The organism is Mucilaginibacter frigoritolerans (genome assembly GCF_007830615.1).
Taxonomy (GTDB): Bacteria; Bacteroidota; Bacteroidia; order Sphingobacteriales; family Sphingobacteriaceae; genus Mucilaginibacter; species Mucilaginibacter frigoritolerans.
On sequence record NZ_VLLI01000002.1, the window covers coordinates 1 to 57671 of the forward strand.

Annotated in this window: 56 protein-coding genes and 1 pseudogene (1 of these 57 running past the window's edge); 33 read left to right on the forward strand and 24 right to left on the reverse strand. The window is 41.5% G+C overall.

The genetic code is table 11. The annotated features are described in order from the left end of the window. Positions 1 to 94 precede the first annotated feature (94 nt). Positions 95 to 1294, forward strand: coding sequence for an IS4 family transposase (locus JN11_RS03400; RefSeq protein ID WP_144909664.1), 1200 nt, complete (start codon positions 95 to 97; stop codon positions 1292 to 1294). Between the two features lie 252 nt (positions 1295 to 1546). Here JN11_RS03400 and JN11_RS03405 read toward each other — a convergent pair. The 3 genes and pseudogenes from JN11_RS03405 to JN11_RS03410 all read right to left on the reverse strand — a co-directional run. Continuing rightward, positions 1547 to 2161 (reverse strand): annotated as a pseudogene (locus JN11_RS03405) (SDR family NAD(P)-dependent oxidoreductase); the annotation flags it as partial. A gap of 21 nt (positions 2162 to 2182) precedes the next feature. After that, the gene (locus tag JN11_RS24955; protein ID WP_211360635.1) at positions 2183 to 2293 is read right to left on the reverse strand and encodes an SDR family NAD(P)-dependent oxidoreductase; all 111 of its coding nucleotides are present in this window, start codon (positions 2291 to 2293) and stop codon (positions 2183 to 2185) included. Positions 2294 to 2435: 142 nt separating this feature from the next. Then, positions 2436 to 3203 (reverse strand): SDR family NAD(P)-dependent oxidoreductase, encoded by a 768-nt coding sequence (locus JN11_RS03410; protein ID WP_144909666.1) that lies wholly within the window; start codon positions 3201 to 3203, stop codon positions 2436 to 2438. A 320-nt stretch (positions 3204 to 3523) separates the two neighbouring features. Here JN11_RS03410 and JN11_RS03415 point away from each other — a divergent pair, with 320 nt between their 5' ends. Next, complete coding sequence (locus JN11_RS03415) at positions 3524 to 4102, forward strand: Crp/Fnr family transcriptional regulator (protein ID WP_144909668.1); 579 nt, start codon at positions 3524 to 3526, stop codon at positions 4100 to 4102. Positions 4103 to 4398: 296 nt separating this feature from the next. Here the strand turns inward: JN11_RS03415 and JN11_RS03420 are convergent, their stop codons facing one another. Next, positions 4399 to 5475: a hypothetical protein gene (locus tag JN11_RS03420; protein ID WP_144909670.1), complete on the reverse strand. Its 1077-nt coding sequence runs from the start codon at positions 5473 to 5475 to the stop codon at positions 4399 to 4401. A 174-nt stretch (positions 5476 to 5649) separates the two neighbouring features. Between JN11_RS03420 and JN11_RS03425 the strand changes: the two genes are divergently transcribed. The 3 genes from JN11_RS03425 (at position 5650) to JN11_RS03435 (ending at position 9456) form a co-directional block, all read left to right on the forward strand. Beyond that, complete coding sequence (locus JN11_RS03425) at positions 5650 to 6933, forward strand: hypothetical protein (protein WP_144909672.1); 1284 nt, start codon at positions 5650 to 5652, stop codon at positions 6931 to 6933. Positions 6934 to 7401: 468 nt separating this feature from the next. Continuing rightward, positions 7402 to 8259 (forward strand): AraC family transcriptional regulator, encoded by an 858-nt coding sequence (locus JN11_RS03430; RefSeq protein ID WP_144909674.1) that lies wholly within the window; start codon positions 7402 to 7404, stop codon positions 8257 to 8259. 72 nt (positions 8260 to 8331) lie between these two features. Further along, positions 8332 to 9456 carry an FAD-dependent monooxygenase gene (locus JN11_RS03435; RefSeq protein WP_144909676.1) on the forward strand — a complete coding sequence of 375 codons (1125 nt, stop codon included), beginning with the start codon at positions 8332 to 8334 and terminating at the stop codon, positions 9454 to 9456. Here the strand turns inward: JN11_RS03435 and JN11_RS24350 are convergent. From JN11_RS24350 to JN11_RS03450, 4 genes are all read right to left on the reverse strand, one after another. Then, positions 9419 to 9571 (reverse strand): hypothetical protein, encoded by a 153-nt coding sequence (locus JN11_RS24350; protein WP_170227680.1) that lies wholly within the window; start codon positions 9569 to 9571, stop codon positions 9419 to 9421. The genes JN11_RS03435 and JN11_RS24350 overlap by 38 nt on opposite strands. Positions 9572 to 9733: 162 nt before the next feature. Beyond that, positions 9734 to 10171, reverse strand: coding sequence for a DUF1348 family protein (locus JN11_RS03440; protein WP_144909678.1), 438 nt, complete (start codon positions 10169 to 10171; stop codon positions 9734 to 9736). Between the two features lie 130 nt (positions 10172 to 10301). Further along, positions 10302 to 10712 (reverse strand): DUF1348 family protein, encoded by a 411-nt coding sequence (locus JN11_RS03445; protein WP_144909680.1) that lies wholly within the window; start codon positions 10710 to 10712, stop codon positions 10302 to 10304. Positions 10713 to 11073: 361 nt separating this feature from the next. Then, positions 11074 to 11946, reverse strand: coding sequence for a helix-turn-helix domain-containing protein (locus JN11_RS03450; protein WP_144909682.1), 873 nt, complete (start codon positions 11944 to 11946; stop codon positions 11074 to 11076). Between the two features lie 364 nt (positions 11947 to 12310). Here JN11_RS03450 and JN11_RS03455 point away from each other — a divergent pair, with 364 nt between their 5' ends. From JN11_RS03455 to JN11_RS03480, 6 genes are all read left to right on the forward strand, one after another. Beyond that, positions 12311 to 13240, forward strand: coding sequence for an SDR family NAD(P)-dependent oxidoreductase (locus tag JN11_RS03455; RefSeq protein ID WP_144909683.1), 930 nt, complete (start codon positions 12311 to 12313; stop codon positions 13238 to 13240). Positions 13241 to 13278: 38 nt separating this feature from the next. After that, positions 13279 to 14082: a helix-turn-helix domain-containing protein gene (locus tag JN11_RS03460; RefSeq protein ID WP_144909685.1), complete on the forward strand. Its 804-nt coding sequence runs from the start codon at positions 13279 to 13281 to the stop codon at positions 14080 to 14082. Positions 14083 to 14646: 564 nt separating this feature from the next. Further along, on the forward strand, positions 14647 to 15531 hold the full coding sequence (locus JN11_RS03465) for an SDR family oxidoreductase (RefSeq protein ID WP_144909687.1): 885 nt from the start codon (positions 14647 to 14649) through the stop codon (positions 15529 to 15531). A 96-nt stretch (positions 15532 to 15627) separates the two neighbouring features. Next, entirely contained in the window at positions 15628 to 16203 is a 576-nt protein-coding gene (locus JN11_RS03470; RefSeq protein WP_144909689.1) for an SgcJ/EcaC family oxidoreductase, read from the forward strand. 92 nt (positions 16204 to 16295) lie between these two features. Beyond that, on the forward strand, positions 16296 to 16871 hold the full coding sequence (locus JN11_RS03475) for a YceI family protein (protein ID WP_144909691.1): 576 nt from the start codon (positions 16296 to 16298) through the stop codon (positions 16869 to 16871). 221 nt (positions 16872 to 17092) lie between these two features. Then, on the forward strand, positions 17093 to 17929 hold the full coding sequence (locus JN11_RS03480) for a methylated-DNA--[protein]-cysteine S-methyltransferase (RefSeq protein ID WP_144909693.1): 837 nt from the start codon (positions 17093 to 17095) through the stop codon (positions 17927 to 17929). Between the two features lie 74 nt (positions 17930 to 18003). Here the strand turns inward: JN11_RS03480 and JN11_RS03485 are convergent, their stop codons facing one another. Next, complete coding sequence (locus tag JN11_RS03485) at positions 18004 to 18186, reverse strand: hypothetical protein (protein WP_144909694.1); 183 nt, start codon at positions 18184 to 18186, stop codon at positions 18004 to 18006. Between the two features lie 637 nt (positions 18187 to 18823). Between JN11_RS03485 and JN11_RS03490 the strand changes: the two genes are divergently transcribed. Together JN11_RS03490 and JN11_RS03495 are read left to right on the forward strand one after the other, a co-directional pair. After that, a complete protein-coding gene (locus JN11_RS03490; protein ID WP_144909696.1) occupies positions 18824 to 19747 on the forward strand; it encodes a hypothetical protein in 924 nt (307 codons plus the stop codon). 267 nt (positions 19748 to 20014) lie between these two features. Next, a complete protein-coding gene (locus tag JN11_RS03495) occupies positions 20015 to 21118 on the forward strand; it encodes an acyltransferase family protein (protein ID WP_144909698.1) in 1104 nt (367 codons plus the stop codon). Positions 21119 to 21331: 213 nt separating this feature from the next. Here the strand turns inward: JN11_RS03495 and JN11_RS03500 are convergent, their stop codons facing one another. Beyond that, positions 21332 to 21793: an Lrp/AsnC family transcriptional regulator gene (locus tag JN11_RS03500; RefSeq protein WP_144909700.1), complete on the reverse strand. Its 462-nt coding sequence runs from the start codon at positions 21791 to 21793 to the stop codon at positions 21332 to 21334. Between the two features lie 115 nt (positions 21794 to 21908). On the opposite strand from JN11_RS03500, the gene JN11_RS03505 reads away from it, so the two are divergent. Next, positions 21909 to 22292, forward strand: coding sequence for a RidA family protein (locus JN11_RS03505; RefSeq protein WP_144909702.1), 384 nt, complete (start codon positions 21909 to 21911; stop codon positions 22290 to 22292). A gap of 60 nt (positions 22293 to 22352) precedes the next feature. After that, positions 22353 to 23567 carry an aminotransferase class V-fold PLP-dependent enzyme gene (locus JN11_RS03510; protein WP_144909703.1) on the forward strand — a complete coding sequence of 405 codons (1215 nt, stop codon included), beginning with the start codon at positions 22353 to 22355 and terminating at the stop codon, positions 23565 to 23567. A gap of 194 nt (positions 23568 to 23761) precedes the next feature. On the opposite strand, the gene JN11_RS24355 is transcribed toward JN11_RS03510, so the two are convergent. The 5 genes from JN11_RS24355 to JN11_RS03535 all read right to left on the reverse strand — a co-directional run bounded on the left by JN11_RS24355 (position 23762) and on the right by JN11_RS03535 (position 30680). Beyond that, positions 23762 to 24952 carry a hypothetical protein gene (locus JN11_RS24355; protein ID WP_211360636.1) on the reverse strand — a complete coding sequence of 397 codons (1191 nt, stop codon included), beginning with the start codon at positions 24950 to 24952 and terminating at the stop codon, positions 23762 to 23764. 213 nt (positions 24953 to 25165) lie between these two features. Next, complete coding sequence (locus JN11_RS03520; protein WP_144909705.1) at positions 25166 to 26023, reverse strand: helix-turn-helix domain-containing protein; 858 nt, start codon at positions 26021 to 26023, stop codon at positions 25166 to 25168. 280 nt (positions 26024 to 26303) lie between these two features. Continuing rightward, complete coding sequence (locus tag JN11_RS03525; RefSeq protein ID WP_144909706.1) at positions 26304 to 29078, reverse strand: glycoside hydrolase family 2 protein; 2775 nt, start codon at positions 29076 to 29078, stop codon at positions 26304 to 26306. Positions 29079 to 29263: 185 nt separating this feature from the next. Further along, positions 29264 to 30190 (reverse strand): DUF6268 family outer membrane beta-barrel protein, encoded by a 927-nt coding sequence (locus JN11_RS03530; protein ID WP_144909708.1) that lies wholly within the window; start codon positions 30188 to 30190, stop codon positions 29264 to 29266. 40 nt (positions 30191 to 30230) lie between these two features. After that, positions 30231 to 30680, reverse strand: coding sequence for a MarR family winged helix-turn-helix transcriptional regulator (locus JN11_RS03535; RefSeq protein ID WP_144909710.1), 450 nt, complete (start codon positions 30678 to 30680; stop codon positions 30231 to 30233). A 271-nt stretch (positions 30681 to 30951) separates the two neighbouring features. Between JN11_RS03535 and JN11_RS03540 the strand changes: the two genes are divergently transcribed. Further along, positions 30952 to 32004: a helix-turn-helix domain-containing protein gene (locus JN11_RS03540; protein WP_144909711.1), complete on the forward strand. Its 1053-nt coding sequence runs from the start codon at positions 30952 to 30954 to the stop codon at positions 32002 to 32004. 71 nt (positions 32005 to 32075) lie between these two features. Here JN11_RS03540 and JN11_RS03545 read toward each other — a convergent pair whose 3' ends face one another. Both JN11_RS03545 and JN11_RS03550 read right to left on the reverse strand, forming a co-directional pair. After that, positions 32076 to 32363 (reverse strand): type II toxin-antitoxin system RelE/ParE family toxin, encoded by a 288-nt coding sequence (locus tag JN11_RS03545; RefSeq protein WP_262713254.1) that lies wholly within the window; start codon positions 32361 to 32363, stop codon positions 32076 to 32078. After that, entirely contained in the window at positions 32363 to 32584 is a 222-nt protein-coding gene (locus JN11_RS03550; RefSeq protein ID WP_144909714.1) for a hypothetical protein, read from the reverse strand. The genes JN11_RS03545 and JN11_RS03550 overlap by 1 nt, the downstream gene beginning before the upstream one ends. A 279-nt stretch (positions 32585 to 32863) precedes the next feature. Here JN11_RS03550 and JN11_RS03555 point away from each other — a divergent pair, with 279 nt between their 5' ends. The 5 genes from JN11_RS03555 to JN11_RS03575 all read left to right on the forward strand — a co-directional run bounded on the left by JN11_RS03555 (position 32864) and on the right by JN11_RS03575 (position 38691). Continuing rightward, positions 32864 to 35470, forward strand: a complete 2607-nt coding sequence (locus JN11_RS03555) for a beta-mannosidase (RefSeq protein WP_170227681.1) — start codon at positions 32864 to 32866, stop codon at positions 35468 to 35470. A gap of 34 nt (positions 35471 to 35504) precedes the next feature. Next, entirely contained in the window at positions 35505 to 36479 is a 975-nt protein-coding gene (locus tag JN11_RS03560; protein WP_144909718.1) for a TolB family protein, read from the forward strand. 18 nt (positions 36480 to 36497) lie between these two features. Then, positions 36498 to 37457: a sugar phosphate isomerase/epimerase family protein gene (locus tag JN11_RS03565; RefSeq protein ID WP_144909720.1), complete on the forward strand. Its 960-nt coding sequence runs from the start codon at positions 36498 to 36500 to the stop codon at positions 37455 to 37457. A gap of 120 nt (positions 37458 to 37577) precedes the next feature. Continuing rightward, positions 37578 to 37958 carry a hypothetical protein gene (locus JN11_RS03570; RefSeq protein ID WP_144909721.1) on the forward strand — a complete coding sequence of 127 codons (381 nt, stop codon included), beginning with the start codon at positions 37578 to 37580 and terminating at the stop codon, positions 37956 to 37958. A gap of 34 nt (positions 37959 to 37992) precedes the next feature. Further along, positions 37993 to 38691, forward strand: coding sequence for a GDSL-type esterase/lipase family protein (locus JN11_RS03575; protein ID WP_170227682.1), 699 nt, complete (start codon positions 37993 to 37995; stop codon positions 38689 to 38691). A gap of 130 nt (positions 38692 to 38821) precedes the next feature. Here the strand turns inward: JN11_RS03575 and JN11_RS03580 are convergent, their stop codons facing one another. The 3 genes from JN11_RS03580 to JN11_RS03590 form a co-directional block, all read right to left on the reverse strand. Next, positions 38822 to 39937: a PAS domain-containing sensor histidine kinase gene (locus JN11_RS03580; protein WP_246138935.1), complete on the reverse strand. Its 1116-nt coding sequence runs from the start codon at positions 39935 to 39937 to the stop codon at positions 38822 to 38824. Positions 39938 to 40093: 156 nt separating this feature from the next. Further along, on the reverse strand, positions 40094 to 40285 hold the full coding sequence (locus JN11_RS03585) for a cold-shock protein (protein WP_144909724.1): 192 nt from the start codon (positions 40283 to 40285) through the stop codon (positions 40094 to 40096). A 336-nt stretch (positions 40286 to 40621) separates the two neighbouring features. Beyond that, positions 40622 to 41248, reverse strand: a complete 627-nt coding sequence (locus JN11_RS03590) for a class I SAM-dependent methyltransferase (RefSeq protein WP_144909726.1) — start codon at positions 41246 to 41248, stop codon at positions 40622 to 40624. Positions 41249 to 41883: 635 nt separating this feature from the next. On the opposite strand from JN11_RS03590, the gene JN11_RS03595 reads away from it, so the two are divergent. Next, positions 41884 to 42753, forward strand: a complete 870-nt coding sequence (locus JN11_RS03595; RefSeq protein ID WP_144909728.1) for a sugar phosphate isomerase/epimerase family protein — start codon at positions 41884 to 41886, stop codon at positions 42751 to 42753. A gap of 34 nt (positions 42754 to 42787) precedes the next feature. On the opposite strand, the gene JN11_RS03600 is transcribed toward JN11_RS03595, so the two are convergent. From JN11_RS03600 to JN11_RS03615, 4 genes are all read right to left on the reverse strand, one after another. After that, positions 42788 to 43264 carry a DUF7868 domain-containing protein gene (locus JN11_RS03600; RefSeq protein WP_144909730.1) on the reverse strand — a complete coding sequence of 159 codons (477 nt, stop codon included), beginning with the start codon at positions 43262 to 43264 and terminating at the stop codon, positions 42788 to 42790. 245 nt (positions 43265 to 43509) lie between these two features. Then, positions 43510 to 44373 (reverse strand): copper chaperone, encoded by an 864-nt coding sequence (locus tag JN11_RS03605; RefSeq protein ID WP_144909732.1) that lies wholly within the window; start codon positions 44371 to 44373, stop codon positions 43510 to 43512. After that, complete coding sequence (locus JN11_RS03610; RefSeq protein WP_144909734.1) at positions 44370 to 45761, reverse strand: tyrosinase family protein; 1392 nt, start codon at positions 45759 to 45761, stop codon at positions 44370 to 44372. The genes JN11_RS03605 and JN11_RS03610 overlap by 4 nt, the downstream gene beginning before the upstream one ends. 124 nt (positions 45762 to 45885) lie before the next feature. Beyond that, on the reverse strand, positions 45886 to 46077 hold the full coding sequence (locus JN11_RS03615) for a hypothetical protein (protein WP_144909735.1): 192 nt from the start codon (positions 46075 to 46077) through the stop codon (positions 45886 to 45888). A gap of 355 nt (positions 46078 to 46432) precedes the next feature. Between JN11_RS03615 and JN11_RS03620 the strand changes: the two genes are divergently transcribed. The 11 genes from JN11_RS03620 to JN11_RS03670 form a co-directional block, all read left to right on the forward strand. Continuing rightward, positions 46433 to 46921 (forward strand): YbhB/YbcL family Raf kinase inhibitor-like protein, encoded by a 489-nt coding sequence (locus tag JN11_RS03620; RefSeq protein ID WP_144909737.1) that lies wholly within the window; start codon positions 46433 to 46435, stop codon positions 46919 to 46921. Between the two features lie 11 nt (positions 46922 to 46932). Next, on the forward strand, positions 46933 to 47754 hold the full coding sequence (locus JN11_RS03625; RefSeq protein WP_144909739.1) for a helix-turn-helix domain-containing protein: 822 nt from the start codon (positions 46933 to 46935) through the stop codon (positions 47752 to 47754). Positions 47755 to 47757: 3 nt separating this feature from the next. After that, positions 47758 to 48273, forward strand: a complete 516-nt coding sequence (locus JN11_RS03630) for a DinB family protein (protein ID WP_144909741.1) — start codon at positions 47758 to 47760, stop codon at positions 48271 to 48273. Beyond that, the gene (locus JN11_RS03635) at positions 48270 to 48509 is read left to right on the forward strand and encodes a hypothetical protein (protein WP_144909742.1); all 240 of its coding nucleotides are present in this window, start codon (positions 48270 to 48272) and stop codon (positions 48507 to 48509) included. Before JN11_RS03630 ends, JN11_RS03635 begins: the two co-directional genes overlap by 4 nt. Before the next feature lie 257 nt (positions 48510 to 48766). Further along, positions 48767 to 49354, forward strand: coding sequence for a TetR/AcrR family transcriptional regulator (locus JN11_RS03640; protein ID WP_144909744.1), 588 nt, complete (start codon positions 48767 to 48769; stop codon positions 49352 to 49354). A 74-nt stretch (positions 49355 to 49428) separates the two neighbouring features. Next, a complete protein-coding gene (locus JN11_RS03645) occupies positions 49429 to 50613 on the forward strand; it encodes an efflux RND transporter periplasmic adaptor subunit (RefSeq protein WP_211360637.1) in 1185 nt (394 codons plus the stop codon). A 4-nt stretch (positions 50614 to 50617) separates the two neighbouring features. Continuing rightward, positions 50618 to 53767: an efflux RND transporter permease subunit gene (locus tag JN11_RS03650; protein WP_144909747.1), complete on the forward strand. Its 3150-nt coding sequence runs from the start codon at positions 50618 to 50620 to the stop codon at positions 53765 to 53767. A gap of 23 nt (positions 53768 to 53790) precedes the next feature. Next, positions 53791 to 55188, forward strand: a complete 1398-nt coding sequence (locus JN11_RS03655; RefSeq protein ID WP_144909749.1) for an efflux transporter outer membrane subunit — start codon at positions 53791 to 53793, stop codon at positions 55186 to 55188. 235 nt (positions 55189 to 55423) lie between these two features. Continuing rightward, positions 55424 to 55717, forward strand: coding sequence for a hypothetical protein (locus JN11_RS03660; RefSeq protein ID WP_144909751.1), 294 nt, complete (start codon positions 55424 to 55426; stop codon positions 55715 to 55717). A 391-nt stretch (positions 55718 to 56108) separates the two neighbouring features. Further along, on the forward strand, positions 56109 to 56873 hold the full coding sequence (locus tag JN11_RS03665) for an SDR family NAD(P)-dependent oxidoreductase (RefSeq protein ID WP_144909752.1): 765 nt from the start codon (positions 56109 to 56111) through the stop codon (positions 56871 to 56873). Between the two features lie 243 nt (positions 56874 to 57116). After that, positions 57117 to 57671: the 5' portion of a potassium channel family protein gene (locus JN11_RS03670; RefSeq protein WP_144909754.1), read on the forward strand. Its footprint extends 102 nt past the window's final position; 555 of the gene's 657 nt are visible here — the first part of the coding sequence; the start codon lies at positions 57117 to 57119; its stop codon lies beyond the right edge, outside the window.

A 57671-nucleotide genomic window follows, 5' to 3' on the forward strand; every position in this document is an offset into this window, starting at 1 on the left:
TATTAGTGTCCGGTAAAGATTAAAAAAAAGCAAGGGAGGTTTTTAAAGACCTCCCTTTATTGGTAGTTTTAAGTTACCACACAAAAAAACACCAATGAACAAAAGTACTTTTTTTAGCGGACAGCCGATATTCGCTCAGTTATTAAGATTCATACCCCGGGATATTATCCGTCGTATAGCCGCCGATCATCATGCAGATAAATACTGTAAGCGTTTCAATACCTACGAGCATTTAGTGACCATGCTTTATGCTATATTCAATCACTGCAATTCGTTGCGGGAAGTAACAACAGGCATGCTTGCGACAGAGCAAAGGCTTAATCATTTGGGCGTACGTTATCATCCCAGGCGCAGTACTATATCAGATGCCAATAACAGAAGACAAGCGGATGTTTTTGGTGCCATTTACTACAGGCTTTATCAAAAGTATTCGGATTTTTTATCGGACAGCCGAAAGAAAAGCATAGCCTCCCGCCTGTATATATTTGACTCTACCACTATTTCTTTATTTCAGGAGATACTGCGCACTTCTGGTAAAAACCCTGCGGGGAAACGAAAGGGAGGTATCAAGGTTCATACACTGATAAGGAGCGATCAGGATATACCTTGCATGATTCGTTACAGCGCTGCTGCTGCCAACGATTCCCAGTTTTTAAAAGAGGTGCATCTTCCAAAAGGTTCAATTATTGTCTTTGACAGAGGGTACGCTGATTATATAAAACTTAATAGCTTTTCAACATCAGGTGTTACATGGATTACCCGCAAACGAAGCAGATCTGCTTATGATGTTTTACAAGAATTAGATAATCCGCATAAAGACAAAGGAGTAATAGGTGACAAAAGTATCCTTCTGGGCTACAGAGGCGGGAATCGGCTTTTGGGTAGAATTGTGCAATACAAAAGCCCTACGACAGGAGAAGTATATGAATTCTTAACCAACAATATGAGAATGAGCGCGCTGACTATAACAGAGCTATATCGTAAGCGCTGGCAAATAGAAATACTATTCAAAAGAATGAAACAAAACTATCCGCTTAAGTACTTTCTTGGCGATTCAGAGAATGCTATAAAGCTACAAATATGGTGTTCTCTAATAGCAGATCTAATATTAAAGATTATTAAGAAAGGAATAGCCGCTAAATGGTCTTTCGCTAATCTAGCTGCAATGATACGGCTGCACCTTATGACCTACATAGATATACGTGGTTTTCTCAAATCACCAGAAAAAGCATTACAGCAAAAGCTTTCAACTAAACAGATTACACCCTCTCAACAATTGCTCTTTTTTACCTAGGAGCCTGCTGTAAATAAATTAGATGTAAAACGCTTGAATTGCTGCATTAGCTATACTTTTCAATCGCTACAATATTTTTACCGGACAGTAATAGTTTGAAACCTCAAATTCTTACTAACCGTTTCAAATCTGTTAAAAAGCGGTTCGAGATCGTTCCCCTATGGACGCACATCGTAAAAACCCGCTTTTTTATATCATTAAGCGGGTTTTCTTGTTTTCCAAATGCGGGTTAGAAACACCTGCGGCAACGGATTAAACATTACTGATTCCGCCGTCGACAACAACATCAGATCCTGTCATGAAAGAACTTTCATCCGAGGCAAGAAATACTGCTGCTGACGCTGCCTCCTCTACACGCCCAAGTCTAAGCATTGGGACGAAATTTGCGTAATGCGAATGAAGCGCGTCAAGCTCTTCAGAATTATTTGCCTGGGCTTCCATGATTGCGGTTGGAAATGGCCCCGGGCTTAAAAGATTGGCGCGAATACCATTGTCTTTAAACTCTGCTGCCCAGGTACGGACAAATGACCGCAGCGCCGCTTTAGCGCCGGCATAAGCTGAGTGGTTGGCAAGGCCCATATAATGCATCGCCGAAGAAACGAGAATGATTGAGCCTCCGCTATCCATTAGCGGTAGCATCTTTTGTGTAAGGAATAGAGGGCCTTTGGCCATCAAATCAAATGTGCGGTCATAATGATCCTCTGTAATTTCACGAAGCGGAACTTGCTCAGTAAATCCTGCATTAGAAACCAAAATGTCTACTTTACCTTTTGCTTTCCTGACAACATCAGTGACATGATCAAGGTCTTTCAGTTTCGAGGCATCGGCCTGAATCGCTGTAACCTTGCCGCCGATAACTCTGACCGCTTCATCTAAGGCATCTTTTCTTCAGCCGAAAATAAATATTTCCGCGCCTTCTTCTACAAAACGTTTGGCAATGGCAAGTCCGATGCCACTTGTGCCGCCGCTAATAACGGCTATTTTATTTTTTAATCTCATTTTAGGATTAATTTTATAAGGCAAATGCGCCTGTAAGTTGGTCAAAGTTGACAAGGACATTCGGCGCAAAGACACTCAATTGCCCCTGCGCCAAACTTCCTAAAGCAAACGGAATCTGTCCCTTCTTTATAGGGTTATGATCTTACTTAAACGGCTGAAGGTTAACTGAGCCTCCATCGACAAGAATCTCCGTGCCAAGCACAAATGATGATTCGTCTGAACCCAAAAACACAACTGCCTTTGCGACATCGAGGGGTTGTCCTATACGGCCCATAGGGATGCCTTGCACTAACTGCTTTTTAACGGCTTCAACCTGGCCTGGCTCAACAAATTTCTCGAATACCGGTGTGTCAATGGCAGCAGGGGAAACGACATTAAACCTTATTTTGCGTTCCAGCAGGTCAAGTGAAAAGCCCCTGGCCCAGGCAATAAGCGCAGCTTTTGCACCGCCGTATAGCGATAATGCAGGTAAACCAATGTGTGCTGCGTTCGAGCCGATCATAACGACCGAGCCGCCGTCATTCATATAAGGAAGCGCTTTATGAATTGTAAAGTAAACGCTTTTCAAATTCAGGTCCATCGTCTTGTCGTAATCGGCCTCACCAATTTCCGCCACTGATCCCAGTTTTGCACCGGTGGTCGCACCGCCGGCATTGGCAACCACTATATCTATCTTTCCGAATTTTTCATATGTCTGCTTAAATACACGGTCAAGATCTTCCTGATTGGTCACATCCGCCTTGATTGCGATAAAGCTACCGCCAAGCTGTGCTAAAGAACTGTCCAGGGTTTCCTGCGTGCGGCCGACGATTACTCCTTGAGCTCCCTCTAAGAAAAACTCTTTAGCGATACCAAATCCGATGCCGCTGTTTCCGCCGGTAATGACGGCTACTTTATTTTTTAGTCTCATGATCTTAATATTTAAATTGGGACAAAGGTCGACTAATGAGTTCATGTGGGACAAGGAGATATGACGCAAAATACACGTGATAAAAGTCACGGTTATTTCTTTTCGGCGTAGTAATTCCAATTGACCAGAACATCTGTATGAAAGGAATGATTGATAACCTAAACAACCGCGTTCATTAACGGTAATTTCATTTTGACTTTACCGCCACAAAATGAAAACCTGTAATATATTCCACTGCTTGGTCACCTATATATTATTTTTATATTTTGAAATTGCGCTTTAGGGCGATTTTTAAATATTTTTGTTAAATACAACTAGGCATGTTTAAAGCATTCGAAAATTATTTAAGGGAAAAAGCCGATCTGAATGCTGATGAAATTGAAGCTGTTCGGATGGTTTGTATCGAAAGAAATATAAGAAAAAGACAATATCTCCTTCAGGAAGGTGATATATGCCACTATGAGTGCTTTATAGTAAAAGGTTGTATGCGTATGTACGGTGTGGGAGACGATGGCGTGGAGCATATCCTCCGTTTTGCCGTGGAAAATTGGTGGATCAGTGACCGGGAAAGTTATAATAATGCTACGCCTTCGCGGTGCAATATCGATACTCTGGAAAATTCCGAAGTTATTTTGATTGATAAACGGGACTTTAACACTCTATTGACAACTATACCCAAATTTAAAATTTTTGTCGACAGCCTGTTAGCCAAAAGCTATGATGCTATTCAAAACCGGGTCATGAGCGCGATCAGTTACACCGCGGAAGAAAAATATCAGCATTTCATCACCCGCTTTCCGGATATTTTTCATCGTATTCCTTTGCATATGATCGCCTCGTATCTTGGCGTTTCAAGAGAGACCCTAAGCCGGGTCAGAAGTCACTATGTTCAAAAATAAAGTGCACGATACTAATATTTACTTCTTTATTCTCTAAATACCATAACCGCTGCACGTCTTATTGCGAATGGTCATTTCATCGGGTAAACCCAACTATTTAAATGTTTACTTTTGCTGTATGATCAAACAAAGAGGACAAGGTCAGCTATTTTAGACCGATAGAAGCACACCCCGGAACGATTTAACCTTATTTAATCGGGCTTGATCCTGATTAAACTCAATCTGCCATTTAACCTACCTTTATTATTTCGGAAAAGTTTGGATTAAAACGCGGTAAGTATTCTCTTATGGCAAGATCACTTATTCAAAAATAAGCCGGCACCTGTACTTTGCCCTGCTGAATTTTTAGTTGGGTTAAGATTGTCCCTGGTAATCCCGTCATCTTTGACATCAACCAGTTTTATTGTTCCTGTTTTTTTGATATTGATTTCTTTGATATGCTTGTTTGGTTCGGCAAAAAATCTATCCTGTGCTTTTGGATAATTACCCAGGTAGTTTTTATTATTGGTAATATAAGAATCACTGAATGTGTAAGCAGGTTGCCCATTTTCTACAGGATAAACCATCACATAATAGCAATTGGTAACAATGTTGTTTTTGAAGGTAAATTTTGGCTGTGTTCCGTCAAATCCATACCAGATAGCCGTATTATAAGCACCATCAATGATGGAATGTGTCAACGAAAAACCGTTAATATTCCCGCTGAGCACAAAAGCGATTTTGCTATTGTGAAAGATACAATGGTCTACATGGATTCCCCGGCCGGCGACCCAAAATGCACTTTGAATTGCTGAAGAATTCGCTTCGCCGATAAAAAGGCATTGCGTAACATTCAACCCGCTTAAGGTTTTATCGTGCCTGCCTATTGGATAGTAGTAATGTACGCTTGTATTTGGATTACCGACAAATTTCAGACCTCTAATATTTATATTGTTTTGGAAGACAGACATTCCCTCGCAATGGGCAAATTCGTAGTCGGCATTATTGCCTGATATACAAAGGATCACCGGCATACTGGTCGGTTGCCATGCTTTATCGTCAGGCAAAGTAACAGCCTCGATTGTATACGGCTCCTTACCGGCAGCCGATCCGGCTGTTTTTAAGATAAGTTTGTGGGTAACCGTATATAAACCAGGATTCAGCTTTATGGTGACAGGTTCATTACCTTTAAAACTGTTTGTTTTTAACACGGCCTCGTCAAGGGACAGTAGGGGATCATTAACTGTTCCTTTAGCATTGTTTTTTCCTTTTAGCCCGTCAACGTAAAGGGTTTGGCCCATTGTTGCAGAACTTTTAAAAGCGAATACAATCAATAACATTAATATCATCATATAACGGGCTTCTACCGTGCGCAGCATTGAATTATTTTTCATGCTGCAAACATCGAATTTCCTTTTCTCTGCGGCAATTCAAGCAGCGTTCAACTTCGGTTCAAGTCACATCACACTATTTATCAGTTACTTATAATATTGCCGGGACGGGATGCTTTCGCTAATTTTGAATTATACCAGATTGATAACATCGGCGAATTAATATAACAGATTAGCATGGGCAAAGAAGAGCCATACATTCGCTTATGGCGGGAACTTTTTGAAAAATCTTTAGGGTGGGAAAGCAGTGATACCTGGAATGAGTATGATTTTGAAAAATTGGGTGAAATTATTTTTTCCAAAACTAATACCCGCTTAAGCTTATCGACTTTAAAGAGGTTATGGGGTAAGGTGCAATATAAGAGTACACCAACAATAGCTACCCTTAATGTTTTAGCCCATGCGCTAGATTTTGAAGATTGGAGAGCCTTCAGAAAAAAGATGGATGAAAATACTTTTGAGGGTGAACGTTCAGCGTATGAAATACCAAGTAGTTACCCGAGTTATAAACGCCCACTGCTTATCACGGTGGTTGTAGTGTGCGCAGGGTTGATGATATTGTTCATAACAAAACTTTTTAAAACTTCGGTCAATACAAATAAGTATGACGCGATGAAGGAGGTTTTTGAAAGTAGGGTCGTTTCTGACCAAATGCCCAATTCCGTTGTTTTCAATTATGACGCTTCGAATGACCCGGCAAACGAGATCTACCTGCAGCAAAGCTGGGACCCGAAGCGTACGGAAAAGATTAGCAAAAATAGAAAGCAGCATACATCCATTTACTATTACCCCGGATACTTTAATGCGAAGCTGGTAGCCGATGGGCAGATCAGGAAGACGGCCAGCGTGTTTATAAAAACAAATGGGTGGATGGGTATTATTGACAAAAGCCCTGTGCCTGTTTACCTTAATGCCGATTCGATGAATTTACAGGGTGGAATGGGGATAAAGAGCCAAACATTTGTAAAACTGAAAGGGTCAAGCGTATTAAACGATGCCTGGGTGCATTTTTATAATTTCCGCTATTTTGAAGGAGCCAGCGGACATGATCTTGATTTTGAGACTACTTTGCGAAATACATCCGCCCCTGAACAATCGTCCTGTCGGAAAGTAACGGTAGAAATTGTTGGAACGGAAAACGAAATCTCCATCCCGCTTTCAGATAAGGGCTGTATTGCCACACTTAACCTGTCTTTGGGCCGTGAAACGATCTTTGGTAAAGATCACGACCTGAGCGCATTTGGCTGTGATTTTAATTCTTTTCAGCATCTTTCCTGTAGTATTCAAAATAGCCACATAAAAATATCACTCAATGATAAAGTAATTTATTCGGGATTAATTGCTCAGGATATTGGTAAAATTGTTGGTATTGGAATTGGGTTTGAAGGTGCAGGCGAAATAAAGTATGTTCAACTTGGCAGCCGACAAAAAGTAATATATCGGCAGGCATTGGGAAAATAAAAACCACAGCTTGCAAAGATCAGGTGAATTGCTTATTGATTTTTTTGCTATTGGAATAATGAAAGCAAAGGGCGTAAAAGTGAAGCGATAAACAATTTATGATGATGAAATAGGCAGGTAAGAATGGGATATTATACGCAACAGATGGAAGCTTAAATGAGGTGATCAGCCATTATTATTATGTATATAATAACGATAGCAAATCAGTAATTAAACACCTTTCACCCAACCTGGTGGTCATGATAATCTTCAACTTCGGCACTCCCGCTCGTTTATCCTTTAACAATTCGCCTCGGGAGCATGAAGTATCTTCAACAGAAAAATTTCCAACCGTAAATATTCCAGCTTTTGGAACATATTACAATTAAAATTATCGCGATCCATATTTGGATAAAGACTGCTATTGTAAATTGATGCATACCCGATAATTTAAATCAAAAAACTACCTTTACTCTGTAACCAGCAACGATGCCAAAAAAAAATCAACCCATACCGGTCAATCATTTCGGAGACGAGTCCGGCGCAGGTATCAGCATTGAAAGGCTCGCTTTTGAAAACCTGCCGGAGCTCGGGGAATGGGAACAGCCAGAGCGCCATGACCGTCATTCTTTCTTCCTGCTCGAAAAAGGAAGTGTAGCCATCGAAATTGATTTTGAACGCTACCAAATCCAATCCCCTGGTGCCATCTATATGCATCCCGACCAGGTACACCGTATCACCGGGTTTGAAAATGTGACCGTAACCGCCTGGGCCATCACTAACGAAACACTGAACTCTGAATACCTGCAATTGCTGGAAGACATCAGGCCTGCTGCCCCGGTTCTATTGAACCCCGAAACGTTCGGATTATTGTCCGAAGCGGCGTCACTTTGTATCAAAATAGCCGAAAGAAAAAAGGATCTGATTTATCAATCTATACTCAAACACCATGGGAATGCCCTGGTAGGATTGATCATTGCAACATATACCGCGCAAAGCAAACCAGCGGACAAGTTAACCCGATCAGAACTCGTGACCAAGGCCTTCCGGGAAGACCTGGCGCATCATTTTACCCGGCTCAAACGTCCCACAGATTATGCAGAAAAACTACATCTGTCCGCCGCTTATCTGAACGAATGTGTAAAATCCATGACTGGACATCCTGTTTCCTATCATATACAGCAGCGCGTGATTTTGGAAGCCAAACGTTTACTCTACCATTCTGACCAGTCTCTGAAAGAGATCGCTGCCGGATTAGGGTATGATGATTATCCTTATTTCTCCAGGCTGTTTACCAAAGTCGCAGGCATCGCACCTTTGATCTTCCGCAATAAAAACCGCGATTAGTCCAAGTCTTACGCTGTTACGGCCTATTTTGCCTAATTGATATGGGGTTCCTTTGTCTTAAACGCATATCAAATGAAAATAGAAAATCATAAAAAAGTACTCATATCCGGAGCCAGCTTCGCCGGGCTTTCCACCGCCTACTGGATGAACAAATTCGGTTACCAAGTCACTATTGTTGAAATCGCCCCCGGCCTCAAAAAAGGCGGCACTCCTGTAAACATCTTAGAAAACACCATCGGCATTGTAAAACGGATGGGCCTGTTCGATCAGATCCAAGCCAACAGACTCAACATGGAATCCATGGAGTTTAAGAATGCGGATGATATAACGGAAAGGCTGGACTATCACAAGAAAAACCAGGTAGAACGCGGCGAAGTCGAATACGAGATTGAACGTGACTTCCTGCTGCACCTCTTGTACGATGCTGTTAAAGTTCATACAACGTTTATTTTCGATGACACTATCGACGGCTTGAAAGAAATCGCTGACCAGATGGAAGTCAGCTTTAAAAAAGGAGCTCCACAGACCATTGACCTGGTATTCGGCTGTGATGGTATTCATTCAACCGTCAGAAAGCATTGGTTTGGGGAAGAAACAGCGTTTTCGCATTTTTTACAAACTTACTTCTCCATCACCATCGTGGACAAGTTGCTGATCCCGGAAAACACCACGCAGATGTACAGCGAACCTGGCAAGACCGTCATGCTGAATGCCTATAATCAGAAAACTGATATTTGTCTAGCCTTTTTTTCGGAGCAAGAAATCCTTTACGACTATCGTAACGAACAGCAGATGCGGAATATTATTCTGGATCAGTTTCAGGGAACGGGCTGGCGAACACCGGAACTATTGGAAGAGGTGCAGCAAACCAACGACTTTTACTTTGACAAGCTCTGTCAAATGAAAATGCCGTCCTGGACAAAAGGCAAGGTCGCGCTGGTGGGCGATGCCGGTTACTGCGCGTCTCCGGCCGCGGGTCGCGGCGGGTCACTGGCAATAGATGGAGCGGCTGCATTGGCAGACGCTTTTGAGAAATGTAATGGCAATTATGAACTGGCATTTCAGGAATATAATGAGAGTTTCCGTCCTTTTATCGAGGAAGTACAGGCAGTGGTAATAGATTTTGGACTGAACGCATTTATTCCGAGAACCGAAGAAGCTATCCGTAAAAGGAATAAAGAAGGGTTTGGCTTTTAAAAGACCAGGGGCCGGCTTCCAATACATGCACGGTGAGGCCGTTGACTCCGGTAACATACCGCTCGCGTGTGCCTGCCGGTAGTTCCATGTCCTTTAATTGATCTTTTGTTTTCATAGAAATTGTTCTTTTTTTCTGCCAATACCTCCAAAGGGCTGACCAAAACCGTCCCCAAAGCAGTAAACACTGCATTTTTTACAAAGTTTCTGCGTTTCAGATAAGGAGGATTAACTTGTTCAAAAGGCTCATTTTAGACTGTTAAAGGGAACCAACGGATTTTTATAAAGATCTTTCCCTGGCTTTGATCGGTTTATCATTGATGCTGGCGTACCTTTCAATGATAATTCCCTCGTCATCAAATAAAACGACCTCAACGCCGTAGCTATGGTACCACTGCCCGGTATTTGTATCGCGCCATTCATCTTCAAACCTAATCGCGTTTTTGCTCAATTTAGCACCCCATACTTCTTTGGATGTTTTGAAGTCAGCTTCTTTCGCAAACTTTTCTTTCAGGTAGGCAATAATGGCGGCCCTGCCCTTGATCAGATTAGTCCGGTCTCTCCATTCAGCATCAGGTCCGTAAAGCATTGCAATCTTTTCCGGGTCGCGTGTGTTCCAGACGCTTTCGTTGATTTTAAGTTTTGCCTGTGCTGACTCCTGCGTAAAGGGTGGAACAATGTTGTCTTCCTGCGCCTTTGCTGCAGTGTAAAAACTCATGAATAAGGCTATCGAACTTACTATAAAAAGCGATTTTATAACTGATCTTTTGACTGAACGTGTCAAGCTTTTTTTATTTGACCTTTTCATTTTTTTAAATTTTAATGAAATTAATGATTATTTGATGTCGTTACAGCGTCTTTTCTCCTTCATCAATGGTTTTGTCGCTGATACAGCCAAAGCGTTTCCTGATAACACCCTTTTCGTCAAACTCCAATTGTTCGTTACCATAACTGTGGTACCATTGGCCGGATTCGTCCTGCCACTCTTCCTGGAAACGTATCGCGTTCCGGTTTTCTTTAGCTCCCCATACCTCTTTTTTTATTCTATAATTCAGCTGCTCTGAAAATTTTCTCATCAGGTAAGCCTCAACCGCAATGCGGCCGGTCAGAAAAGTCGTGCGATCTGACCATTCTACATCTTCAGTATACAAAAGGGCAATTTTAGCGGCGTCATGCGTGTTCCACTCGTTTTCATTTAGCTTTAATTTTTCTGTTGCTGTCTCCGCGCTGAACGGAGGTACTAATTTTTCGTTTTTCATTGTTTTCGTTTTTATGTATAAATATTGCGTGTTTCAAAATAATCGGAGCAACTGTCGACGCCCCAATTAACAATACAAAGGTCCTCATTACCGGTCGGCGTGAACATGGACACATCGTGCGATCACATGGACAGTTGCGTTACACGGTCGCTGTTTACAAAGTAATTATTTGACTTTTGAGCTTACTAACAGGAGGGAAACCGAATTGAGGTCTTATTTAACATCAGGGTTGGGGAAAACGAAGCCTTACATAGCCCACTGACAGGCCGGTCTAAAGATATAAATGGATTAAAAAAATACTGATGCGATCAGGGTGCTGAGATTCCTGCAACAATTTTGAAATAAGTTTGAGGCTTTATAGCTAAGCGTTCGCCCGGTCGAATCCGACCGTGTCCCGAAAGTATTGTGGGGATATAGCCACATTTTTTTTAAAGAACCGGCTAAAATAAAACTCGTCATTGAAGCCTAGTTCATAAGCAATAAGTTTGAGCGCCTTAGATGTGAGGTAAAGCTGCCGTTTTGCTTCAACGATAATGCGGTCGGTTATAAGATCTGAGTGTGTTTTATTAAAATGCGTTTTACTAAGCCGGTTGAGAGCTGCTGTAGATATGTTTAATAATTTGGCGTAGTCACCGGCGCTATGGAGCGAAGTAAAATCTTCCTCGACGGCATCTTTCAGGTTGTTTAATATCTCGGGCCCATCATTTAGATTTAATTCAATCCTGTTTCGCCGCTCAACTTTGATCCTTGTCGCATTGATCAGTAATATCTTCAGGTAAGATATCAGCATTTCCGGCTGTGATGCCCCTGGGCGCTGGATCTCTGTTTTCAGGCCGGACATGATAGTAAATAAAGATTGTGCCTCCTCCGCTGTTAAGTCAAGAACGGGCGATTCGTAGATATTATTAAATAATACACCATTACAGGAAACTTCATTCCGGTGTTTATGCAGGCAAAAGAACTCGGGGTGAAAATTGATCGTCATCCCTCTGAGCTTGCCATCGCATCTTATTTTAAAGGGCTGATATAGTGAAAAGCAAAGCAGACTATTTTGGGTGAAAGGATATTCTGATATATCTGCGATCAATGTACCCTCGCCCTTAACGATTAAAACCACCGAGAAGTAATTGTATTTTTTTAGCTCTTTAAAATCCTGAGCATCATTAAATTCAAAAACTTTGAATGCCAGGTTTTTACTTTGTGGATTTATAAGTTCCCAGGAATTTTCTTTCATATTTATTAGCGTGAGAGAACCCTCAATATTTAGGCAAGTCCCGACATGATTTACCGGCTCATCTCAATTTTTAAACATATTATAAATGGTAAGGTGCTAACACAGCAAATTTACATTTTTAAATAATAGGCAAAAAAAAACTTACATTTCTGCGAGGCTTTGCTCCCCTGACTGGGCAGAATTCAAACCATTTTCCAATTCAATTACGAACCTTGCTCGCGATTAAAGCAGATCTTGATAATAAGTCATTAAAAACCTAAGCCTATAATTGGACTTTTTAATATAATTAATTTGGACCTTTGAGGAAAACAGCGCGACCTGTTTCCGGTGATATTTGCATATCATTTATTAAGAAATAGGAATCATGACAAAGACTGTTTTGAAAAATCAAATAATCAATAAAGCCTATATCATAACCGGCCCAACCTCCGGTATAGGCTACGCGACTGCCCTTGAATTGACGAAGTACGGTATAGTGATCCTTCTTGGAAGAAATCAGCGTAAACTAAACCAGCTACAAAAAGCCATTGAGCATAAGGGGTATAAAGCGATAACAGTATTGTGCGACATTTCAGATATCAAAAGTGTGAGGAATGCTGCTGAAGAAATTATGCAACTCGGGCTTTCTATTTCGGGTTTGCTGAATAACGCTGGAATTATGCCATCAAAAGCCAGCAAAAATGCACAGGGTTGGGATCTAACCTATGCTACTAATCATCTTGGCGCTTTCGCGCTAACAGAAGCACTTGCACCACATCTTCCTGACGGGGCAAACGTAGTGTTTATTGCATCTGCCATTGAAGATCCTGAACGCAAACCGGCTAAAGTGATGGGTATGAAGGGTGGTAGATATATTTCTACGGAGGCAAGTGCTCGTGGCGAATGGGAAGCAGGCGGTACTAAGATGGCAGGAGTTGACGCTTACGCCACGTCAAAGCAATGTATTCTCGCTGCTACCTTATATTTTGCGCGAGAGAATAAAAGATTGCATTTTAATGCCGTTGAGCCAGGAATAACGCGTGGAACCGGGCTTGGTAGTGGAAACGTACCTCCTATAGTTCACTTTATCTTTGGATATTTAATGTCCATTATTCCACCTTTTTCCAAATACAGTAGCACACCTGAAAAGTCGGCAAAAGTTATTACTAAAGTATTAACCGATACATCCGGTAAGACTGGTATTTATTACGACGAAAAAGGTGAACCAATGCTTGGCTCGACACTGGTTCTCGATCATAACTTCCAGGATCGTGTTGTTTCTGAAACCCGCGCTTTTTTATCTAAATTTAGGTAATGAGGAATCATTGATAGGTGGTAACCTTGGAAAGTAAAATGAAAACATCAGTTAACAAAACCTGCCTCATAGGACCAGCAATAAAACCAGAACAATTTATTGCCGAGCACCTGTTTTTCTACCTGGTGAATGGATCAATGAGCGGGTATTATGGCGGTGAGACCTACACTTTGAAATCAGGGGAATACGGTATTGTTCGTAAAAACCGCTTAGGCAGGATGGACAGTGCAAAAGAGAACCATCAGGCTGAGAAAATAATATTCGTTTTTGATGAACCGTTCCTGAAAAAATTTCAGGACAAATACAAATTCATTTCAAGCAGAATTAAATCGGACGAACCATTTTTACGGATGGGTGATAACGAGCTGATCCCAAACCTTATTCGTTCGCTAAAACCCTATTTTGATTTGCAAGGGCAAATAGACAAAGCATTCTTCGAACTAAAGAGAGAAGAGCTACTACTAATTTTATTAAAATTGAGACCCGAATTATCAGGTGTGTTTTTTGATTACAGAATTCCCGGAAAAATAGATCTGGAAGAGTTTATGGAACGCAATTATAAATTTAATGTGAGTATTGAGCGGTTCGCTTACCTGACAGGGCGAAGCGTATCTGCCTTCAAAAGAGATTTTAAAACGGTTTTCAATCAAACACCAAATCGCTGGCTGGTAAAAAAGCGATTACATGAAGCATATTTTCTCATTGAAAGAAAGAATGAAAGAGCCTCCGAAATTTATCAGGATCTCGGTTTTGAAGCGCTATCGCACTTTTCGTTCGCTTTTAAAAAGTTATTCAATTTAACACCTACCGAATTGGCAGGTCAAAAAAAGGATGTCAACTGATGATAAAGTATTTTATAGCTAAGTTAAAGGCTCTTAAAATTCATCCCCATACTGGACAGAATTCGAACCACTTAGTTCAGCAATTAAAGTTCTTAACCGAACTATGTGTGCTGATTAACTCGGGTTCGATTCCTGCTGGGCTCCAAAAAAAAATGCATTCGCCAGAAAAAGTGCTTTCCCATAGAAATTAAGCCCCATTGGGTTTGGATGGTAAATAATTGCCGGAATAGTTGAACCGGACAAACGGAATCAAGTGGCCAATGTTCCCGAAGTCGTCAAGAATCTTTTATTATTTAATTCTAATAAAACAAAGAAAACAAACCGAGCTAATAGTCGTTTTACGGCCCTTTATAAGTTCCATCACTCCGGGTCCTGCATGTTATAAAATGACTTCTCCGATTATTTTTTACTTCTTCCGAAAGACCGCAAGATTCGGATTTCTTTCTGTTCGTTGTCTACCGACTTTTGACTTGTCAATGCGAATTGAAAGTTCAATGTTAACGACGGTCGGCTGGAATAAATTGATACCGCAAAGACAATAAACACATTAAAATAATTAAAAAAATGAAAAACATTTTAGTAACAGGTGCCACAGGACCATTAGGCATGGGCGTGATCACTACTTTATTGAGTAAAACAAGTGCAAAGAATGTGTACGCTTTAGCACGGAGTGAAGAAAAGGCCGCTTCCCTGAAAGAATTGGGAGTAAACGTTAAAATCGGGGATTATGATGATTACGAATCCCTGGTGAACGCCTTTAACGAAATTGACACCTTGTATATGGTTTCAAACACAGATGTTGCAAAACGCATCACGCAGCAAGATAATGTAGTTGAAGCCGCGTTGGAAACAGGCGTTACCCACATTGTTTACACCAGCTACCTGCGCAAAACTGAAACTGAGGATTCGCCGATCAGGGCGGTTGCCGCAGGACATTTAAATACCGAGGCTAAATTAAAAGAATCGGGAATCACCTATACCATTCTTAAGCACGGTACCTATACTGAAATGATACCGGTTTTCGCAGGATATGATGTTTTGACCAAGCATCTTATTTATGTCCCGGCAGGTGACGGCAAAACTTCTTTTGTGACCCGCAATGAACTGGCAGAGGCAGGAGCGATTATTTTGCTCGATGAAACCGGTAAATACGCCAATAAAAGCCTGGAACTGACCGGACCGAAAGCTTTGTCATGGGGAGACGTCGCGGATATTATCGGTTCAATTACTAACCTGCCTATAAAATATATTTCTCCATCGGAAGATGAGTATAAGAAGGTAGCTATCGAGGCGGGTGTTCCTGCGGGATATGTTAACTTATTTGCAAATTTCAGCAAAGTAACAAAAGACCGTGAAGTTGATAAAACTACCGGGACGCTTGAGGATGTGCTTGGCTATAAAGCTACCACTGTTGAAATTTCTTTGAAAAAGATTTACGGTAACAAATAATAAGCAACGGACGCTGTGGCAACTTGTTTTTAGGTTGCTTCGGCTTTCCAGCAAAGAAATATTTAAGTTTTTAAATCATAATTAAAAATAAACAACATGAAAAACAAAGTAACCCTAACCACGGGCGCAACAAGTGCAATGTATAAGGCAACCGCCCTTGTTTATATCAAAAATGGAGTAACCGGATTGGAACACTTTTGCAAAACGAATAGGAGAGTCTGTTTGCTCATATTTTTAGCCATTATTTTGTCAAACACCTCTTTTGGACAAAGTTCAAAAGATGAGCAGTTGGTGAAAAATGTAGTATTAGCTTATCAGGACGACTATAACGATGGCGCATTTAAAAATGTTGAATCTTATACGACAAAGAATTGGGAACACATTAATCCAATAGGAGGAATTACGAAAGGGCGGGACGAAGTTATGAAAGAGCTGCGGCCTTTATGTCAAACCATTTTAAAAGGTGTTACATTGACAGTTGAAAGCATGACAGTTCGGTTTTTGAGCCCAACCGTTGCGATTGCTAATGTTGTTCATAAATGTAGTGACTATGAATTCCCCGCAGGAGTAAAACATCAAAATGAGCGACACATGAAAACCTATATAATTGTAAAAAAGCAAAATAAGTGGTTACTTATACTTGACCAAAATACAATTATTGTAGCACACTGACAGACGGAAAGAAGGCCAGTCACCATGTACTGAAAGTCGGTGATTGAAAACCATATAGCATTTTCAAAACACAATTAAACAATAATAACAAAATGAAAAAAATAACTATTTTGTTAGCTATTATAGCTATACAAACAACCGTTTTTGCTCAAACAACATGGAAGAATGATAAGATGCATTCGCACCTGCAATTCACAATCACGCACTTAGCAATAAATGACGTTGATGGTGTTTTTAAAGATTTTGATGTAACGGTTACCACAACCAAACCTGATTTTAGCGATGCCGTATTTAATTTGACGGCTAATGTAGCATCAGTTAACACAGGTGTCGATATGCGCGACAATCACCTTAAAACTGCGGAGTTTTTTGACGTAACAACTTACCCGACTATTACTTTTACAAGCACGGCTATTACAAAAGTCAGCCCGGGCAAGTACAAACTTACCGGTAAATTCACTTTGCACGGTGTTACCAAAACCATTACGATGGACCTTTGGTACCGCGGTACGGTTGTTAACCCGCAGAGTAAAGCTAACGATGCCGGTTTCCAGTTAACTGGAGAACTTAAACGCTCTGATTTTAACTTAGGCAGCAAATTTGGCCCACCGATGTTAAGCGATGAAGTTGAAATAAAAGCAGTCGGCGAATTCGCTGAAGCGAAATAGCAAAAAAAAGGCTTAGCGCATAAATAAAGTGTGTAACATTTAAATCAATCAGATAACACAAAAATAAGAAACACTAACTGCAGGCATACGGGAAAATAGAGATTTGAATATTTGATAAGATTTTAACCGGCGCGGCAATGAGATTGCCGCACCGGTTTTTGAATTATTAAAACTTAGCAAATCCTGGATCTTTCCGTTCCCCCAGTTTATAGTTAAAAGCAATGGAAACGCAACAAGAACTGGATTATAGGCGGGTGGCATCAGCGATCAGCTTCTTCAAGGAAAATCATAAACTACAACCTAAGCTGGAGGATGTAGCAGAACACGTAAATCTGAGCCCTTTTCATTTTCAAAGAATGTTCCAAAATTGGGCCGGTGTTACACCGAAACAGTTTCTACAATACCTAAGTGCCGAATATGCAAAGGACATACTAAAAAACACTGGTGCAAGCTTATTTGATACCGCGTATGAAACAGGGCTGTCCGGCACGAGCCGCCTGCACGACTTGTTTGTAAAAGTTGAGGGTATGACCCCCGGCGAATTTAAAAATGGTGGTGAATCACTAAAAATCAATTACACATTCGCCGATTCACCATTTGGGAAAATGTTAGTAGCTTCTACTTCAAAAGGTATTTGCCACATGACATTCGTTGACGAAGACGAAGAAAAGACGTTCCAGAACCTGGTCTGGATCTTCCCAAACGCAACGTATAGCAGGAGCTTAGACATGGCCCAGCAAAATGCATTGCGTGTATTCTCACGGGACTGGAGCAAACTGGATGAAATTAAGCTGCATCTGAAAGGTACCGAGTTCCAGATCAAGGTATGGGAAACCTTGTTAAAGGTTCCGGCGGGCGGATTGACCACTTATGGTGATCTTGCTCACAGTTCAGGCTATAAAGGCGCTTCAAGTTCCGTGAGAACTGCCCTCGTTAGTAATCCTGTAGCGTTCTTGATACCATGTCACCGCGTCATCAAATCAAACGGTGAGCTCGGGCAGTATATCCGTAAAAATGCCATCATTGGCTGGGAAGCCGCGCTTCAGGCAACCGGGTAATATATATCATAAAGCCTGCAAATACCCATAAAAAGTCTCCGCTACGATGGGCGACAAAAACACAACCGTTGGAGTTAAACGTGATGATGTCTCTTCGGGCAGCTACTTTCAATGCGCACATTGTGGGCATTAGTAGATTGTGCCTTAACCAAACGATCGCTGATTGTGCGTTTATTTCTTATATTAACCTGGTGACTTTTCATTTCCTCGTTAATATGATTGTCCGTAAACCTATAGTCGATCTTTGAGTTTTTCATGATTTTATCGGGTTGAGAATACAAATTTATCCCCCCGGCCACACCTATAAAATCCGTTCCTTGCTGTTAAACAACCCCTTTAATTATTCTGAGAGTAATGTTAAATGGGGCCGGAAAACGCTATCAGTTCGCAGCATATTGCATTTGGGTTGAAATTACAGAAAATGCTTGATTTTTATTGAATTTTCGAACAATTTTACCTACCTTAGTGTAACGGTTTACAGCTACAAACAGACAAAAATGGTTGCAGTGAGTAATTCGGAGAGTCAAGACATTTCAGCTTAAAATAGCATTGACAACCAACGGGTTACGACTAAAATTAGTTTCCCCTACGGGCTACAGAAAGCCTCCATTAAAATTTGGAGGCTTTTTTATGCGCTTAAATTCAGCTATTTATGTCGGAAGATTGGATGCCGCAAGTTTAGTTCGGCTAAGCTATGTATATTAGCCGGATTGCGAATACTTATTGACCCTATGAGCTATCGAATACAGTAGAAAGCAATCAATTTTAATGGGCGCGAGATAGTAAATTTTTATATTGCCCCATGATAATCAGTATTATTTAACTGCTTTTAAGCTTTGCAGTATTTTGTTATAACGTATCTATATAAACAACTAGCATCATAAACCAAACCTAATGAATAAGTTAGCGACTTATAATCAATTAAACAGATCCTTTCAAAAAAAGTACATTTTCAATTTTGGCTCAGAAGGGGGCTTCTATTCAGAATTTAACAATATGGTGTTTGGGATGATATATTGTTTAAAGAACAAATACCAGTTTGTTTTATATTCAAATAACTCGCAATTTAAAATAAACAAAGGTTGGGAAGATTTTTTTGAACCATTTGTCGATACCGTAAATTCATCCTCTTTTCACAAACGTTTTAACAAAAGACTAAGAGCAAAAAAAATAAAACTGAGACACTACCCTCAATGGTACTTTTTTAAGTTTTTTAATAAAGACACTTATTTAACACACGAATTATTCCATTCGTTTTTTAATAACGACTTTTATAAAGAACAGTTTGATTTCCCTGAACTCGGGATTAAAGGTAACCTCCGGGACGCATCATACGAGTTTGTTAAAATGATTTATAATTTTAACGACACCACACAAAAAGAGATTCAAAAAAACATAGCCGGGTTAAATTTACCGGCAAAGTATGCTGCTATTCACGTAAGAAAAGGTGATAAAGATACTGAGTATGACATTTTGCCAACCACCACTTATGTAGAAAAGCTGAATGAGCTATCGGATTTAAAAGACGTTTTTATATTTACCGATGATTATACAGTGATTGAATATTTGCAAACAGAATATCCAAACATCCGTTTCTACACCCTTACCAAACCAGAGGAACGCGGGTATGTACATCCCAATTTTTTGAAGTTAAAGCGCGCACAAAAGAAGATCGATATGACTAAAGTATTTACTTCAATTGAACTACTTCGTGCCGCTGAAATTACCATCGGAGCATATACTACAAATCCGGGTATGTTTTTAAGTATGGCAATGCCCGAAGATAAGTTCGTTAGCGTACAAGGCTTTATGTGGTAATAATTAACAGGAAATAAATTCAAAATTACTGCACTATTAGCAACCTTATAAGAGCCTGTTTAATTTTGTAACCGTTAGTTTTTTTTAGGATCTTACATCAAAAACCCTAAAATACCAGGAGGAAAATATTCTGATAAATTTGATGCACAGATAGCGGCTACTAAGAAATAGATTACTATATTCCATGCCATAAACAACAGATGTTAAAAGCCATTAAGGAAGACAATTCTACTTTAATAAGCAACAATAATCCAGGCATTCCTTTTAATGAATTTTATTACAGATTTTAAAACCAAACTATTCAGCGAGATAAATTCCGTGCCTGAATCGTTAAATAGGAAATATTATCCTTCAATAGATGGCTTAAGGGGTTTGGCAATTTTGAGTGTAATTTTATATCACACGTCAGTAAATCATATCTGGAATGTATGGACGGATGGCACCATAGGTGTACATGTTTTTTTTATAATCAGCGGTTTTTTAATAACAACTCTTTTGTTAAAAGAACGGGTTTTAAAAGGGAAAGTTTCCTTTAAAAACTTCTATATCCGAAGGGCATTAAGGATTTTTCCGGTGGCCTATTTATATATTTTTATACTTATAATTTTAGGATACTTATTTCATGCCCCGCTTACAGTTACCAATATTTTGACCTCAGTACTTTACCTGAAAAATTTTCCAACAGCAAGCACCTGGCAAACCGGACACTTTTGGACTCTTTCTGTAGAGGAACAGTTTTACTTAATAGTTCCTTTTATACTCATTGCCAATACCAATAGATATATAAAAATAGTTATTGTACTTTTTATATTAGTACAAATTGTTGATTATGTTGGATTTAACAACATAGGCATTTTTTATACAAACCGATTTGTTCATACTTTAACTTTTATCTTTTTAGCGCTGTTGGATAAAGGGAGCTTATACATATTTGTAGGTTCTTTATTTTCACTACTGATTTTTAAAAAAATAATAGTAATTGAACGGTTCGAGAAACAATACTATTTGAGTGCCTTTTTGTTTCTATTTGCTGCATTGATTCATTTTGTTCACCTAATTCCCAATATTCCCTATTTGTCACCTACAATATTTGCTATTTTAATGGGGTGGGTGATAACGATCAACTTATATGAAAATAACTTCTTAACAAAGATTTTAGGTCACCCTATTTTGATTAAATTGGGTATTCTGTCTTATAGTCTTTATATCTGGCAGCAATTATTTACTACCAATCAGTTTTGGAGAGGGCAGTTTAAATATTCAGATTCAATTCCCTTAAATCTGGCTGTTCTGTTTATTGTTGCGTTTTGCTCATATTACTTTTTTGAGGTTAAATTCTTAAAGCTCAAAAAACAATTCAAAGTAATTTAAAGCACTTTCTGGCCCAATTAAAAAAACAGGGAAATCCGAATAACTTCTAGTGTAACCCAAATAATCCATTCTGAACTGGATTGATCCAGATTTTTCCACAAAGTAATTCCCAAATAAGTTCAATATTTTTAATCCACAAGACTATTGGGTGTGAACACTCGAAACATGATTCGGCCAAGCGGTGACCGAGCGGGAGTCCTAAAACAGTACCAACTAAATATTAATTCCATAACCCACTTTAACTTTGTCCATTACAACATGGGTGTAAAAATGCTTAACATTAGGGTTATCCATGAGAAACCTTTTAGAAAATTCTTCATAATGTCGCATATCAACCGTATTTACAATTAACACAAAATCGTATGTTCCTGTAACATAATAACATTGCATTACTTCTGTACAGGCTTGCATGGCAGCTTTAAAATTGTCGATGGCTTTTGAACTGCCAACTTCCAAAATCACATCTACCACACAAGTAATTCCAATGCCAACGGCCAATGGAGAAATGATAGAAACATCGGCTTCTATCATCTTATCATCACGAAGTCTTTTGAGCCTTCTTTGCACAGCACTTGTACTCAGACTTACCAGTAAGCCAAGTTCTTCGGCAGTAGTTTTATTGTTTTGTTGCAACTGCCTGAGCAACTTTTTATCATACTCATCCAACTCTTGCATAATTTACCCGTTAATGCGGCTAAAATTAGTCAAAATATGCATTTCCAATATCATTTTACCCAAATTATGCATCAGATTGATAGTAATTATGCATTGTATTTTAAAACAGGTAAAAATGAAACCAATAAACTCACATGAAGCGCCAAATGCAATTGGCCCCTATTCGCAAGCTATCAGAACTGGTAATTTATTATACTGTTCTGGTCAAACTCCGCTTGATACAGTTAGCATGAAAATAAAGACAGACGACATTGAAAGCCAAACGTTGCAGGTAATCAATAATTTAAAAACAGTGCTAAGCGAAGCGGGGCTTACACTTTCTGATGTTGTAAAGACAAATGTTTTTTTGAGTGATATGGGAAATTTCAAGAGAATGAATGTTGTTTATGCTGAATGTTTTGGCACTCATAAACCAGCCCGGAGTACGGTAGCTGTAAAGGGATTACCATATAATGCTTTAATAGAAATAGAATGTATTGCCGAGATAAATACAAATTAGTTGAGCATACAAATGTCGATAGTATACCAATTAGTAAATAATTAAAAAATCAATAAAAAAATGAATTCAATATTCACAAATCAAGAAATTTTAGCTTTTAGAAATGAAACTGATGGCTGTAAAAATGTAATTCATCTAAACAATGCCGGGGCAGGTTTGATGCCAAATATTGTAACCCAGGTTCAGCTTGACCATATTAAACTTGAATCGCAAGTTGGTGGTTATGAAGCCTCCGCATTAAGAGCATCTGAAGTACAAGATTTTTATATACAATGTGCAAAGTTGTTTAACTGCAGGTCCACAAACATTGCTTTTACGGCAAGTGCAACAGATGCTTACACACGGGCTTTGTCTTCTATTCCATTTAAAGAAGGTGATATAATTCTCACTGACAATGATGATTTTGTTTCCAATCAAATACAATTTCTATCTCTCCAAAAACGATTAGGTGTAAAAATAGTAAGAATCAACAATGCTACAATTGGCGGTGTTGATTTGAATGACCTTGAAGAAAAACTAAAAACATTTCGGCCCAAACTACTTGCAATTACTCATATACCAACAAACTCTGGTTTAGTACAACCCGTAATTGAAATTGCCAAAATTTACAACAACTATATTCAACAAAACGCCGACAAGACTTGGTATATTTTAGATGCCTGCCAGTCTGCCGGACAGATGAAACTAGATATAGCCGAATTACAATGCGATTTTATGAGTATTACTTGTCGTAAATTTTTGAGAGGCCCCCGTGGCACAGGTGCATTATATATATCAGATAAGGCATTAGAAATGGGTTTAGAACCTATGTTTATAGATATGAGGGGAGCAGAATGGAAACAAAAAGATGAATATCAACAGCAACCAACTGCAATGCGTTTTGAAGATTGGGAATTTGCCTATTCAACTTTATTAGGCACGGCAGCTGCAATCGAATATTGCCTAAACATTGGTGAAAATAAAATATGGCAACAGGTTAAATCATTATCAACAATTTTAAGAAACCAACTCTCTCAAATTGACAAAGTAAGAGTGCTTGATAAAGGGCCGGAGACTGGCGGTTTGGTTACATTTCATGTACAAGGTTCTGACCCCAAATTTATAGTAAGTGAATTATTGAAAAGAAAAATTAACGTAGTGCCAAGTTACAGGGCATTTGGTATAATTGATTTTGATGAAAAAGGAATTGAATGGGCTGTAAGGGCATCTCCTCACTATTATAATACAATTGAAGAACTCGATATTTTCATTCAAAGTATTAAAGAAATTATTTAAACATTTGGACCGATAGAATAATGAGCCGCCGATAACATTGGGGTTGGCTTTGCTGGGTAAGGATGGAATAATAATGAGCGTTTTTATGGAGGCTGTCTCAAAAGGGCAGTCTTTTTTGTTTTGGGGTAGCTGTTAATTTACAGGCATAGTGGTTTAATTTACAAACTTTACACGGCAGCCAAGGCAAATAAAACCTATCGGTTGAAAGTCATCACCCAATTTGTTTCCCACGTCTGGCCGGCGTCGTCAGAGAATGCCTGTTCAAAGCGGCTCGAGTTTGGGGTAATGGAGGAAAAGCCATTGCGAGACATAATAATTCTTCCCTGGAATTCTTCCTGGTCGTAGAACTGTCCCTGTCCGCGCGCAAACCTTCCTACCATGGGAACTGTCATGAACGGGTCTGAGCCACCATTTACCCAGTTCAGGCTCCACTGATGTGATTGTGGGTTGAAGAGCCGCAATCCAATACCTTCAATGTGCCCCGCCGGACCGCTGGCGTCGAGCTCCAAAAGACTTGCGCGTCCTCCCCATACTTTGGTGACAACCGAAGTGCCGTTATAGTCGGTCCAGGTATCTGAACCGGTTAAAGGCTTTAGCAGGCGATGGATATGGGTCTTCCATACGCCAAAATTAAAGTCGAAATCGTGCGCACCATTGGCCGCGTTTGCGGCAAGGGGTAAGGGCATCTCATCGCCGGTGGATGTTTCTTTATCCCGCGTCAGTGTCGCCACAAAATTCGGCTCCCACGTTTTGCCGCCGTCATCTGAAAACGATTGTTCAACATGGTGAGAATCTGGAGTAATGTCCGACCAAACGAATCGAACAAAGATAGTCCGCCCGTTAAATGATTCCTGGTCGAAGAGTTCGCCCTGCCCATTCTTGAACTCGCCGATCTGAGGTTGATTTATTACCCCCTCTGCACTGCTGGCAAAGTACTGAGCCCACTGGTGCGCCTCGGGATGATACAGAAACAATGTGAGGCCTTCGAAATGCCCGGTAGAACCATCAGCCTCAATCTCCTCTAACTGCGCCCGGCCATTCCAAACCTTCCTGACGTGCACCGTTCCGTTCAGATCTACCCAGTCGTTAGAGCCCGTAAGCGGATGCAGGAGGCGGCGGATATGGGTCTTCCATGTCCCTATGTTGAAATCAAAATCATGCTGGCCGTCGCGTTCCGCCTTAGCGTTTTCTTGAGCAGAACAATTGATTGCTGATGCAATAAACAGCATACTCAAAGCCAGAAAAAACTTCACAAGATATTTTGCTACAGGTGGCCTTTGATCCTCAACTTGAAATGTATTTCCTGAACTGTAAACAGATGGCACAATGTCGGTTTGTTCACTTATGATAATGCCCGATATAAGTTTTTGTTGTGATTTTTTCATTTCAACTAATTTTTTGACCTTGTTTTAATTTAATGCTGCAAGGTATTTCTTAAGCAATTTGAAAAATTGTACAAAATCGTCATCTGAAAACACAACCCGTATTTATTGAGTTTTTATAATAATAGTCAGAGGTAAATTGCATCCAATAGCAACCCCCTAGTTTTAAAGGCGTCGCAAATGACTTAATTTAGAAGGTTTTTGAATAGATTTTTTTTAAACGAACCAACCGCAGGGTAGGTATCCATCGAAGTCACGTTGTTTTCCGGTGTTGGAAAGGCCACTGTCAATTTTTGGGGAACTATTGGTTTCCCGGTCTGCCCGTTTGAAATATTGAAGCGGTTGCACCCCCGAAAATTCCTTGAACTCGCGGTTAAAGTGCGACTGATCATAATAATTGCAAGAATAAGCAAGGCTGGTCATCGTAGAGAATGAGCTTGAACAATAACTATCTTTAACGGCCTGGAAACGGGAAATTCGTGCAAAGTACTTCGGAGGGAAACCTGCTATTGCTTTAAATCTTCTTTCAAATTGCTTAACAGACAGACCAGACTCCTGCTGTATCGCCTGAATGTCTACAGAGCCGGCACTTTGCAATACTTTGTCAACGAAATATTTGAGTGGATCAACTTTATGGTGGGATGATTTCTTTGTAAGATAAGATGCAACGTGGGCAATGCGCTCCGGCGCATTGATCGCGCTATAAACCTGATCCGCCAGGTCTGTACCACCCTGTTGGAATAAAGCTGAAAAATCAAAAACACCATTTACCACTTCATCTGCCGGAATATTTAGCAGTTGATTTATAGCGTGTGGAAATAAACGCACACCAAAAAAACCTACTTTATTTGCTACATCAAATTTACCATGTATAGAATGCTGAAAACGGATGCGCGCACTTTGCGCAGAATAGCTTTGAAAACCTTCGTTGTATTGAAAGATAATTTCAGGACAGCTATCCGCCATCAGATAATAGTCTTTGGGAACAGATTCATCAGGGTTACTTTCTAATGTCCAAAAGCATTGCACTAAATCCTTTAGATGCAGCGGAGGAGGAAATATTTTGTAATCCATTTAAAGCAAATTATAAAGTGAATGCCATCTCGGGTTGATTATATCTGTGCCTATTCAACATTTATTTAAATTTATAAAAGATAAGTGAATCATACACTATACTTTACGTATTATTCTAAGTATATCTGCTGTAGGATGACATCTGCCAACGCCGTTACAATTTTTGTGAAAATTAATGAATTGCTAAAAGCCGCTAAAAGAGTTCGAGACCCTTACCCTACGACGACAAAACTGCTTTACGAAAGTAGAGCGGCTTTTTTGACATCTGACCTGTGGTAGCTTATCTAAAGTCAAACCAGAGTGTTCCTTTAACTATACTGTAATTAAGCTGAATATTTTTTTGACTTTGTGGACCAAGTAGTGCCGGGTTTTGAAAACGGGTACCTATCGGGGCAATGCTATTTAAAAATCCAATATCACCCTCAGGAAAGGCCGCTTTAAGACTTTCGTGTTCATATTTGGAATGATCTGGTTTCAACATCTGAAGGAATATGGACTGATCATCGGTGTAAACAGTAAATGGGGATTCTTTATTTTCAATTACGGCCCAATACAAATCAGCATGATATCCTTTAAATTCCGGATAGTTCCAGCTTGCTCCTGTAATGGTATTATTATAGTTCTTGTGCCATACGCCAAATTGCTGACCCTTCATCCTGTTTTTCCAAACCCGGTATGGCCCCCTGCCCAACCATTTCATGCCGGTTATTTTTTCTTCGGGATAATTAAAGGTTATCCCGGCAAAGTCAACCCCGGTTTGCTGCGACCAATGTTTTTCCAGCGTATATTGATATTGTAGTTCTACTGCCTTACCGGGTGCGAAAATCCATTTGACATTAAAATAAGTACTCCCTTCATAAACAGGTTCAACAATAAAGTTTGCGCCTTCAGCATAGCTTTTTAGTTGCACAAGATTGTGACTAATGCCTGCCTCAACAGGGCCGGTTAATGAAATCTCACCTTTGCTATTGATCACCTTTTGAAGTTGCCCATTGGTTTTGTTGAAAAAATATTTTATCCCCGATGCATTAACTATCAAACTGCTTGCTGATTCTTCTGTTGAAGTTTTTGAGGCCGTCCAATGTATATCCGGCTTTTTTATTTGATCCGGCAATTTGATTGGCCAGGTCCAGGTAAATAATTCCCTGCCATGCGGATCGGTGGCCGTTAAGTACAAGGCATCGTAATTAGCCCAATTTTCAGGAAGTTTTAATTGCAGCAGGCCTTTTTCACCCGGAGCCAGGTTAAAGTCAGGCAAGTCATACTGTGCTCCTGTAATTGCTCCGGTGGCTGTATCCCCTGCTGCCGGAAAATTAACCAACTGCCACTTGAACCGGCATTGGTTTAAATTCGTATAGCTATAACGGTTTTCCACGGCAATTCTGCCATCAAATTGAGGCGTGATTATTTTTCTATCGATCACCACCGGCGACCATAATTCCTTAATGGTATAATAACTGCCTTCTTTTTCCCTATGCGGCCCAAGGATACCATCCGGGGCACTGTCATTGGCAGTATCCATAGTGCTGTCCTTATCTACCCTTCGTATACCACCATCAGCAAATACCCATATAAATCCGCCCGCCCCATATGGATGTTTGAGTATCGCATTCCAAAAATCTTCTAAACCAGCTGCGGCTCCTCCATCATAATTGCCGTGCATAAATTCCGTTGGGAAAAATACATCATTACCATATAAAGCGGAGTTCACCACATAGTTGTAATCAGGATAATGCCTTGTGTCTGTGCCATTAAATTTCTCCCAGGGATGAAGTACCACCCGATTTTGAGGATCATAAAGCTTAAACTGATCATCAAGAGCGGTGTTCCACCCTCCTTCATTACCATTATCCCAAAATATAATAGAAGGGTGATTAACATCGCGTACCACCATTTCTTTAACCAGCTTTTTACCAATAATGGTATCATATTTATTTTGCCAGCCAGTAAGTTCATCCAGTACAAAAAGCCCCAACGAATCACAAACATCCAGAAAATGCTGATCAGGCGGATAGTGTGACATCCGTACTGCATTCATGTTCATGTCCTTCATTAAGTTTACATCCGTAATGCTGATATCTTTACTCAATGTACGCCCGGATTCTGGCCATTCGCTGTGACGGTTTACGCCTTTTAGAATTACTTTTTTACCATTAACATAAATCCCGTCGTGTAGCCTTAGTTCCATGGTACGGAAACCAATACGCTGCATTATTGTATGAATAATACGCCCGTCTCTGTCCTTTATTGAAACAATGAGGTTATACAATTTTGGAAACTCAGGATTCCATGGAATGACGCCTTCGAAAGAGCCTCTTAATGAAATAGCGGGCTGTCCGGCAACGGCAGCTATGCTTAGTTCTTTACCTATCTTCTGCCCGGCAAGGGTTAATAATTGCGCGGTTATCACATTATCGGCTGTGACGTTTGGCGCATATACATCTACTTTAATGCTTCCGTCTGCTTTGGCATCGCTTGTAATGTGATCAATATAATTTTGTGGAACCACCTCTAAATAAACCGGACGAAAAATACCGCCAAACTGCCAGAAATCTGCCCTGCGCTCTGCGAGGTTAATGGAGGCGTTTGCCGACTTTTTGCTTACGGTTACTTCAAGCAAATTATCGCCAGCTTTTATCAGATTAGAAATATCATATTTAAACCGGTAATAACCACCCTGGTGTATGGGTCCGGCCAATTGGCCGTTGATCATCACTTTAGTATCAGTCATTGCTCCTTCAAAAACAATAAATGTTTTTTTGTTTAGCCATGCTGCCGGGCTATTAAAATGGTATTTATAAATGCCTTGTTCTTCGGGGTTTTGAGTGTCCTGAAAATAATTATAAGTACCAAAGCCTTGCAACTCCCAATTAGAAGGAACAGCAATTTTACTCCATGCACCGCTTTTTTGCCCCGTGTTGATGAAGAAATCCCAATTTACCGTATGATCTTTATCGGTACCGGAGAGATACACCTTTTGCGTGGCTTGAGCATGCGATTGAGTAAACGTAAATGCCAATAGCAGCGAGAAAGCAGAAATAAAAGCACGTTTCATTTGATAAGCAAGTATTTTGATTTAAAAAATCATCATTGCCATAAAGATACTATACCTTTTCCTTCTTTCATTAAATATAGAGATAGTTCCCAATACAGCGTAAGCGTACGTGCTTTAAAGGAGGATACCAAAACATGAATCAATCAGGCGTCATATTGTCACAAACAGCAATAAACTTTAGATTTTTAAAACCCATAAGCAATCCCACTCTGAAATATAAATGAATTCTGACGATAGGATACATTGGATACCCTGTCGTTAAGTTTTGTGAATCCGTCAAACGGTACTTTTTGATCTAAATTAAATGTTTCCAGTCTTTGCGAAAAAGTATGCCCGGCAATCAGGTTCAAACTCCATCGCTGGCTAAGTTTAAGGTCATAAATGAGTCCCGCACTATTTTGCTGCAAATTTAAATATTGACCTTTCGCCTCGTCATTCAGTCGGTACATGCTGCTGTTGAGCGAGCCTGTAATTCCCAGTGACTGTATTTCGGATAGCTTGTATTTTAAAGAGAACCTGGCAGGTATAATACCGGTGAGGCTTAGCTTGTTGTTGATCGTCCAGTCGATATCAGGTATGGGCAGCAGGAACTTGCCTGAGTAATTACTGATGTAAGCGAGCGTAATGCCATACCTGAAAGACTTGCTGGGCCTAAAGCCTACCCGCACACCGGCTGTATAGATAATATCCTCTGCACCGATACTTCGTTTAAAGTCGGAAGCTATGGTTGCCAGGCCCACAAAAGAGATACTGGTGGTACGTGAAAGCGAATAATTTACCAAAAGAGGAACGGTGATGGATTGGAATTCGGTACTGCCTATATTTTGTTCGCCTGAAAGAAAAAGGCCCTGGTAACGGATGCCCGTTTTTATCAAAATGGGGTGGGCCGCCGAAAAATCCTTATACACAGGGAAGCCAACGTCAACAATAGGTTGCTGCATGGTGAAGCTATTGCCTCCTGCATTAACAGGAGCCACAATATCGGTTACGGTAACACCGCCCAGCAGGGGAGCTGTGGTAGTCAGTTTTTTGTGCATACTACTGCTGTCAACACTTTGGCAATAGCTAAGTACAGGCAATAACATGCCTATAAGAAATAAGCTTCTTTTCATTTTTTATTGATTTGTTTTAGCGGATGAAAGAGTAGTTACATTAGCAGGGGGTAACTATCTCAATTAATTTCAGCATTGTTTTGTCGAATTCTTTTCTTTCGTGCTCTGTTAGTTCCGAAGACAGTACAGCATCAAATCTACCAATGATAGCATCAGCCTGCATTGCCAGTTTTTCGCCGCTTGCTGTCAATTCTACATAGGTTTTCCGCTTATCAATGGTATCTGTAGTTACCTTCACAATGTCTTTTTTAAGTAAAACTGATATTGTTCTGTTGATGGATGCTTTATCCCGCCCCAGGGATATAACTATATCTTTCTGAGACGCTCCCCGTGAATAATATAACATCAGTAAAACAGGTACCTGATCCATCTGAAGCGGAAAAAAGTGCCCCTGGAAAATTTTATCACATTCCCTATATACCGTATGATAAAATGAGCCTATTTGAGCGATCAGCGAAGGCGGGGTAGGATATTCAGCTTTATGATTCATGAGGCAAAGATATCAATATTGGTTGATATATCAACCAATATTGATATCTTTTTTATTCCTCTAAAAAAAACCACTATCTTGAGGCTTAAGTCAGGATAAAGGAAGGTTGTGTTTTTAACTTTGAGTGCTACTGAAGATCGCCTGGTGGACTTATTAAAAAAAGACGTTCGATAAAAAAGTTTCACTACGTTTTTTACTTATAATCTAACCGGCGTAACGTTTAGTTTTTATACTTTTAACTGGTTCATAATTTTCAATTGCCGCAGTAAATATGCACTTTCTAATATCCATCGGAATTATTCTGGCAATCATCGGTATTGTGCTGATCCTGATGCTCAAAACCCCATTAAAAACCAGCGATAAGTTGCTGTTGGTCATCTTTTCTTGTTTCGTAATCAAGTTTTCGCTCGACGAGGTATCAATTATCACCGGCAATACGCTTTTCAGTGGCTTTGCCGGAGCATTCGGCATCAGCACCATTGTAACCTCAGGCTGGTATGTCAAATACCTCACAGATACTGACGGACGTTTTGGCTGGAAACAACTGATGAGTTATACACCGCTCATAGTGGCGTTTATTTGCATAATGGTACTGTTTTTTGTTAATGGACAATCGTGGTCTGCTCCCATTTACTTAACAATAGAAGTCCTGATGGGCGCGCTAGTTATTTACTACTTTGGCTTTTGCATCCACATGCTGTACAAGCACCGGCAGCTCATCCATGAAAACTATTCGGGAGCGCCGGGCAGCATCACCATCAACTGGATGATCGTCATCATTTCGCTGCAGATTGTTGAATTCCTGCTAAAAGTTGTACTTGGCAGGGTAATTACCAGTTATAGTAATGCCGATCTTAATATTATTACCAACGAGTACTGTTTTATCATCATGACTTTTCTGCTGGTGATATTGGGCATATGGCAAAAAAGCATCCCCGTTTTTATCCCGGCAAAAGAGGAGATTTTCCAATCGGCACTGCAGCCCGATGATTTGAAGCGCTATCAGTTGAAACTTGAAAAATTCATGGAGGAGCATAAACCCTTTCTCGATCCGGAGCTTACCATCGAAAAACTGGGTGAGCTGACCCGCATCAAAAAGCTGCTGCTTTCACAAACACTTAATAAAGCCTTCAACAAAAACTTCTTCACTTTTATTAAGGAATACCGCATCCGCCACGTTGAGGTTGAATTGAGAAACAAAAGCAATGCAGAACGTACCATTATGGATATTGCTTATATGAGCGGCTTCAACAGCAAAACGGGTTTTAACCGTGCCTTTAAGGAAGTGACAGGTAAAACCCCTACCGAATACCTCGAAAACTAGTTTCAAGTCTTTAGTTGGAAGTCCTAAGACGAATTTTCTCTTTTTCTTTACCCCGACCGGTGGTATCTGTTCTAAACAAACCGTTTAGGATTTCGGCTGTTATAAAATACGGAATTGACAATAACCAAGTGCTTTTTTATCTTGAAAACAACAACGAATGGAAAATCGTGCACCTTAGCGTACCTGAATGTTTTTGAAAATCTTTTCTGGTAATGTAAAGGGTTAGTTTCAATCAAACGTAAAGTATTCACTACTTGCAGCAGAAACTTGCCGCCCACCCCCGCTTGTTGCTCATCATACCAATCGGCAGATTTTTGCATATCTTCCCTCGCTTTGCGAAGAACCTGCAATTGGTACACTATTTTTCTTTGATCTTAAAGTGAGCAATGATTTCATCGATTGAGTAAGTTTCGGTTTCTCCGGCTTCGTACTCTTTGTCGCGCTCCAATATTTCCTTTTGCTGGGCTTCTGATAAAACAAAAGTCTCATCCTCCCGGCTATAGTCGTACTTCATATTATCCAGAAATTCCAGTAAAGCCTGTTCTTCCTGTGGGTTATGGGGGTTAACTACGATGGTCATATAACAAAGTTAAGAAATTTTATAGGGAATGAAAAAAGCTATTTGTTTTGACCTGCTGTCTCCATTGACACGCCAAGCCATGTATGCCGCTTGACTTCCAAACCTCCATCACGTCCCACACTAAAGCCCCATCTTTGAGGATTCGACGGCCAAACCACCTACCGAATACCTCGAAAACTAACAAGTTTCATAGTACCACTTTTATTTATGCAAAGTGGCACTCCTGATTTCGGCCAACCGGATAAAATTGTACACCAATTACAATTATTAAACCGGAATATGAAAAAAACACTTTCCATCATTGCCGCCTGCCTTTTACTTGGCAGCGCAGCTTTTTCACAAACCCCAAAAATCCCGATTGAAAACGGCTGGGAATTTCATGAATATAATGGTTCAAAACCTGAACTAACCGAATGGCGAAGCGCCACCGTGCCAGGGCTTATCCATACAGACCTGTTGGCGTATAAGCTGATACCCGATCCCTTTTATCGTGACAATGAAAAAAAGGTGCAATGGGTATCCGATGCAGACTGGGAATATCGCAAAACGATATCAGCCGATCAAAGCCTGTTGAAGCATAAACACATCGACCTGGTTTTCGAAGGTCTGAACACCGTTGCTGATGTTTCTTTGAACGGTAAGCTGATATTACATGCGGATAATATGTTCCGTGAATGGCGTGTGGATATTAAATCATACCTGAAACAAGGAAACAATACCTTAGCCATCATTTTTCATCGCATCAAACCCGAGCTGGCCCGGCTTGATAAGGCACACCCTGAAGAGAAGGAGGGCGCAGATACCAGCGCGGTAGCCAAAATGTTCGACGCCGGAAATAAGAGCTATGTGCGTAAGGCAGCCTACGAAGGCGGCTGGGACTGGGGGCCGAACATAGTTACCTGCGGTATCTGGCGGTCAGTATACCTCCAATGCTGGGAAAATGAAAGGATCGAGAACATCGGCATACAGCAAAGCGATATCAGTACACAGGCCGCACATATCAATGTTGATGTGAGGGTGCTTTCAACTGTGAAAGCCGATGCCACCCTGAAAGTAGAATATGCGCAGGGCAGTCAAACTAAATCTTTTAGCTATCCTGTTACCCTGCATACAGGTATCAACGAAATCAGCTACCCTATTGATATTGCGAACCCCAAATTGTGGTACCCTAATGGTTACGGCAAACAGGATATGTATCATTTTAAAGCAACTTTACTTACCGGCGGTCATGTGGCTGATGTGGTTTCTACCCGGTCGGGCCTGCGTTCGGTAAGACTGAATCTTGACCGTGATTCACTGGGGCGCAAGTTTGAATTTATCGTAAACGGTATACCTGTATTTGCAAAAGGCGCCAGTGTAATACCATTTGACCACTTTCCTACGCGGATGACTGCAGAACGTTACCGCCGCTTCCTACAGGCCGGGGCCGATGCGCACATGAACATGATGCGGCTGTGGGGTGGTGGTTACTATGAAACACAGGAATTTTACGACCTATGCGACGAGTTAGGCATTATGGTATGGCAGGACTTTATGTTCGCCAATGCAGTGCCGCCGTCGTTCTTAAAAGAGAACATTGCCAAAGAGATTGATTACCAGGTGCGGCGGCTGCGCAATCACCCCTGCATCGCGGTTTGGTGCGGCAATAATGAGATCAGTGTTTTCATGGAAAACCCAGATCCTGACTTCATCCCGGATGCATTTAAACCTATGTTTCAGAAACTGGCGGCAACGCGTACCTCAAAAACGTATACAGATTACCTGGAGATATTCGGCTATTTCATTCCGGGCATTGTAAACAAGATTACGCCTGAAATACCTTATACTTCCAGTTCACCGACATCAGATTTCGAGCGCCAAAGGCCCAATTTTATTTCCGGCGACAGGCATAATTACAATGTGTGGTGGAATAATAAGACCATTGAGGAACAGGCCAATTATAAAGACCGCTTTGTGAGCGAAACGGGTATCCAGGGTTTCCCGGATATGGCCACCATCAATGCCTTTACCGAACCGGGCGACCGTTCAGCGACATCGGCCATCATGAACGCCCATCAAAAGAACGCCAGTGTAAATGGTAATACGGTTATCGAGAAGATCATCAAAACAGAATATAAAGATCCCGCTGATTTTGCCACATTCGATTACCTGGCACAGCTGGTACAGGGTGAAAGCCTGAAAATATATGCCGAAGCCATGCGCCGCCGCAGGCCATTCTCCATGGGCTTCCTGTACTGGCAATTGAACGATAGCTGGCCGGTAATTTCATGGGCAACAACGGACTATTACGGCCGCCCAAAAGCCGGTATGTATATGGCGAAACACTTTTTTGAGCCGGTACTGGTATCGCCGCATGAGGAAGACGGGAAGATCAATATTTACGTAGTATCTGATCGCACTGCAAACGAAGATGCATCACTGAATGTGAGACTAATGGATTTTAGCGGCAAGGTTTTGTGGAGTAAAAAAATTCCATGTAAGGTTAAGGCACTTTCAAGCGAAATAGCATTAAGCATTTCGAAAGATGAGCTGGCGGGGGCAAATTACGACCCTGAAAAGAGCTTTGTTTCGGCGAAACTGGTAAATGCTAATGGCGATATCCTATCATCAAATGACCTTTATTTTAAAAGGCCGAAAGATTTAAAGTATGCTAAATCTTCTATCCAAACTGACCTGTCGAAACAGGGCGATAATTATGTGTTAAAGATCACGAGCAATGCCCTGGCGCCAAGGGTGGGGATCACCTTTGGTGATGAAAATGTTTGGTTGTCCGACAATTATATCGATGTGCTGCCGAATGAGCCGGTTCTGATAACTGTCAAAAGTAAAGCATCGCTTGAGCAGCTAAAATCAGTATTAAAAGTAACTGCCCTGGATCAGCTGTGATCCAGGAAATATCTAACCAATTAATATTATTTGTATGACAAAGCTTAACAGAAAAAGATTTATCAATAAAGGCGCCAATTTGCCTTTTTTAAAACCTGCCGCCATGATGTTTTTATGCCTGCTTTTCTCGGCATCAGCATTCACACAAAGTAAACACGACACGACGAGCTATATCCAGACGCTTAATATCAAAACAGGAAAAATTGATACGATATTAGTTGCTAAAGGCGATTTTGAAGCACCCAACTGGCATCCTGACAATTACCTCGTTGTTAACTTTAGAGGCAAAATTTACAAGCTGGACCTTGCTACCAAAGCATTAACTGAAATTAACACCGGGGCACTTAATCAAATCATGGACGACCACGGGCTTTCGCCGGGTGGCAAATGGATAGCAATAACCAGTTTCGACACAGGAAACGCTGGACAAAAAGTTTATAAATTTTCTATTTCTATCGTCCCTGCGGGTGGCGGGCAACCTAAGAAAATAACAACCTCCCAGGATCTTTCTTTCTGGCATGGATGGAGCCCCGATGGCAAGACCATAGCCTATTGCGGAGGGGACTTTAGCAACCTGGATGTTTACACCATACCGGTGGAAGGAGGCACGCCGAAGAGACTAACTGACGCCCCAGGGTTAGATGATGGACCCGATTATTCTCCTGACGGCAAGTATATATATTTCCACTCCTACCGTAGTGGCCGTATGCAAATTTGGCGTATGCACACTGATGGCTCGCAACAAGAGCAAATGACCTTTGATGAAAATGCCAACTGGTTTCCGCATCCATCACCAGATAATAAATCCATCGCTTATATAGCCTATACTACCGATCAAAAACAACTTCACCCGTTTGGTAAAGATGTTAAACTTCGTTTAATGGATCTCAAAACAAAAACTGTTAAAGATATAACGCCTGTGTTTTATGGTGGAGCGGGCACCATCAATACACCATCGTGGAGCCCTGACAGTAAAAAGGTTGCTTTTGTAAGTTATTCGGTTAAATAATGTTAAAACAGAATTGATATGAACAGAAACACATTTTTAAAACAAACCGGCATGCTCGCCGCCGCAGGCTTGCTGTACCCGGCACTTAGCCGCGCAGCCGGTATTATTATGCCTAAAACCAGCGATGCTATTGGCCTGCAGTTGTATACCGTTGGCAGCTTGATGGATGCCGACACTAAAGGCACCCTGCAAAAGCTGGCGGCAATTGGTTATAAGAATCTGGAAAGCGCCAGTGGCTCAAAAGGGCTTTACTATGGCTACAAACCCAAGGAATTTGCCAGTATGGTAAAAGACATGGGGATGACCTGGCGCAGCGGACATGTGGGGGGAGTGCCTTTTACCTTACCCATGTTGATGAAACTAGCCACTACCGCGAAAGACTCGGCCCAAATACAGAAGTATGCACCCATGATTGCACGCATGCCCAAAGGGGCCAACCTGCAGGACAATGCACAGCAATTAGCCGACGAAGCAGCGGAGGGCGGTTTGGAATACCTTGTATGCGCTGCAATACCAACAAAAACGATGGACGATGTTAAAATTGCAGTGGATGTGTTTGGCAAAGCAGGGGAAGCATGCAAGAAAGCCGGAGTGCAGTTTGCGTTTCACAACCATAGCTTTGAGTTTGTGCCGATAAATGGGGTATTGCCTTATGATTACATAATGGCCAATACCGACAAAGATTTGGTAAAGAGTGAAGTTGACCTTGGCTGGGCAACCGTTGCCGGGCAGAACCCTGTTGAGATATTTAAGAAATATCACGGCAGGATACCGCTTTGGCATGCGAAGGATATGGATAAAATCACAAAAGAGCCCACAGAGATCGGCAGCGGTTACGTTGATTTTAAACCAATTTTTGATGCCAGACATCTATCGGGAATGAAGTACTTCTTTATTGAACAGGACGCGGAGGGAGCCCCAACAACAATGGAAAACGTTACCAACGACTACAACAATTTGAAAAAAGTGCTGGCATAGGCACAACTATTTGCAAACGGGGAACCGCGTCTAACCGGCATTACAGGTTTTTGCCCTTGCGGTCCGGTAACATGAAAACATAATCAAATACTAATTTAAGACACTCAAATAAATCAAAAAATGAAAAAAGCAACACTAATTAATTTAATGGCCGTGATCCTGATAGTAATCGCGACAAAAGCGAATGCACAAACGCAAACAAATTATTATATCGGCAAATGGGATGTGCTGGTAAAAGGCCTGCCAAATGGGGATACGCATATGAAGTTTAATATTGCCGACTCGGCAGGCCATACGAAAGGTGTGCTGTTAGATACCACCGCCGCGCATAAGGATATACCGCTGACCAAAATTGAACAGGATGGCGACAAGATCACCTTGTATTTTAACGCACAGGGTTATGATGTGAGCCTGCTTTTGGCAAAGAAAGATGACGACCATGCAACTGGCAGCCTGATGGGCATGTTTGATGCTAATGCCATTCGTATGAAAGAAAAATAGTAATTTCATAGCGATGGATTTTAAATCCATCGCTATGAAATACGTCAAAATTATGAAATACCTCATCATTGTCCTATTGTTCCCACTGGCGTTACAGGCGCAAGTTGTTACCAATCAACGGCTTTTTGACACCATACCCTTTATCCCCGAACACACCCCGCTGCGTTTGGCTCAATTTGCAAAAGAGCCGATAGTAACGGGCAGGGTCATTTTTCTGGGCAACAGCATTACCGAAATGGGTAACTGGAAAAAGGCAACCGGTGATACCACCGTTATCAACCGGGGCATAGGCGGCGATATCACTTACGGAGTTTTGAAACGCCTTAAGGATATTACCGACCGACAGCCCTCCAAAGTTTTTCTGCTGATTGGCATTAACGACATTGGCAAGGACATTCCGGAAGCGGTGATTGCCGACAATGATCTCAAAATTGTAAAGGAAATACATGCCCAATGCCCGCAAACCCGTATTTATGTAGAAAGTGTACTGCCCGTTAATTCAACCGTAAACAACTTCCCTCAGCATTATGATAAGGAAGAACATGTATTGGCCCTCAATAAATTGCTGCGAGCCAATGCAGCAGCCGGTAACTATACTTATGTAGACATCTTTCACCTGTTTGCCGATGCTAATGGCCGACTTAAAAGTGAATACACTTACGAAGGGCTGCATCTTAAGCCACCAGCTTATGATATTTGGGTGGCATACCTCAGGAAGATGGGATATTTGTAAAACTGCCAATGGGGAGTAAATACCGATTAGGTGGTTTCATTTAACTCTTTCTGTATCGCCTTGTTGGTAGCATTGTTTGTCGGTGATGTCATTTTAAGAATGAATCAAAACGCCCTATGATATAGAAGCTTTATTTTAGAGGAAGTGTAAATTTAAAAGTGCTACCTTTGCCAGGTTCGCTTTCGGCCCAAATCTTCCCATTATGCCTGTTAATAATTTCCGCACACAGGTAAAGGCCGATGCCAAAACCGGCTATTTTTTCTGTTTCCTTACTTTCCACGCGGTAATGGGGCAAAAAAAGTTTTTGAATATCCGCAGCCGCAATACCAAGTCCCTGATCCCTGACCCTTACTTCTACATTATTATCATGTAACACACAACCTATTTCAATCTCAGCGGTTTTATCAGAATATTTTGCGGCATTGCTCAGCAGATTTACCAAAACCTGTTCTATTTTTTCCCGGTCGGCATTGACATTTACGGTATGGCGGGGATTGATTACTATATGATGAGTGGACGTTATAAATAACGTTTCTTCAACTACTTCATTGATTAATGAATCAAGCCTGAAAACTTCTTTTTTGAGATGTATCTTACCAGCCTCGGCTCCCGACAGATTAAGCAGACTGTTAATCATATTGAGCATTTTCTTAACCTGCTTATCCACTTTTGACAATGCCCCTATTGTAAAATTGTCTTTCTGTTTCTTTGCCCAGTTATTTAGCATCTGTACATAAGCCTTCAGTGCGGTAAGTGGTGTTTTTAGCTCATGACTAACCATGCCTATAAATTTACTCCGCCTCAAGTCACTTTGCTTCTGTTCTGTAATATCCATGATGATGCCGGAGAAATAGCAATCGCTCGCAGTCGGACTACTAAATCCGCCGGTTACGCTCAACCATTTTTGTTTGCGATGAGAAATACCAATAATTGGAAACTCAATATAAAGGGGAATTCGTTTTTTAAAGACAGTTTCAATGGCCTCCACCGCACTTTTCCGGTGTCTATCAACCACCTTTGACATCGCATCCTCAAAAGACATCTCTTCTTCCGGTAAAAAACCAAAGAGTTCTTTGGTACGGTTGGAGGGAAGGAATTGTCCGGATGCCGGATCCATGATCCAGATACCTACATTGGCAGAATCGAGCGCAATCTCCGCCATATCTGCCGACTTAAAAGGTTTAATTAAATTGGAAGCCGTATTGTCTTCTGGAAGCTCCTTCCCGCTACTATTTTTATTCATCATCAATCCTCACATACCATTTCATGATAAAAACACACTATTTATCCCGATATATGAATGCAGTTAATCACTATACAGTTATAACGGCTTCTTATCTGAATTATTTCCAAAAAAAAACACCCTCCGCCAGGGAGGGTGCTCACAATAATTTATAGTATTTTAAGCTACTTTTACATTTACTGCGTTAGGACCTTTACGGCCTTCCTCAACGTCAAAATTAACAACGTTATTCTCACGAATATTGTCAATTAAGCCTGTAGAGTGAACAAAAATCTCGCTTCCACCATTCTCTGGTGTAATAAATCCGAATCCTTTTGTTTCATTAAAAAATTTTACTGTTCCTTGTTGCATTATATTGTTATATTAATAAGTTGACAAGGTAGGTATAAATATCCGGATATTTTTCCTTTTGGTAAAAATATTTAATAATTATTTAATTCAACTAAAGTGGATAGCTGTAAAAACAACAAAAATTTTAGGGGTTAATCATCACCTGTACCCTAACTGGCACAGGTGGCGCGGGTATAAAGCGATGTCAGATGGATGGTGTAAGCATATTTTTGCAACTTAATTTCCGCCCACTCTGGATTAAACCTTATTGACGAAGACCATCAGTTCGGGCGCAACTGCACCCATTTGTAAATTATGATTATATGACTTTTTGTAACATCAAGGATAAAAAACACTCTAGATGCCGCCTTTTCTACACTTAATTAAAAAGAAGGGGTAATTCTCCGTAATTTCTGTGATTTCGAATAATCCGGCGTGGTTAAATTCTTTGTGGATTGATTCCTTGTCGTAGAAAAACATGTTGACGCCGCCAAATAGTTCATAACGATCCTCGCTTAGTAATTTACCTTTGCCATAGGTAGGCGCATCTTTGGATATCACGGTGAAAACCATGTAGCCATTTGTTGCAAGCTGGTTGTAGCAGTCGGCAATTAGCTTTTGCCTCTCGTTGCTATCTAATAAATGAATCAAAGCATAACAAAATATACCATCGTACAGGCAGTTATCAAAGGGCATATCCGTTACAGAACCATGATAGATGGTCATCTCCTTTCCGTAATGTTTTCTGGCCATTTCAATAGCTGTTTTTGATATCTCAATGCCGGTTACTGTTATGCCATTTTCTTTAAAAGTTTGCGCATTCCGTCCGTAGCCAATTCCCGGAATAAGCATATTTTTCACTGCTTTCTCAACAAAAAAATCTTTCGTTAATACCGCAGAATGGGATGGTTCAAAGCCCCACATTTCCTGCTTTTCGCTAAAGCTCGACTCCCAAAATTCGGGTTTTTCGTTTTCCTCCATCATCTGTCCTCAGAGTGCTATAAATTATTTAAGAAACTCCTGCTAATCAGTCCAAAGTGCGCCCACAGGTTTGGCAGGTAAAACTATCAACCTGAAACAACTCTAATTTCATTTAGCAATATTAAGAATTTCCGAAACTTGTAAGCCGGTTTGTTGGACTGAAACTGACAAAGGTTTTTAATTTTTACACCACAAAAACAAATAGATAAAACCCCTATATAACAGCAAGTGCGGCAGGTGTTATATAGGGTATTTTGTATCGATAAACACTAACTGGCGTTGGTAATAACTACAACAGTATTATGCTTGTGTTTTCACCAGTTGTATATCAAAGTGCCGTTTAATCTCATCGCCAATTTATTTCCGTTTAATGAGGTATACTTGTGTTAGGTATCCGCCAGGAATCACCATATAAACCATTTAAAGATTTACTAATATCAGGAGGATAGCTATGCTTGGTTTAAACTATGCTGCTTATGCCATTATGAATCCGGCTTGCAAAATTGAAAAACAGTTGTGATGAACAATATCCGGCGAGAGAGTGTTACTTACAGATTGCCGATAAAGGTAAGCGTAGAAATTGCAGGAAAAGATTTATAAGCCGTTATGCAAATATTAAACTTTAATACAAACAACCGATGATCAACAGGAGAACTTTTATAAAAAACAGCTCGCTTTTAGCCCTCGCTGTTCCCTTGCGTAAACTCTCATTGCCCGCATTTAACCGGGTTAAATTGCGCGATTTCGGCATCCAGCTTTATATGGTGAGGGATGCCATGGAAAAAGATACACCCGGCACTTTAGGGCTGTTAGGCGAAATGGGCTACACCCAGATAGAAAGTTACAGCGGCAGTAAAGGCATGTTTTGGGGTTTGAGCAATATTGAATTTAAGAAGCTGGCCAACGGCAATGGCCTCAACCTTATATCGTCCCACTATAAGGACAGTGATATGCCTTTTGAGAAGCAGGCAGCAATGGCAGCCGAAACAGGCATGAAATACCTGATATGCCCCTGGAAAGGTCCGCAGAAATCAATAGATAATTTTAAGCACATAGCCGACGATTTTAACCACAGGGGACAGATTTGTAAAAAACATGGCTTACGCTTTGGCTATCACCCGCACGATTATCCTTATAAAACGGTTAACGGCCAGTTACCCATTAACGTTTTGCTTGACCATACGGACCCGGCATTGGTAGATTTTGAAATGGACTTTTACTATACCGTAACCGAGGGACTGGATCCCGAAGCTTATTTAAACAAGTACAAAAAACGTTTCAGGCTTTGCCACATGCGGGATGTATTAAAACAAAGATTACCGGCCGGCGATAAAGAAGAATCTGCCTGCGATTTGGGCCAGGGCATTATTGACTACCCACACCTGATTAAAACCGCCCTTGCCAATGGCATGAAATATTTTTTTGTAGAACAATCGCGCTACTTTAATGAAACCCAACTTCAAAGCGCCGGAGTTAATGCACATTATATGAAAAATTTAGTGTTGTAAAGATTGTGGCGGATGGTGATCGTTCAGCAACAAATTATAATTGATAATAATATAGCGCTATACGTTCAATAGTTAAGAGGGCATCTTTGTTGGGCGAACGGGAGGGAATTAAGGTTAGCTTAAATTGACTGTCGGACCAGTTTGGCTGATTATGCAACTGGCTAAATACTTCGCCAACATCAAAAACACGGTCCTGCCCTGCTCCATCATTAGCCGAACTTTCGCCAAGTCCGTATAAGGCCATTGATCCTACATAGTTCTTCTCTTCTGATTTATCTTCCTGATCAAGGTTTAGATATATATCAATAACGGGTACCAAATCATTTCCCCGCATATTTTCAAAAAGTAAAGAAAGGCTATGCCCTGAATTAAATCCGGTGGAACGAAACTGGCTCAATGACTCATCGATATCATTATGATTCACGAAGTCAATTACAATGGTCTGAACATCTCCCTTCCATGAAAAGTTATCAGTTGAAGCAATAAGTTGTGAAATTCGATATGTGGACATTGCTACCTGTTTTAAATATAGCGATGGATTTAAAATCTTGAGTGTTCGAAACATCCAAAAAAATTAGCCTTGTCATTCTGAACAGAGTGAAGAATCTTCTGCGCATTTCAGGTGGGCGATATGCAAGGTGTACACCTGTTTAATGAAGAAGATCCTTCGCTACGCTCAAGGATGACAATCTATTTTAATCTTTTAAAACCCATCGCTATGCTATTAATAAAACACACTTTAGTTAATAAAGTTTATCACAATATACCAATAATAAATAACGTAGCAGCTACAACCATCCAGGCATACCCGGTAAACTTACTGGTGTGTGGCAATAAATAGCGGTCATGAATAATAACTGCTGTTACTATAAACATAAGCGGGATGTTGTGGTGGGCCAACACTAATGCAGCCATAGGAACCCAACAGGTATTGAAACAATTGAATCCCATTTTTACCCCGTAAAACAAACTATCCAAAAACAAATGCCAACCCTGGATACGAATGGGTGCTGTTTGGCCGCATTTAGTCATCTTTATGGGCCTGCCCGGATGCCAGATGAAAACAGCAGCCAGTAGAAACCCTGATGCCGTAATTAAAGCACTTGCAAAATGAGACAAATCACCGATTATCAAATTCAAAAAAAACGACAATAAAAGAAACATGACTCCAACGGCTGTCCATGTTATAATATACCCTATCAGGAATCCCCCAATCCCTAAATCCATATCTTTTCGTTTAACCGAAAAGGCTACGTGTTTTATAGGCTCGTTAAGCAAGGGAAACATCATCGCTACCACCATTATCATCCAGGGCAGCAATCCGGTTCTAATAGTTGTCAATATCCTTGAAGAAACAGGTTCCTCCTTCCATACAGCATGTAATTCAAATGGCGAATGGCCTAATACTTTAACAATTCCCCTGGGTGTGCAATAGGTAATCATACTTAAATGCCCGGTTTGATGAGCATTAGTAAATAAATTACCAACTATTAAAACCCAGGCAAATAAGCTCAAAAACCAGGCCCACCACTCGGGATGTTTTATTATTAACATCCGCATTTTTTCTGCAGGGAAGGAGAAACTATTGCTGTTGGCTGCTACGCCGGCATCTGCACTCATTCGCTATAAACACTTATGCGGCCAATGTTTACAGAAGCATCCGCATCAACCGCGCGTGATGGTTCAATACTTACATCCAGTTGTTGGTCTTTCCAATTTGGCGAACTGCGCAGTTTATTCACAAGGTCACTAATATCTAAAGCATAATGTTGTCCGCTTCCTGACTGGTGCACGCTTGGAGTGGAAGCTTCTTCAACCCCGAAGAAACTTACAGACCCGGCATAGTAGGATTCTTTATCTCCGCCATTTTGCGGCTCATTCAAATAAACGTCGTAAATAGGAGGGACACCTTTACCCGTAACATTTTCAAAGTGTAAAATAGTTAATGCGGGTTTACTAACAGCCGAATTGGTGGTAGCCGCAAGATTTACCGCTTTTTGGGGAGAAGCGTTTAAACCAAGATGGGCAACTGTTTTTGCGGAGCCTAAAGTTACTCCCTGGTTGGTGGCCGCAGTGATCTCTAAAGGTGTAGAGAAATCAGCATTTTGTAATGCATTTGCAGTTCTAAGTGTTGGCCCGCCCACAGGTACTCCCTGATAGGTATAGCCCGATAATACCTGCCTGGTATCTTCCACTTGTTTTGATGTAAATTGGGCACTTTGGCCGGCAGCATTATGGAAATAAAAATTATAATCTAACCAGGATGATTTATTTGGATTTATACGACCACCAGCCATGTTGAGCCACACCTGCCATAACCTGTCTATATTGGCATGATGTAGCCAGAAAATAGGATCTAATGCGGCAGTCCTCGGATCGCCCATTGCGCCGCCAATAGCAACATGCACCATATCATGCGGCAGGCTTTCCAGCTGGCCGTGCGTTCCGCCGCTGTGCGAAAATCCGGTTTCAGGTCCGCCAAAGCCAAGGGGAGAAGTGCGGCCATCCCCTGTATAAGGTATCGTATTTAATGCGCCCAGGGTTACATATCTGGGGGGTATAGTGTCACTTACCCGTCCGGTAATCCATAAGCCATTTGTGGCGTTATTAGGATTGGTAAATGCCGGGGGAATGGTACGTGCGTTAGGATTAGATGTATCGCTATAATTCCAATACGGTAAGGCCCAGTCTGCCGGACCTCCCAGCTTAACAATAGTGGCTGCCACTATTTGCTCAAAATAGGCCAGGTACATTCTGTGCCATGGAAGGAAGAACCATGACCCATGCTGACACTGATTCCAATATTGGTTCTGTTCTGTTTGACTGGGCAAAGGTGCCGCGCCTCGCCAGAAAGATAAGCTGGCATTAAATCCATGCATGGCTGCCTGGTAATTCCAGCTGGTTGGATCGGTTGTTGGCCGTTTTTTCATTTCGACAACGGCTTTTGAGTACCAGGCCAGGGTAGTGTCTCCGGCAGGAAGCAGGTATACGTTTTTGCGCTCTTTCATAATGTGATTGGATTAAGATTTAGGTATATATTTTATAATGTGTAGTTTCTTTAGTAATTGCTTAATAAACAATAGCTGTCCTTAAGCCAACTGATTTTAGTTGTTAGTACGGTATGAGCAATTTTTAAGGCCGCTCCAGTATTACCTTGTATGTTGTTGTTTGGGCAAAACCTCCCCAAATAACTTTGAGGTGAGCAACATCGTAGTTAAATTCGTCTGTTCCCTGATCGCCCCTGGGATCGGACCCAATTGCATTCTTGATAGCATCTTCAATAGACACTTCTGATTGCCCTTTAAATGATTTTTTTGCTGCCATTTAATTAAGGTTTAGGTAGTAAATAAAAAAATGGATTTGAATAGCATAAATGTAGGCTTACTTCAATCAATAAAAAAGGGTGAAAACACCCGTTTTTGATGTATTTTCACCTATACACTAATAAAGGTTTACTGATTGGTGCAGAAAACTTGAGTGTGGACACTCAAAATAGGAATCAGTCAAGAGGGACTCTTGACCGGGCGGTTTTTTTTGAAAGAGAAAGCTTGATATTACATTATCTTTTATTAATAAATCAGGATTGAAATTGAACTTTTAGCGACACTTTTTGAACGTTGGCCTATCGGCTCACTTGAATCAGGGGATTACCTTTGATCTACAATCAAATATTAGAAAAATGACACCAACATTCACTTTAAAAAGTAACGAATTAGGCGGGCAGTTAAACCACGAACAATATTCCAATGGTATGGGCTTCACCGGGCAGAACCGCTCGCCTCAGCTTTACTGGGAGAACGCACCGAAAGACACAAAGGCTTTTGCCTTGACCATGTATGACCTCGATGCGCCAACAGGCAGTGGGTTCTGGCATTGGGTTGCATTCAATATCCCATCTAATGTTAATGAACTGCTATCAGATGCCGGCGACCCGGCGAAAAATTTAATACCGGGAAATGTGATACAAAGTAATACAGACATGGGTACTCCCGGTTATGCCGGAGCCGCACCACCAGAAGGCCCAGCCCACCGATATTTGATCACCGTTTATGCTCTTGCCCAAGAAATTGAACTGGATCAGAACGCTACGCCTGCCTATGTAGGATTCAACCTTCATTACGCTACACTTGCTAAAGCTTCTTTACTGGTTTACGGACAAAAGCATTAAATTAGCGTTACATGAAACAAGCGGAACCTATCTCCATTTTTAGCTATCAGGCGGAAGGAACCAGCATCAAGAACAGGATCACACTTCAGCAAAACCTTTTTAGTTTTTTGCTGGAGGGTGAGAAAACTGTTTATTATGCTGGCAAAACGATAGGTATAATACCCGGCCAATTTCTGCTGCTTGCCGGAGGCAACTGCCTAATGAGCGAAAAAATAGTTGCCCCACGCGGCAAATACCGAAGCATTTTGATCTCTTTTGATAACGGGGTACTTTCTGATTTTTTTACAAGGCAGCCAAACCTTTTGCGTATTCAAGCTGCCGAAATACCTGAAGAACCCATCTTGCGCTTTGAACAGGATGTCTTCCTCCGTAATTTTATCAGTTCGCTTGAACATTTGCTCGTTGGTAATCAAACCATTTCCCCTAATATGCAGCAATTAAAAGTGCATGAACTACTGCTTTATCTCTGCGAAAGTCATCCCGGTCAGTTACAAAAACTCCGGGGCATCAGCAAGGAAGCGGCTGATGATATCCTCATCAGGCAGGCGGTTAATGCCAATATTGATCATCCGGTAAGCATCGAAGAGCTGGCCTTTTTGTGTAATACAAGTCTATCCACCTTCAAACGACGCTTTGCCAGGATTTATAGCACCTCTCCCAGCAAATGGCTGCTGGAAAAAAGAATGCAAAAAGCTGCCAAACTCCTTAGGCAAGGAAACAGCACCGCCAGCGAGATCTATTATGAACTTGGTTACGAGAACTTATCCAGTTTTATACAATCCTTTAAGCAGGTACACGGCATCACACCAAAACAGTATCAGTTAAGCAATTAAAAAATGAACAAAGTATATTTTACCGCCTTAGCTGCATACAACAGTTGGGCGAATGATAAAGCTATGGCCTGGCTCGGCCAAATCAATGACACGCAGTGGGATCAATCTTTTTCCAGTAGTTTCGGCAGTATTAGACAGACTGCCGTCCATATTGTAAGTGCAGAAAAAATATGGATTGATTTCTGGACGAAAGCAATAACCCCAATTTATCTATCTTCTCATTTCGAAGGCTCTAAAAATGAGTTGATCAATCTCTGGAAAACCGCTTCAAGCGGGGTGCAAGATTTTATAAAAAATTGTCCGGAAGAAAACTATAACGATCCTGTCACATTTGTTTATCCCAGGGGCGGAATAGGCCAGCTGTTATACTGGCAAACTTTTGCACACAGCATGAATCACTCGACCTATCATCGTGGACAGTTGGTGAACCTCTTGCGCCAGGCAGGCTTCACTGAACTCTCTTCGATCGATCTGGCAACTTACTATTTGACACATGACAAATCTCCGTTAAATACATGAAAAGAATTTTGGGGAACAGCTTGGCCCCTGAGATCGGGAGCGTGGACGCTCTAACTCTTGCCCAGCTAAGCGGAAGAGGCTTAGCTGGGCGGATTATTGACTACCCCCATCTGATTAAAACCGCCATTGCCGATGGTATGAAATATTTTTTTGTGGAACAATCGCGCTACTTTAATGAAACCCAACTTCAAAGCCCCGGGGTTAATACACATTATATGAAAAACTTAGTGTTGTAAGCTGTTTCATGACGAGGGAGGTTGCTTATATGGGGTTGAGAACTTCATAAACACAGGGTTTATTTGGCCCGTTAGTAGTGTTATTATATTACTTCATCTATAAATATTCTATCTCTGGAGATTTCAATTGATGCGAATACTAATCATTTGTACCATTGTAGCAATAAGATCAGATAAAATGTGAATCTATTGACATAAGTATCATCTATTGGGTTTTATATTTGCCTGACACAAATGTCAAACGTTTTAGTAAGACAATGGCGACAAGAGATACAGGAACAGAACAATTAATCAAAGACACCGCAAAACAAATATTCTTTGCAGAAGGCAGGTTTAATGCCACCACTCAGGATATTGCCGATGCTGCAGGTGTTGCCAGAACGGTAATCAACTATTATTTCCGCTCCAAAGACATTCTTTTTCAGCAGGTGTTTAAGGAAGCTATGGCAGATACTGGAACTAAAATGAATGAAGTGCTGGGTTCAGATATGCCTTTCAAAAAGAAAGTTATTGCTTTTATTGATATGTTCACTGCTGAGCTAACCATGTACCCCTACAAGGAGTCTTTTTTAATCAGTGAAATAAATGCCCACGGATTCAGTTTACCCACAAAAGACTCCCCTCCGGGTATGCAGCAATTTTTAGAGGAAGTAAAACAGGCTGCTGACAACGGCGAGATTAAGAAAGTATCCCCTATTAATTTCATGATCAATATGTTATCGCTGGTGGCTTATCCCTTATTAACGCGCCGGTTATTTGAACGGATGCTTGAACTTGACGATACCAACTTTGAAAAACTGATGCAGGAAAGAAAGAAAATGATAATTGATATTTTATTTAGCTAATTTTTTTAACAAAAAACTGACGCAAGCGTCAAACCCATAAGTCAACTAATAAAAATCCAACCATTAAAAAAGATATGAATACAATACCTTATAAAATGAAAAAAAACTGGGCCGGATTGGCAATGCTTAGCACAGCGATCATTGCAATAAGCTCATGCGGCGGAAATGCCAATCAGGCTCCAGGCGCACAACAGCCTCCGGCGGCATACCAGGTATTTACCGTTACACCGCAATCTGCAACGCTCCATACCAGCTATCCTGCGGTAATGCAGGGCGAACAAACCATTGATATCCGCCCAAAAGTTGACGGCTATATTGAGAAAATTTATGTTGATGAAGGTTCAGTGGTTAAAAAGGGGCAACTATTGTTTAAACTTAACGCACCGGAATATGAACAAACGGTTATCAACTCCATTGCAGCAATAAATAGTGCAAAAGCAGATATAAATTCAGCAGAAATAGCAGTAAACAAGACCAAGCCGCTGGTTGAAAAAGGTATCATATCAGAATACGAACTGCAAACAGATCAAAATACCCTCGATACCAAACGGGCCGCATTGGCACAGGCTCAAACCACTTTGGCTACCGCTAAAGTAAACCTGGGCTATACTTACGTTACCAGCCCGGTAAATGGGGTTGTTGGTTCTATCCCTTACCGTTTGGGTAGCCTCATCACCAGTACCACAGCCAGTCCACTAACTACGGTAGCTAATATTGGTAAAGTGTATGCTTACTTTTCGTTAAATGAAAAGCAATTGCTGGAGTTCTCCCGCTCGGTAAAAGGCAGCACTTTGGATGAAAAATTAAAAAACACACCTGATGTTAATTTAGCGCTGGCCGATGGTTCTGCATACCCAGAAAAAGGACGCCTGGAAACCATTAGTGGTGTATTAAATACCACTACCGGTTCAGCAAGCTTTAGGGCTGCATTCCCCAATCCTTTGCATTTGTTAAGAAGCGGCAGCTCTGGAAATGTAGATATTCCGCAGGCATTAACTGATGCTGTGCTGGTACCCCAAAAGTCTGCTTATGAATTACAGGGTAAACATTTTGTATACATTTTGGGTGATAACAACCTGGTAAAAAATCAGGAGATACAAATAATGGAACTAACAGCGGGCCAATACTATGTGGTTACCGGAGGCCTCAAGGCAGGTGATAAAATAGTTTATGATGGAACTATCTCGCTGAAAGACTCAACCAAAATTAACCCTCAACCAATGGATGCCAACAAGGTTTACCAGGATCTAAAAAACTAATAAGATGATAAAGACATTCATTGAACGGCCGGTATTATCTACCGTTATATCGGTCATACTGGTTATTTTGGGACTCATCGGATTAATAGAACTGCCGATAACCCAATACCCGGATATTGCACCGCCTACTGTGGTGGTATCAGCTTCTTATTCTGGGGCTAATGCCGATGTGGTATTAACCAGTGTTATTGTTCCGCTGGAGGAACAGATTAACGGTGTGGAAGGCATGACTTACATGACTTCAACCGCTTCTGATGATGGTACGGCAAGTATTACCATTTTTTTTGCATTGGGTACCAATCCTGACATTGCGGCGGTAAACGTGCAAAACCGTGTTTCAAAGGCTGCGCCCTTGTTGCCTGCAGAAGTTACCCAGGCAGGTGTTACCACGCAGAAACAGCAGAGCAGCAATATCATGATATTTTCGCTGTCGAGCACCAACAAGTCGTATGATCAAACATTCTTACAGAACTATGCGAATATCAATTTGCTGCCGCAGATTAAAAGGATCACCGGTGTAGCCGATGCAACTGCTTTTGGCACCAAGGATTACTCTATGCGCATTTGGCTGAAACCAAGCGTAATGGCTGCCTATCACCTGATACCTGATGACATTAACACCGCCCTTGCGGAACAAAACGTGGATGCCGCACCGGGAAAGGTGGGCGAAAACAGCAATCAATCTTTCCAATATACCCTTAAGTATAAGGGCCGTTTAAAATCAGTGGCCGACTTTGAAAACATTGTAGTTAAGTCAACCAGCTCCGGGCAAACCTTGCTGCTAAAAGATGTGGCCCGCATAGAATTAGGCTCGCTTGACTATAGCGGCAACACTACTACTAACGGCAATCCATCCATCGGTATTGCTATATCACAGGTGGCGGGGTCAAATGCTCATTCGTTGATCAAGCAATGCGAAGCTACCATTGCCGAGGCATCCAAATCTTTTCCTCCCGGGGTAAAATATACTTCCTTGCTTAATGCAAATGATTTTCTGGATGAATCTATATCAAAAGTTATCCATACCCTTATTGAAGCCTTTATCCTGGTTTTTATTGTGGTATTTATATTCCTGCAGGATTTCCGTTCCACATTAATTCCGGCTATTGCGGTTCCGGTAGCTATAGTGGGTACGTTCTTTTTCTTAAACCTGTTTGGGTTCACCATTAACTTGCTCACCTTGTTTGCCATGGTGCTGGCTATTGGTATTGTGGTGGATGATGCCATTGTGGTGGTGGAGGCGGTACACGCCAAGCTGGATCAGGGCGCCAAATCGGGCAAGGAAGCATCCATCAGCGCCATGCGCGATATCAGCGGGGCCATTGTTTCCATTACATTGGTAATGGCGGCGGTATTTATCCCGGTATCATTTATCTCCGGTTCTTCGGGTGTATTTTATAAGCAATTTGGTTTAACGCTGGCTATCGCCATCATTATATCGGCAGTTAATGCTTTAACCTTGAGTCCGGCGCTGTGTGCCTTGTTTTTAAAGCCACATCCCGAAGGTGAACATAAAGACTCTGGCCTGGTACAGCGCTTTTATACTGCTTTTAACACAAGCTTTGAATCGGTAACCGGAAAATACAAACGTTCGGTACATTTCCTTGCCGGAAAAAAATGGCTTGCCGGACTTATCATTTTACTTTTTGCCGGTATTTTTTATCTGCTTATAAAAACCACGGCCACAGGCTTTGTGCCTAATGAGGACCAGGGTGTACTATTTGCCAACATCAGCTTACCGGTTGGTTCATCGCTGGAGCGAAGCACCGTAGTAGCCAAACAGGTTGAAGACATCATCAATAAATTACCGGAGGTTGAATCAACCTTAACTATTACCGGGCAAAGTTTTATTGCCGGGGCCGGTGGCTCATACGCCATGGTGGTAATCAAACTAAAACCATGGGACAAGCGCACCGGGAAAGGCGAGGACATCAACAGCTTAACCGGGCAGCTTTTTGGGATGACGGCGGGAATTAAAAATGCACAGGTCATCTTTTTTGCGCCGCCCACACTTCAGGGGTTTGGCTTAAGCAGCGGCTTTGAGTTTCAGCTGCAGGATAAAACAGGCGGCGATATCAATAAATTTAATGATATAAGCAACAAATTTATAGCTGAACTTGCCAGGCATAAGGAAGTTCAATACGCCACCACGTCGTTCAACACCAACTTTCCGCAGTACATGATCAATGTTAACGTAGCCAGGTGCCACCAGGCGGGCGTAACAGTAAATTCGGTATTGAGCACATTGCAGGGCTATTATGGCAGTGTTTATGCATCCAACTTTAACGAGTTTGGCAAGCAGTACCGCGTAATGATACAGGCCGATGCTATTTACCGCTCCAATACGGCCAGCTTAAATAATATTTATGTGCGCAGCGACAGCACCAGCGCCATGGTGCCCATCTCCGAATTTGTAACCCTTACCAAGGTTTACGGTCCGCAGTCTATCAACAGGTTTAACCTGTACACTTCTATTGATATACAGGGCGCACCAAATCCGGGTTATAGCTCGGGCGATGCCATTAAGGCCATTAATGAAGTAGCTGCAAAAACGCTGCCTGTAGGCTATGGTTTTGAATTTGCCGGAATAACCCGTGAAGAGATTGCCGGTGGCAGCCAAAGCGTTTACATCTTTATACTCTGTCTTATTTTTGTTTACTTTTTGCTTAGTGCACAGTACGAAAGTTATATCCTGCCATTTGCAGTGTTGCTATCCCTGCCTGTAGGTTTGGCCGGGGCATTCATCTTCGCGAATATATTTGGGGTAGAAAACAACATCTACTTACAAATCACCTTGATTATGCTCATTGGCTTATTGGCCAAAAATGCCATCCTTATCGTGGAGTTTGCGGTAACCCGCAGACGACATGGCTTATCGCTTATTGATGCCGCTATTGAGGGTGCAACCGCCAGGCTACGCCCCATATTGATGACTTCATTTGCCTTTATATTCGGCTTGCTTCCGTTGATGTTGTCGACCGGTGCGGGGGCAATAGGTAATAAGTCAATCGGTACGGGTGCAGTTGGGGGAATGCTTATCGGTACGTTGTTCGGGGTTTTTGTGATACCTATATTATTTATCGTTTTCCAGGGATTACAGGAAAAGATTAGCGGCAAACCGGATGTTCCGGCTGAAGAGCCAACAGTCAACTAAATTTTAAGCTTATGTTCAATCAAATGAAAACAAGATATTTTTTAATAGCGGCAACAGCCTTGCTCATTATTGCATCGTGCAAGGTATCGCAACATTACAGCAGGCCCAGTGTAAATGCGGCCAACTTATACCGTGATAGTTCGGCAACCGATACTAACTCGATAGCCGCATTGCCATGGCGATCATTATTTGCTGATACCGTATTGCAAAACCTGATACAGGAAGGCATTAATAATAACCTGAACCTGAAAACGGCCATCCTGAAAATAGCCGAAGCCAACGCTACGCTGAAAGAAGCCAAGGCCGCTTATTTCCCAACCTTAAGCGCAGGCGCTACCGTTACCAAAGCAAAATCATCGCAGGCGGCACAGTCGTTTCCGGCTGGATTGGGGATTGATTTAAATACCACCACCTACCAGGCAGACCTGAGCGCCAGCTGGACGCTTAACGTTTGGGGACAGCTAAGCAGCTTAAAGCGCCAGGCAATAGCCCAGTTTTTAGAAAGCGATGCCTCCAAACGCGCCGTGCAGACAGCCCTGGTAGCCAGCATCGCTAACGATTATTATACGCTATTATCGTACGACCAGCAATTGGCTATCACGCAGCAGACCGTAAAAAACGACATCCAGGATGTGGAAACCAATAAATCCTTATTAAAAGCGGATGTGGTTACCGGGGCAGCCGTGGTACAAAGTGAAGCCAATAGGTATGCGGCAGAAATTACCATGCCCGATTTGGAAGCTAACATACGGGCAACAGAGAACGCTTTGAGCATTTTACTGGGCCGCGGACCAGGACCAATTAAACGCCTTACCATGGCTGAGCAGATTCCGGTTGAAACGCTGAATGCAGGTGTTTCTACCCTGTTATTGAAGAACAGGCCGGATATACAACAATCGGAATTTGCTTTTATGGCGGCTTTTGAAAACACCAATGTTGCCCATTCTTATTTTTACCCAACGCTTACCATAACGGCCGAGGGTGGTTTATCGACATTACAGTTAAAGGACCTGTTCAATAATTCTATATTCTACAATTTAGTGGGGGGCTTAACCCAGCCTATTTTTAACCAGGGACAAAACAAGGCGCGTTACCGCATAGCGAAGGCCCAGCAGTTGGAAGCATTTAATACTTACCAGCAAAGTATTTTAACAGCCGGACAGCAGGTAGCCAATGATTTGTTTTCGTACAAGCAAGCTATAAAAAAAGCGGGATTAAGAAAAAAGGAACTGGATGCACTGGAAAAATCGGTTGACTATACCAAACAACTGTTAACCTATAGCTCGGCCACCAATTATACAGATGTTTTAACCTCCGAACAGAATTTACTAGCAGCCCAATTAGCAGGTGTAAATGACAAATTGCAACAACTGCAGGCCATTGTTAATTTATACACCGACTTAGGCGGGGGTTGGAAATAGGCAGTATTCAGGCTTTTTCGATTAATATAAATCTTTGCCACATGGATTCTTTGGTTAAAGAATTCATGTGGCATTTTTGAGTGTGGGTGTTTAAAATATGGATTGATTAAGTGGGGATGTTTGGCTGGCGTAGATTTATTTTTCATTTAGATATTCAAATATACTGTATAGGTATCATGTAAGGGCTATTAGCGAGTTATGCAACTTAACAGGTTGCCAAACGGTCATTTTTTCCATGGGCCGAAATAAACACAGTAACCCTCGTCCCGATGTGGTACAGGCTATACGTGCAAAAATCAAGAATGTCCGAATCGCCTGTACTCAGCTATCTAAGCATTGTGCATCTGCGCTCAATAATACCTCACCGGTACACCTAAGTAATGTTTTTGCACGTGGAAGGGCCAGCAATTCCTGTTGCGGCGGTACTTTTATGATCGAGTTGGGTGATACGGTCAATTACTCACCAGAGCAACATGCCCATTTGGCCTTTATCACTGCTGAAGCCACTAGCCCAATTTGCATAACCTGAGCTATATCCCGTCGTTCAAAGTTTCCAAACTTCGGACGAAATGCTTGTAGTTTACAAAACACCCCAATTGCAATTTATTGCCACAAATAATTACTGTACCAACTATATCGGCTGTCCCACCCTCAACCCAAAATCTACCCAAAAAACAAAAAAATCAGCCCGCGTTGTCCAGGTTGGCCCGTTTATTCACTTAACTACCTGGCTTTCAATATTGGCTGTCCCGGCTGATTTTTTTGTCCCGGCGTGTGTCGTGTTTCTCGCGGGACAGCATGCGCCCGGCTTCGGCTGCCAAAAAGATTCACCATGATTTGAATTTTACAAATAATGGATTGATTTGTTCAAACAGCTCAATGGCTTTTCGGGCCATCTTTGTACCATAAATTTAATACAAATGGAAAACGGAAATAAAATAGCCATAGTAACCGGAGGCAGTCGTGGAATTGGCCGCAATACCGTGCTGAGCCTTGCCAGGCGTGGGGTAAACACCATATTCACCTACAACAGCAACAAAGCAGAAGCCGATACGCTTGTAGCCGAAGTAAAAGATACCGGCGCGCAGGCCTTCGCCCTACAGCTGGATACCGGCAATGTAAGCGCATTTGATGCCTTTGCGCAAAGTGTGCAGTCTGCCCTCCAAAGCCTCGGCGCTACCCATTTCGACTACCTGGTGAACAATGCCGGCAACAATCACCACAACATGCCTTTCGAGAAAACCACCGAAGAGGAACTGGACAGCCTGTACAATGTTCACTTCAAAGGTGTATTCCTGCTGAGCCAACGCCTGCTCCCCCTCATTAACGACGGCGGCCGCATTGTAAATGTATCAACAGGCAGAACCCGCCTCATCACGCCCGGAGGCGCAGCATATGGCTCGCTCAAAGGTGCCGTTGAGGTGCTCACCAAATTCATGGCCAAAGAACTCGGCCCCCGCAGAATCGCCGTTAACGTGGTTGCCCCGGGTGCCGTGGCAACAGATTTCAGCGGTGGCGTTGTCCGCGATAATCCGGAAGTGAACAAACACATCGCAGAGCTTACTGCCCTGGGTCGCGCCGGAATCACTGATGACATCGGCCCTATGATCGCCTCCCTGCTCTCTGAAGACAACCGCTGGATCAATGCCCAACGCATCGAGGTTTCGGGCGGTCTGGCTATCTAATATCAACTTCTTTTCCTTTACTGGTTGCGTCACTAGGCAATCGGTAGGGGGATTGATTATCTCTCCTTAAAACTTATCGGTTAAAAAGCATTCATAGTCTACCAGCAGTCCCCCTGCGTCGATTGCCATTGATCTGTCGGCAATAAAATAGCCTAAAGTCGGTTAATTGTTTTTAAACATTATTTAAATAAGCACAAACGTTTGCCTTTGTTAAGAAACTTATTCAACTAAAATATAGCGTTTGTGAAAAAAATCAGTTATTGGTTAGCCGGAAGGAAATATGAAATCCTGGTTTTAAGTTTTCTTGTACTCATTTTTGGCAATACTTTTTGCCAGGCATTGTTCATGGCCATTTTGCTGCCCCTGCAAAACATGCTTGCCGCATTTATCATTTTTTACAGGGAGAAAAGAACCCGCATCATCATCGGCACCATGATTGTGCTGGTGCTCGGCATTGCGTTGTTAAATTGCTGTTACCACAGTCAGGTTGAGTCTGGCACTATATTGGGCATATACTTTTTGTACTTTATCCTGATCTCCTCAAAGGTTTACACCAAAATCTTCAAAACCGACCAGGTATCCTCCGAAGTGCTGGCTGTATTGGTTTGCGGGTTCATTTTACTTTGCCTAACCAATGCCATCATATTTATTACCATTGAAGTAAATTACCCCAACTCATACTTACATATGGTTCATAACCACCACCGGTTTGATGACCTTATCTATTTTAGTTTTACCACCATGCTTACCATAGGTTATGGTGATATTGTACCCCTCACGCTGTTAGCCAAACGATCA

What these genes read in the sequence shown, in the direction of transcription:
- JN11_RS03610 (WP_144909734.1), bottom strand. Translation starts at nt 45,761, where the DNA reads ATGAAAGAGCGCAAAAACGTATACCTGCTTCCTGCCGGAGACACTACC.
- JN11_RS03580 (WP_246138935.1), bottom strand. Translation starts at nt 39,937, where the DNA reads ATGATGAATAAAAATAGTAGCGGGAAGGAGCTTCCAGAAGACAATACG.
- JN11_RS03425 (WP_144909672.1), top strand. Translation starts at nt 5,650, where the DNA reads ATGGGCAAAGAAGAGCCATACATTCGCTTATGGCGGGAACTTTTTGAA.
- JN11_RS03505 (WP_144909702.1), top strand. Translation starts at nt 21,909, where the DNA reads ATGAAACCAATAAACTCACATGAAGCGCCAAATGCAATTGGCCCCTAT.
- JN11_RS03615 (WP_144909735.1), bottom strand. Translation starts at nt 46,077, where the DNA reads ATGGCAGCAAAAAAATCATTTAAAGGGCAATCAGAAGTGTCTATTGAA.
- JN11_RS03475 (WP_144909691.1), top strand. Translation starts at nt 16,296, where the DNA reads ATGAAAAAAATAACTATTTTGTTAGCTATTATAGCTATACAAACAACC.
- JN11_RS03660 (WP_144909751.1), top strand. Translation starts at nt 55,424, where the DNA reads ATGGGCCGAAATAAACACAGTAACCCTCGTCCCGATGTGGTACAGGCT.
- JN11_RS03420 (WP_144909670.1), bottom strand. Translation starts at nt 5,475, where the DNA reads ATGAAAAATAATTCAATGCTGCGCACGGTAGAAGCCCGTTATATGATG.
- JN11_RS03600 (WP_144909730.1), bottom strand. Translation starts at nt 43,264, where the DNA reads ATGTCCACATATCGAATTTCACAACTTATTGCTTCAACTGATAACTTT.
- JN11_RS03415 (WP_144909668.1), top strand. Translation starts at nt 3,524, where the DNA reads ATGTTTAAAGCATTCGAAAATTATTTAAGGGAAAAAGCCGATCTGAAT.
- JN11_RS03540 (WP_144909711.1), top strand. Translation starts at nt 30,952, where the DNA reads ATGCACTTTCTAATATCCATCGGAATTATTCTGGCAATCATCGGTATT.
- JN11_RS03490 (WP_144909696.1), top strand. Translation starts at nt 18,824, where the DNA reads ATGAATAAGTTAGCGACTTATAATCAATTAAACAGATCCTTTCAAAAA.
- JN11_RS03530 (WP_144909708.1), bottom strand. Translation starts at nt 30,190, where the DNA reads ATGAAAAGAAGCTTATTTCTTATAGGCATGTTATTGCCTGTACTTAGC.
- JN11_RS03400 (WP_144909664.1), top strand. Translation starts at nt 95, where the DNA reads ATGAACAAAAGTACTTTTTTTAGCGGACAGCCGATATTCGCTCAGTTA.
- JN11_RS03440 (WP_144909678.1), bottom strand. Translation starts at nt 10,171, where the DNA reads ATGAGTTTTTACACTGCAGCAAAGGCGCAGGAAGACAACATTGTTCCA.
- JN11_RS03575 (WP_170227682.1), top strand. Translation starts at nt 37,993, where the DNA reads ATGAAATACGTCAAAATTATGAAATACCTCATCATTGTCCTATTGTTC.
- JN11_RS03430 (WP_144909674.1), top strand. Translation starts at nt 7,402, where the DNA reads ATGCCAAAAAAAAATCAACCCATACCGGTCAATCATTTCGGAGACGAG.
- JN11_RS03535 (WP_144909710.1), bottom strand. Translation starts at nt 30,680, where the DNA reads ATGAATCATAAAGCTGAATATCCTACCCCGCCTTCGCTGATCGCTCAA.
- JN11_RS03465 (WP_144909687.1), top strand. Translation starts at nt 14,647, where the DNA reads ATGAAAAACATTTTAGTAACAGGTGCCACAGGACCATTAGGCATGGGC.
- JN11_RS03585 (WP_144909724.1), bottom strand. Translation starts at nt 40,285, where the DNA reads ATGCAACAAGGAACAGTAAAATTTTTTAATGAAACAAAAGGATTCGGA.
- JN11_RS03470 (WP_144909689.1), top strand. Translation starts at nt 15,628, where the DNA reads ATGAAAAACAAAGTAACCCTAACCACGGGCGCAACAAGTGCAATGTAT.
- JN11_RS03525 (WP_144909706.1), bottom strand. Translation starts at nt 29,078, where the DNA reads ATGAAACGTGCTTTTATTTCTGCTTTCTCGCTGCTATTGGCATTTACG.
- JN11_RS03555 (WP_170227681.1), top strand. Translation starts at nt 32,864, where the DNA reads ATGAAAAAAACACTTTCCATCATTGCCGCCTGCCTTTTACTTGGCAGC.
- JN11_RS03570 (WP_144909721.1), top strand. Translation starts at nt 37,578, where the DNA reads ATGAAAAAAGCAACACTAATTAATTTAATGGCCGTGATCCTGATAGTA.
- JN11_RS03445 (WP_144909680.1), bottom strand. Translation starts at nt 10,712, where the DNA reads ATGAAAAACGAAAAATTAGTACCTCCGTTCAGCGCGGAGACAGCAACA.
- JN11_RS03500 (WP_144909700.1), bottom strand. Translation starts at nt 21,793, where the DNA reads ATGCAAGAGTTGGATGAGTATGATAAAAAGTTGCTCAGGCAGTTGCAA.
- JN11_RS03550 (WP_144909714.1), bottom strand. Translation starts at nt 32,584, where the DNA reads ATGACCATCGTAGTTAACCCCCATAACCCACAGGAAGAACAGGCTTTA.
- JN11_RS03485 (WP_144909694.1), bottom strand. Translation starts at nt 18,186, where the DNA reads ATGAAAAACTCAAAGATCGACTATAGGTTTACGGACAATCATATTAAC.
- JN11_RS03450 (WP_144909682.1), bottom strand. Translation starts at nt 11,946, where the DNA reads ATGAAAGAAAATTCCTGGGAACTTATAAATCCACAAAGTAAAAACCTG.
- JN11_RS03455 (WP_144909683.1), top strand. Translation starts at nt 12,311, where the DNA reads ATGACAAAGACTGTTTTGAAAAATCAAATAATCAATAAAGCCTATATC.
- JN11_RS03605 (WP_144909732.1), bottom strand. Translation starts at nt 44,373, where the DNA reads ATGAGTGCAGATGCCGGCGTAGCAGCCAACAGCAATAGTTTCTCCTTC.
- JN11_RS03640 (WP_144909744.1), top strand. Translation starts at nt 48,767, where the DNA reads ATGGCGACAAGAGATACAGGAACAGAACAATTAATCAAAGACACCGCA.
- JN11_RS03620 (WP_144909737.1), top strand. Translation starts at nt 46,433, where the DNA reads ATGACACCAACATTCACTTTAAAAAGTAACGAATTAGGCGGGCAGTTA.
- JN11_RS03665 (WP_144909752.1), top strand. Translation starts at nt 56,109, where the DNA reads ATGGAAAACGGAAATAAAATAGCCATAGTAACCGGAGGCAGTCGTGGA.
- JN11_RS03435 (WP_144909676.1), top strand. Translation starts at nt 8,332, where the DNA reads ATGAAAATAGAAAATCATAAAAAAGTACTCATATCCGGAGCCAGCTTC.
- JN11_RS03560 (WP_144909718.1), top strand. Translation starts at nt 35,505, where the DNA reads ATGACAAAGCTTAACAGAAAAAGATTTATCAATAAAGGCGCCAATTTG.
- JN11_RS03630 (WP_144909741.1), top strand. Translation starts at nt 47,758, where the DNA reads ATGAACAAAGTATATTTTACCGCCTTAGCTGCATACAACAGTTGGGCG.
- JN11_RS03590 (WP_144909726.1), bottom strand. Translation starts at nt 41,248, where the DNA reads ATGATGGAGGAAAACGAAAAACCCGAATTTTGGGAGTCGAGCTTTAGC.
- JN11_RS03650 (WP_144909747.1), top strand. Translation starts at nt 50,618, where the DNA reads ATGATAAAGACATTCATTGAACGGCCGGTATTATCTACCGTTATATCG.
- JN11_RS03460 (WP_144909685.1), top strand. Translation starts at nt 13,279, where the DNA reads ATGAAAACATCAGTTAACAAAACCTGCCTCATAGGACCAGCAATAAAA.
- JN11_RS03495 (WP_144909698.1), top strand. Translation starts at nt 20,015, where the DNA reads ATGAATTTTATTACAGATTTTAAAACCAAACTATTCAGCGAGATAAAT.
- JN11_RS03595 (WP_144909728.1), top strand. Translation starts at nt 41,884, where the DNA reads ATGATCAACAGGAGAACTTTTATAAAAAACAGCTCGCTTTTAGCCCTC.
- JN11_RS24350 (WP_170227680.1), bottom strand. Translation starts at nt 9,571, where the DNA reads ATGAAAACAAAAGATCAATTAAAGGACATGGAACTACCGGCAGGCACA.
- JN11_RS03635 (WP_144909742.1), top strand. Translation starts at nt 48,270, where the DNA reads ATGAAAAGAATTTTGGGGAACAGCTTGGCCCCTGAGATCGGGAGCGTG.
- JN11_RS03480 (WP_144909693.1), top strand. Translation starts at nt 17,093, where the DNA reads ATGGAAACGCAACAAGAACTGGATTATAGGCGGGTGGCATCAGCGATC.
- JN11_RS24355 (WP_211360636.1), bottom strand. Translation starts at nt 24,952, where the DNA reads ATGAAAAAATCACAACAAAAACTTATATCGGGCATTATCATAAGTGAA.
- JN11_RS03410 (WP_144909666.1), bottom strand. Translation starts at nt 3,203, where the DNA reads ATGAGACTAAAAAATAAAGTAGCCGTCATTACCGGCGGAAACAGCGGC.
- JN11_RS03520 (WP_144909705.1), bottom strand. Translation starts at nt 26,023, where the DNA reads ATGGATTACAAAATATTTCCTCCTCCGCTGCATCTAAAGGATTTAGTG.
- JN11_RS03645 (WP_211360637.1), top strand. Translation starts at nt 49,429, where the DNA reads ATGAATACAATACCTTATAAAATGAAAAAAAACTGGGCCGGATTGGCA.
- JN11_RS03625 (WP_144909739.1), top strand. Translation starts at nt 46,933, where the DNA reads ATGAAACAAGCGGAACCTATCTCCATTTTTAGCTATCAGGCGGAAGGA.
- JN11_RS03655 (WP_144909749.1), top strand. Translation starts at nt 53,791, where the DNA reads ATGAAAACAAGATATTTTTTAATAGCGGCAACAGCCTTGCTCATTATT.
- JN11_RS24955 (WP_211360635.1), bottom strand. Translation starts at nt 2,293, where the DNA reads ATGAGATTAAAAAATAAAATAGCCGTTATTAGCGGCGGCACAAGTGGC.
- JN11_RS03510 (WP_144909703.1), top strand. Translation starts at nt 22,353, where the DNA reads ATGAATTCAATATTCACAAATCAAGAAATTTTAGCTTTTAGAAATGAA.
- JN11_RS03565 (WP_144909720.1), top strand. Translation starts at nt 36,498, where the DNA reads ATGAACAGAAACACATTTTTAAAACAAACCGGCATGCTCGCCGCCGCA.